Origin of the sequence: Nocardia fusca NBRC 14340, from assembly GCF_001618425.1 — a bacterium.
GTDB lineage: Bacteria > Actinomycetota > Actinomycetes > Mycobacteriales > Mycobacteriaceae > Nocardia > Nocardia fusca.
The window spans coordinates 57,672-112,336 of the sequence record NZ_BDCU01000048.1 but is presented as its reverse complement, the minus strand read 5'-3'; the positions used below and the strand labels follow the sequence as shown (position 1 = coordinate 112,336).

General features: G+C 68.9%; 56 protein-coding genes. 25 read left to right on the top strand and 31 right to left on the bottom strand.

Going from position 1 to position 54,665, the window contains the following annotated elements:
• Positions 1–31: 31 nt before the first annotated feature.
• Positions 32–1,567, bottom strand: coding sequence for an acyl-CoA synthetase (locus NF4_RS28785; protein ID WP_063130508.1), 1,536 nt, complete (start codon positions 1,565–1,567; stop codon positions 32–34).
• Positions 1,568–1,763: 196 nt separating this feature from the next.
• Positions 1,764–2,462 (bottom strand): FadR/GntR family transcriptional regulator, encoded by a 699-nt coding sequence (locus NF4_RS28780; RefSeq protein ID WP_063130507.1) that lies wholly within the window; start codon positions 2,460–2,462, stop codon positions 1,764–1,766.
• A 304-nt stretch (positions 2,463–2,766) separates the two neighbouring features.
• Here NF4_RS28780 and NF4_RS28775 point away from each other — a divergent pair, with 304 nt between their 5' ends.
• From NF4_RS28775 to NF4_RS28755, 5 genes are read left to right on the top strand one after another with little or no spacing between them, the layout of a single operon-like run.
• A complete protein-coding gene (locus NF4_RS28775; RefSeq protein ID WP_232330692.1) occupies positions 2,767–3,918 on the top strand; it encodes an acetamidase/formamidase family protein in 1,152 nt (383 codons plus the stop codon).
• A complete protein-coding gene (locus tag NF4_RS28770) occupies positions 3,915–5,114 on the top strand; it encodes an amidase family protein (RefSeq protein ID WP_063130506.1) in 1,200 nt (399 codons plus the stop codon). Before NF4_RS28775 ends, NF4_RS28770 begins: the two co-directional genes overlap by 4 nt.
• Positions 5,111–6,082 (top strand): ABC transporter substrate-binding protein, encoded by a 972-nt coding sequence (locus NF4_RS28765; protein WP_063130505.1) that lies wholly within the window; start codon positions 5,111–5,113, stop codon positions 6,080–6,082. Before NF4_RS28770 ends, NF4_RS28765 begins: the two co-directional genes overlap by 4 nt.
• The gene (locus NF4_RS28760) at positions 6,082–6,981 is read left to right on the top strand and encodes an ABC transporter permease (RefSeq protein WP_084533571.1); all 900 of its coding nucleotides are present in this window, start codon (positions 6,082–6,084) and stop codon (positions 6,979–6,981) included. Before NF4_RS28765 ends, NF4_RS28760 begins: the two co-directional genes overlap by 1 nt.
• Before the next feature lie 25 nt (positions 6,982–7,006).
• Positions 7,007–7,813 carry an ABC transporter ATP-binding protein gene (locus NF4_RS28755; protein WP_063130504.1) on the top strand — a complete coding sequence of 269 codons (807 nt, stop codon included), beginning with the start codon at positions 7,007–7,009 and terminating at the stop codon, positions 7,811–7,813.
• A gap of 4 nt (positions 7,814–7,817) precedes the next feature.
• Here NF4_RS28755 and NF4_RS28750 read toward each other — a convergent pair whose 3' ends face one another.
• Positions 7,818–9,131, bottom strand: a complete 1,314-nt coding sequence (locus NF4_RS28750) for an amidohydrolase family protein (protein ID WP_232330691.1) — start codon at positions 9,129–9,131, stop codon at positions 7,818–7,820.
• A 56-nt stretch (positions 9,132–9,187) separates the two neighbouring features.
• Complete coding sequence (locus tag NF4_RS28745) at positions 9,188–9,856, bottom strand: GntR family transcriptional regulator (protein ID WP_198165510.1); 669 nt, start codon at positions 9,854–9,856, stop codon at positions 9,188–9,190.
• Positions 9,857–10,055: 199 nt separating this feature from the next.
• Here NF4_RS28745 and NF4_RS28740 point away from each other — a divergent pair, with 199 nt between their 5' ends.
• The 5 genes from NF4_RS28740 (at position 10,056) to NF4_RS28720 (ending at position 14,939) form a co-directional block, all read left to right on the top strand.
• Positions 10,056–10,799 carry a sulfite exporter TauE/SafE family protein gene (locus tag NF4_RS28740; protein WP_063130524.1) on the top strand — a complete coding sequence of 248 codons (744 nt, stop codon included), beginning with the start codon at positions 10,056–10,058 and terminating at the stop codon, positions 10,797–10,799.
• A gap of 20 nt (positions 10,800–10,819) precedes the next feature.
• A complete protein-coding gene (locus tag NF4_RS28735) occupies positions 10,820–12,016 on the top strand; it encodes an amidohydrolase family protein (RefSeq protein WP_063130523.1) in 1,197 nt (398 codons plus the stop codon).
• Between the two features lie 68 nt (positions 12,017–12,084).
• On the top strand, positions 12,085–12,891 hold the full coding sequence (locus tag NF4_RS28730) for an ABC transporter ATP-binding protein (protein ID WP_063130501.1): 807 nt from the start codon (positions 12,085–12,087) through the stop codon (positions 12,889–12,891).
• Positions 12,888–13,754, top strand: a complete 867-nt coding sequence (locus NF4_RS28725; RefSeq protein WP_084533567.1) for an ABC transporter permease — start codon at positions 12,888–12,890, stop codon at positions 13,752–13,754. Before NF4_RS28730 ends, NF4_RS28725 begins: the two co-directional genes overlap by 4 nt.
• Before the next feature lie 48 nt (positions 13,755–13,802).
• A complete protein-coding gene (locus NF4_RS28720) occupies positions 13,803–14,939 on the top strand; it encodes a hypothetical protein (RefSeq protein WP_063130500.1) in 1,137 nt (378 codons plus the stop codon).
• Between the two features lie 38 nt (positions 14,940–14,977).
• Here the strand turns inward: NF4_RS28720 and NF4_RS28715 are convergent, their stop codons facing one another.
• Positions 14,978–15,886: a phosphotransferase family protein gene (locus NF4_RS28715; protein WP_063130499.1), complete on the bottom strand. Its 909-nt coding sequence runs from the start codon at positions 15,884–15,886 to the stop codon at positions 14,978–14,980.
• Positions 15,887–15,915: 29 nt separating this feature from the next.
• On the bottom strand, positions 15,916–16,245 hold the full coding sequence (locus NF4_RS28710) for a hypothetical protein (RefSeq protein ID WP_157120660.1): 330 nt from the start codon (positions 16,243–16,245) through the stop codon (positions 15,916–15,918).
• A gap of 214 nt (positions 16,246–16,459) precedes the next feature.
• Between NF4_RS28710 and NF4_RS28705 the strand changes: the two genes are divergently transcribed.
• From NF4_RS28705 to NF4_RS28690, 4 genes are all read left to right on the top strand, one after another.
• Positions 16,460–16,789, top strand: coding sequence for a hypothetical protein (locus NF4_RS28705; protein ID WP_063060784.1), 330 nt, complete (start codon positions 16,460–16,462; stop codon positions 16,787–16,789).
• The gene (locus NF4_RS28700; protein ID WP_063130497.1) at positions 16,770–17,291 is read left to right on the top strand and encodes a DUF6879 family protein; all 522 of its coding nucleotides are present in this window, start codon (positions 16,770–16,772) and stop codon (positions 17,289–17,291) included. The genes NF4_RS28705 and NF4_RS28700 overlap by 20 nt, the downstream gene beginning before the upstream one ends.
• Positions 17,288–18,136, top strand: coding sequence for a helix-turn-helix domain-containing protein (locus NF4_RS28695; RefSeq protein ID WP_063130496.1), 849 nt, complete (start codon positions 17,288–17,290; stop codon positions 18,134–18,136). Before NF4_RS28700 ends, NF4_RS28695 begins: the two co-directional genes overlap by 4 nt.
• Positions 18,137–18,223: 87 nt before the next feature.
• Complete coding sequence (locus NF4_RS28690; protein ID WP_157120659.1) at positions 18,224–19,168, top strand: hypothetical protein; 945 nt, start codon at positions 18,224–18,226, stop codon at positions 19,166–19,168.
• Positions 19,169–19,252: 84 nt separating this feature from the next.
• Here the strand turns inward: NF4_RS28690 and NF4_RS28685 are convergent, their stop codons facing one another.
• The 12 genes from NF4_RS28685 to NF4_RS28630 all read right to left on the bottom strand — a co-directional run bounded on the left by NF4_RS28685 (position 19,253) and on the right by NF4_RS28630 (position 30,631).
• Complete coding sequence (locus NF4_RS28685) at positions 19,253–20,068, bottom strand: alpha/beta fold hydrolase (protein WP_269749665.1); 816 nt, start codon at positions 20,066–20,068, stop codon at positions 19,253–19,255.
• A 5-nt stretch (positions 20,069–20,073) separates the two neighbouring features.
• Positions 20,074–20,577, bottom strand: coding sequence for a hypothetical protein (locus NF4_RS39560; protein WP_232330690.1), 504 nt, complete (start codon positions 20,575–20,577; stop codon positions 20,074–20,076).
• Positions 20,578–21,054: 477 nt separating this feature from the next.
• Positions 21,055–21,711 (bottom strand): alpha/beta fold hydrolase, encoded by a 657-nt coding sequence (locus tag NF4_RS28675; RefSeq protein WP_063130492.1) that lies wholly within the window; start codon positions 21,709–21,711, stop codon positions 21,055–21,057.
• Positions 21,708–22,409, bottom strand: a complete 702-nt coding sequence (gene biuH, locus NF4_RS28670) for a biuret amidohydrolase (RefSeq protein ID WP_063130491.1) — start codon at positions 22,407–22,409, stop codon at positions 21,708–21,710. The genes NF4_RS28675 and biuH overlap by 4 nt, the downstream gene beginning before the upstream one ends.
• Entirely contained in the window at positions 22,406–23,719 is a 1,314-nt protein-coding gene (locus NF4_RS28665; protein ID WP_084533564.1) for a cytosine permease, read from the bottom strand. Before NF4_RS28665 ends, biuH begins: the two co-directional genes overlap by 4 nt.
• On the bottom strand, positions 23,716–24,774 hold the full coding sequence (gene atzD, locus NF4_RS28660) for a cyanuric acid amidohydrolase (protein WP_063130490.1): 1,059 nt from the start codon (positions 24,772–24,774) through the stop codon (positions 23,716–23,718). Before atzD ends, NF4_RS28665 begins: the two co-directional genes overlap by 4 nt.
• A complete protein-coding gene (locus NF4_RS28655) occupies positions 24,771–26,102 on the bottom strand; it encodes a nucleobase:cation symporter-2 family protein (protein ID WP_063130489.1) in 1,332 nt (443 codons plus the stop codon). Before NF4_RS28655 ends, atzD begins: the two co-directional genes overlap by 4 nt.
• A gap of 153 nt (positions 26,103–26,255) precedes the next feature.
• On the bottom strand, positions 26,256–26,921 hold the full coding sequence (locus tag NF4_RS28650; protein ID WP_063130488.1) for a GntR family transcriptional regulator: 666 nt from the start codon (positions 26,919–26,921) through the stop codon (positions 26,256–26,258).
• Positions 26,922–27,081: 160 nt separating this feature from the next.
• Complete coding sequence (locus NF4_RS28645) at positions 27,082–27,600, bottom strand: hypothetical protein (protein ID WP_198165509.1); 519 nt, start codon at positions 27,598–27,600, stop codon at positions 27,082–27,084.
• Positions 27,601–27,732: 132 nt separating this feature from the next.
• On the bottom strand, positions 27,733–28,422 hold the full coding sequence (locus NF4_RS28640) for a DUF981 family protein (protein ID WP_063130487.1): 690 nt from the start codon (positions 28,420–28,422) through the stop codon (positions 27,733–27,735).
• Positions 28,423–28,576: 154 nt separating this feature from the next.
• Positions 28,577–29,419 (bottom strand): class I SAM-dependent methyltransferase, encoded by an 843-nt coding sequence (locus NF4_RS28635; RefSeq protein WP_063130486.1) that lies wholly within the window; start codon positions 29,417–29,419, stop codon positions 28,577–28,579.
• A gap of 66 nt (positions 29,420–29,485) precedes the next feature.
• Positions 29,486–30,631 carry an LLM class flavin-dependent oxidoreductase gene (locus NF4_RS28630; RefSeq protein WP_063130485.1) on the bottom strand — a complete coding sequence of 382 codons (1,146 nt, stop codon included), beginning with the start codon at positions 30,629–30,631 and terminating at the stop codon, positions 29,486–29,488.
• A gap of 192 nt (positions 30,632–30,823) precedes the next feature.
• On the opposite strand from NF4_RS28630, the gene NF4_RS28625 reads away from it, so the two are divergent.
• Both NF4_RS28625 and NF4_RS28620 read left to right on the top strand, forming a co-directional pair.
• Positions 30,824–32,038, top strand: coding sequence for an acyl-CoA dehydrogenase family protein (locus NF4_RS28625; RefSeq protein ID WP_063130484.1), 1,215 nt, complete (start codon positions 30,824–30,826; stop codon positions 32,036–32,038).
• Positions 32,038–33,468, top strand: a complete 1,431-nt coding sequence (locus tag NF4_RS28620) for an LLM class flavin-dependent oxidoreductase (protein WP_063130483.1) — start codon at positions 32,038–32,040, stop codon at positions 33,466–33,468. The genes NF4_RS28625 and NF4_RS28620 overlap by 1 nt, the downstream gene beginning before the upstream one ends.
• Here the strand turns inward: NF4_RS28620 and NF4_RS28615 are convergent.
• The 3 genes from NF4_RS28615 to NF4_RS37020 all read right to left on the bottom strand — a co-directional run bounded on the left by NF4_RS28615 (position 33,461) and on the right by NF4_RS37020 (position 34,824).
• A complete protein-coding gene (locus NF4_RS28615; RefSeq protein ID WP_063130482.1) occupies positions 33,461–34,348 on the bottom strand; it encodes an alpha/beta fold hydrolase in 888 nt (295 codons plus the stop codon). The genes NF4_RS28620 and NF4_RS28615 overlap by 8 nt on opposite strands.
• Positions 34,345–34,530 carry a hypothetical protein gene (locus tag NF4_RS38855; RefSeq protein ID WP_063130481.1) on the bottom strand — a complete coding sequence of 62 codons (186 nt, stop codon included), beginning with the start codon at positions 34,528–34,530 and terminating at the stop codon, positions 34,345–34,347. Before NF4_RS38855 ends, NF4_RS28615 begins: the two co-directional genes overlap by 4 nt.
• A gap of 123 nt (positions 34,531–34,653) precedes the next feature.
• On the bottom strand, positions 34,654–34,824 hold the full coding sequence (locus NF4_RS37020; RefSeq protein ID WP_084533562.1) for a helix-turn-helix domain-containing protein: 171 nt from the start codon (positions 34,822–34,824) through the stop codon (positions 34,654–34,656).
• A gap of 146 nt (positions 34,825–34,970) precedes the next feature.
• Here NF4_RS37020 and NF4_RS28605 point away from each other — a divergent pair, with 146 nt between their 5' ends.
• Positions 34,971–35,402: a VOC family protein gene (locus NF4_RS28605; protein ID WP_063130480.1), complete on the top strand. Its 432-nt coding sequence runs from the start codon at positions 34,971–34,973 to the stop codon at positions 35,400–35,402.
• A gap of 53 nt (positions 35,403–35,455) precedes the next feature.
• On the top strand, positions 35,456–35,779 hold the full coding sequence (locus NF4_RS28600) for a helix-turn-helix domain-containing protein (RefSeq protein ID WP_063130479.1): 324 nt from the start codon (positions 35,456–35,458) through the stop codon (positions 35,777–35,779).
• Positions 35,780–35,790: 11 nt separating this feature from the next.
• Here the strand turns inward: NF4_RS28600 and msrC are convergent, their stop codons facing one another.
• Positions 35,791–36,282 (bottom strand): free L-methionine (R)-S-oxide reductase MsrC, encoded by a 492-nt coding sequence (gene msrC / locus NF4_RS28595; RefSeq protein WP_063130478.1) that lies wholly within the window; start codon positions 36,280–36,282, stop codon positions 35,791–35,793.
• Positions 36,283–36,432: 150 nt separating this feature from the next.
• Here msrC and NF4_RS28590 point away from each other — a divergent pair, with 150 nt between their 5' ends.
• The 3 genes from NF4_RS28590 to NF4_RS28580 all read left to right on the top strand — a co-directional run bounded on the left by NF4_RS28590 (position 36,433) and on the right by NF4_RS28580 (position 40,671).
• Positions 36,433–37,806, top strand: coding sequence for a styrene monooxygenase/indole monooxygenase family protein (locus NF4_RS28590; RefSeq protein ID WP_063130477.1), 1,374 nt, complete (start codon positions 36,433–36,435; stop codon positions 37,804–37,806).
• Between the two features lie 535 nt (positions 37,807–38,341).
• Positions 38,342–39,460 (top strand): dimethylsulfone monooxygenase SfnG, encoded by a 1,119-nt coding sequence (gene sfnG / locus NF4_RS28585; protein ID WP_063130476.1) that lies wholly within the window; start codon positions 38,342–38,344, stop codon positions 39,458–39,460.
• Positions 39,457–40,671 carry an SfnB family sulfur acquisition oxidoreductase gene (locus tag NF4_RS28580; protein WP_063130475.1) on the top strand — a complete coding sequence of 405 codons (1,215 nt, stop codon included), beginning with the start codon at positions 39,457–39,459 and terminating at the stop codon, positions 40,669–40,671. The genes sfnG and NF4_RS28580 overlap by 4 nt, the downstream gene beginning before the upstream one ends.
• 140 nt (positions 40,672–40,811) lie before the next feature.
• Here the strand turns inward: NF4_RS28580 and NF4_RS28575 are convergent, their stop codons facing one another.
• Entirely contained in the window at positions 40,812–41,402 is a 591-nt protein-coding gene (locus tag NF4_RS28575; RefSeq protein WP_063130474.1) for a type 1 glutamine amidotransferase domain-containing protein, read from the bottom strand.
• 177 nt (positions 41,403–41,579) lie between these two features.
• Here NF4_RS28575 and NF4_RS28570 point away from each other — a divergent pair, with 177 nt between their 5' ends.
• The gene (locus NF4_RS28570; protein ID WP_063130473.1) at positions 41,580–42,059 is read left to right on the top strand and encodes a Dps family protein; all 480 of its coding nucleotides are present in this window, start codon (positions 41,580–41,582) and stop codon (positions 42,057–42,059) included.
• 542 nt (positions 42,060–42,601) lie between these two features.
• Here the strand turns inward: NF4_RS28570 and abc-f are convergent.
• From abc-f to NF4_RS38175, 7 genes are all read right to left on the bottom strand, one after another.
• Positions 42,602–44,242: a ribosomal protection-like ABC-F family protein gene (gene abc-f, locus NF4_RS28565; RefSeq protein WP_063130472.1), complete on the bottom strand. Its 1,641-nt coding sequence runs from the start codon at positions 44,240–44,242 to the stop codon at positions 42,602–42,604.
• 274 nt (positions 44,243–44,516) lie between these two features.
• The gene (locus NF4_RS28560; protein ID WP_157120658.1) at positions 44,517–44,939 is read right to left on the bottom strand and encodes a hypothetical protein; all 423 of its coding nucleotides are present in this window, start codon (positions 44,937–44,939) and stop codon (positions 44,517–44,519) included.
• A gap of 302 nt (positions 44,940–45,241) precedes the next feature.
• A complete protein-coding gene (locus NF4_RS28555; RefSeq protein ID WP_084533558.1) occupies positions 45,242–46,561 on the bottom strand; it encodes an MFS transporter in 1,320 nt (439 codons plus the stop codon).
• Positions 46,558–47,688, bottom strand: coding sequence for a PLP-dependent cysteine synthase family protein (locus NF4_RS28550; protein ID WP_063130470.1), 1,131 nt, complete (start codon positions 47,686–47,688; stop codon positions 46,558–46,560). Before NF4_RS28550 ends, NF4_RS28555 begins: the two co-directional genes overlap by 4 nt.
• A 97-nt stretch (positions 47,689–47,785) precedes the next feature.
• The gene (gene lpqS, locus NF4_RS28545; RefSeq protein ID WP_157120657.1) at positions 47,786–48,217 is read right to left on the bottom strand and encodes a putative copper homeostasis (lipo)protein LpqS; all 432 of its coding nucleotides are present in this window, start codon (positions 48,215–48,217) and stop codon (positions 47,786–47,788) included.
• Between the two features lie 346 nt (positions 48,218–48,563).
• On the bottom strand, positions 48,564–49,523 hold the full coding sequence (locus NF4_RS28540) for a SigB/SigF/SigG family RNA polymerase sigma factor (protein ID WP_063814741.1): 960 nt from the start codon (positions 49,521–49,523) through the stop codon (positions 48,564–48,566).
• A gap of 221 nt (positions 49,524–49,744) precedes the next feature.
• Positions 49,745–49,897 carry a hypothetical protein gene (locus NF4_RS38175; RefSeq protein WP_157120656.1) on the bottom strand — a complete coding sequence of 51 codons (153 nt, stop codon included), beginning with the start codon at positions 49,895–49,897 and terminating at the stop codon, positions 49,745–49,747.
• A gap of 665 nt (positions 49,898–50,562) precedes the next feature.
• On the opposite strand from NF4_RS38175, the gene NF4_RS28535 reads away from it, so the two are divergent.
• Complete coding sequence (locus NF4_RS28535) at positions 50,563–51,303, top strand: DUF998 domain-containing protein (protein WP_084533556.1); 741 nt, start codon at positions 50,563–50,565, stop codon at positions 51,301–51,303.
• Between the two features lie 167 nt (positions 51,304–51,470).
• Positions 51,471–52,271: a TetR/AcrR family transcriptional regulator C-terminal domain-containing protein gene (locus tag NF4_RS28530; protein ID WP_084533555.1), complete on the top strand. Its 801-nt coding sequence runs from the start codon at positions 51,471–51,473 to the stop codon at positions 52,269–52,271.
• Positions 52,272–52,275: 4 nt separating this feature from the next.
• Here NF4_RS28530 and NF4_RS28525 read toward each other — a convergent pair whose 3' ends face one another.
• Positions 52,276–53,019 (bottom strand): TetR/AcrR family transcriptional regulator, encoded by a 744-nt coding sequence (locus tag NF4_RS28525; RefSeq protein WP_063130468.1) that lies wholly within the window; start codon positions 53,017–53,019, stop codon positions 52,276–52,278.
• A gap of 469 nt (positions 53,020–53,488) precedes the next feature.
• Between NF4_RS28525 and NF4_RS39555 the strand changes: the two genes are divergently transcribed.
• On the top strand, positions 53,489–53,956 hold the full coding sequence (locus NF4_RS39555) for a hypothetical protein (RefSeq protein ID WP_232330688.1): 468 nt from the start codon (positions 53,489–53,491) through the stop codon (positions 53,954–53,956).
• Positions 53,957–54,665: the final 709 nt, after the last annotated feature.

Sequence of the window (54,665 nt, the reverse complement as noted above, 5' to 3'; positions counted from 1 at the left end):
CCCCGACCCGCCCCGCCGGAGGCGGGGCAAATCAGACACTGTATTGCGCGCGGAGTTTGCCCTTGACCAGCTTGCCCGTCGGCGTACGCGGCAGTTCGTCGGCGAAGTCGATACCGCGCGGCACCTTGTAGTGGGCGATGCGCTCGCGCAGGTAGTCGCGCAGTTCTGCGGCGAGTTCCGGGCCGGGGGTCGTCCCCGGCGCCGGTTGGACCACGGCCTGCACCGATTCGCCCATCTCCTCGTCGGGAATTCCGATCACCGCGACGTCGAGCACCGAGGGATGCAGGGCGAGCGCGTCCTCGATTTCCTGCGGGTAGATGTTCACCCCGCCGGAGATGATCATGAACGCCTTGCGGTCGGTGAGGAACAGGAAGCCCTCGGCGTCGACATAGCCGATATCGCCGGTGGTGGTCCAGGTCGGATGGTCCGGGTGGATCGCCGCCTCGGTTTTCGCCGGGTCGTTGTGATAGGCGAAGGGCAGTTCGTCGCGTTCGAAATAGATGGTGCCGATCTCGCCGGTCGGCAGTTCCGCGCCGTCGTCTCCGCAGACCCGGATCGAGCCCATACCGGCCGGGCCGACCGAACCCGGCTTGCGCAGCCACTGCTCGCTGTCGATGAAGGTGGCGCCGTTGGCCTCGGTCGAGGCGTAGTACTCGTAGAGCACCGGTCCCCACCATTCGATCATCGCGCGCTTCACGTCGACGGCGCAGGGCGCGGCGGCGTGCACGGCGACCTTCAGGCTGGAGATGTCGTAGCGGGAGCGGACGGCCTCGTCGAGTTTCAGCATCCGGACGAACATGGTGGGCACCCACTGGCTGTGCGTGACGCGGTAGCGCTCGATCGCGGCCAGGGCCTGCTCGGCATCGAAGCGCTCCATCACGACCAGCGTGCCGCCGAGGGCTTGGACGACACCGCCGAATCGCAGCGGCGCGGCGTGGTAGAGCGGTGCGGGCGACAGGTACACCGATTCGGTGTCGAAACCGTAGAGCGGGCCGAAGACGGCGGTGTAGGGGTCACCGGGGGGATCACCGACCTGCTGGTCCGAGAGCGGCTGTTTGATGCCCTTGGGTCGCCCGGTGGTGCCGGAAGAGTAGAGCATATCGGCGCCGCGCGGCTGGTCGGGCAGCGGTTGCGGGGGCTGGGCGGCCAGTGCGTCCTCGTAGGACTCGTAGCCCTCGACCGGCCCACCGAAGGCCAGCCGGATCTCCACCTCGGGCGTCTGCGCGACGATCGCCTCGGCCGCTTCGCGCAGACCGGCGGACGCGATCAGCGCCTTCGCGCCGCAGTCGTTGACGATATAGCTGATCTCGGCCGGCGACAGATGCCGGTTCACCGCGGTGATGTAAAGCCCCGATCGCAGAGCCGCCCAGTACGCCTCGTAGACCTTCGGGTCGTTACCGGAGAGCAACGCGACATGATCGCCGCGGCGCAATCCGGCGGCGTGCAGATGCCGGGCGAGCCGGACGGAGTTGTCCTCCAGCTCCCGATAGGTCAGCGTCTCGCCGGTCTCGGCGACGATAACGGCTGGTTTATCCGGGAAATCATCGACATGCGCGCCGGGATACATCCTGCTCCTCTGCGGAACGAAGCGATCGGAGGACGACCGCCGAGCCGAGCCGGGGCCCGCGACGCGTGCACGTCACCGGCCCCCGCCGGGCAATCGCCCGGCGACCGCGACGATAGCGGAAAGTGAACAGTGATTCGTCGGTTTTCCGGAACTGGGGAGCCCGGACGGTAATTCGGCCCGGCGACCCTCGGGCAGTTCAGCCCTTCGGTGAGCTGATCTCGCGGACCTCGCGCAGATGCTGTTCCATCGCGGCCGCCGCCGCGGCCCCGTTGTGGTCGCACACCGCCCGGTAGATCAGCTCGTGGCCCTGGACGGAGATCCGGCGGCCGAGCGCGGTGCGATGGGAGAGTGCCCGGGTGCGCTGCGTCCATTCGGTGGTCATCGTGCACAGCGTGACCAGCAGCGGGTTCTGCGCCGCATGCGCCAGCAGGGTGTGGAACTCGATATCCAGCCGCATCGATTCCGCGGGCGGCAGGTTCTCTCGCGAACGGCCCAGCACGTCGTCCAGGGAGAGCAGATTGGACTCCACGGCCCGCAGCGCGGCGAGTTCGGCGATCCGCGGCTCCACCAGGTCGCGCAGTTCGGTGGCATAACCGAGTTCGACATCGAGATCGGCCAGGTCCTCGTACAACCGGGAGACCCCGCGCGGAATATCGGCCACCGTACTGCCCCGGCCCTGACGCCGCCGCACCAGCTTCTTCGATTCCAGTTCGAACATCGCCTCGCGCAGTGAGGACCGGGAGATGTTCAAACTCGCCGCGAGTTCGCGCTCGGGCGGGAGTCGGTCCCCGGCGCGCAGTTCACCGCTGATGATCAGCTTCTCCAGGTGGGCGGCGACCTCGGCGCCGACACTGCGCGAGTGGCGGCGCATCGGCGGGATCTCTGCGTTGGTCATGGCCCCTCCTGACAACCGGCCACTCGGCCACGGATGCCGGTCCGGCGCGGACGGCGATCGTCCGACACGGTCCGACCAATTCTCGATCGTTGCTTCGACAGGAATTCTACGAGGGGCGCGTCCCTTTGTCGCCGCAGCCTTCCGCGCACCCGCCGTGCTTCGGGAAAGTTACCGATATCCAGCGAATTCGGGGCATCTGTTGCCGATCGGTAAATCGGTCGTTACGTTCCGCGGCGGCGGTCGCGAGCGGGTGCCGCGCCCCTTATGGTCGGTGCATCAGTTGGTCGGACCAATAAGGAGCGCGGTGACGACGCTGGCATCGAAGGAAGCGGCCCCGGCGTTTCCGGTCCTGCAGCAGGACACGGGAATCGACCCGGGCACGGTGTATGTACCGGCCGCACCCGACAAGGTTTTCTGGGGCCGGTTGCCCTGCCGGACCGATACCCCGGTCGCCACGGTCGCGCCGGGAACCACGGTGGTGATCGATACCGTCAGCCACGAAGGGATTCTCGAGGACCAGGGCTCGGATCCGCTGCGTTACTTCGGCGAACGCGGCGTGGACCGCGCCGATGTGCTCGAGGACGCCGTGGCCGTGGCCGCGCGCCGGACCCGCGACCCCGGCGCGGGGCCGCATATCGTGACCGGGCCGATCGCGGTCGCCGGTGCGCGACCCGGTGATCTGCTGGCCGTGCGGATCGATGCGCTCACCATGCGCGCGCCCTACGGGGTGGTGTCCACCCGGCACGGCCGTGGGGTGCTCGGCGGGCGGGCCGGATTCGACGGCGACTACGGGCAGTTCTGCCGGGTGCGTCCCGGCGACGACCGCTGGGTCGCCACGATGCCGCTGGACGCGGCCGGAAAGGCCGGGTACGCGACATTTCCGCTGGCGCCGTTCCTGGGGATCATCGGTGTGGCCACCGATACCGGGACCCGGGTGAACTCGGTGCCGCCCGGTCCGCACGGCGGCAATATCGACGTCAAACTGCTCACCGCGGGCGCCACCCTGTTCCTGCCGGTGCAGGTGCCCGAGGCCCTTTTCTACATCGGCGACCCGCATTTCGCGCAGGGCGACGGCGAGGTCGCGCTGACGGCACTGGAGGCTCCGCTGCGGGCGCGGCTCACCCTGGACCTCGTGCCGGCGGCGGAGATCGCCGGCGGATTCGGTGGCCGGATCGGTCCTTTCGCCGCGGCGCACGGGCTGTTGATCCCGACCGGGTTGCACGCGGATCTGAACACCGCACTCGAATTGTGTGTGACACATGCGGTGGAGTTGGTGACCGGACTGTTCGAGGCCGACCCGCGGCAGGCGTACCTGTACCTCAGTGCCGCGGCCGATTTCACGATCTCGCAGGCCGTCGATCAGGTGCGCGGTGTACACGCCGCGGTCCGGTGCGCCGATTTCGGCCGGTCCGCCGAGACGGCCTTCGCGCGGCGCGTGCTGGAGCGCGCGCGATGACCGGGCTCGCGGTGGAACCCGGGCTCGATACCAGCGTCTGGCGGGTGACCGGTTCGCCGCTGGTGGCGGCCACCGCACCGGGACCGCTGTCCGGGGCGACCGTGGCGGTGAAGGATCTGTACGCGGTGGCCGGATTTCCCGTCGGCGCCGGGGTGCCCGCCTATCGGCGGGAGCAGGCCGCCGCGCCCCGGCACGCGGACGCGGTGGCGCGACTACTGGCCGCCGGGGCGCAGGTCCGCGGGATCGCGCAGACCGACGAATTCGCCTACAGCCTCACCGGTGGCAACGGCGGTTTCGGCATGCCGGTGAATCCGGCGGCGCCCGACCGGATCCCCGGCGGGTCCACGAGCGGCCCGGCGGTCGCCGTGGCCCGCGGTGAGGCCGATATCGGCCTGGGCACCGATACCGCGGGCTCGATCCGGGTCCCGGCGGTCTATCAGGGGCTGTGGGGTATCCGGACCACGCACGGCCGGGCCGATACCACCGGGCTGCTGCCGCTCGCGCAGTCCTTCGACACCGTCGGCTGGGTCACGCGTGACGGGGCGACTCTGGCGTCCGTCGCCGACTGCATACTGGACACCGATACCTCGGCTGCCGCCGGGTTCGTGGTGGACCCCGGCCTCTGCGCATACGCCGACCCGGCTATCGCCGCCGCGGTCGGTACGGCGGCGGAGTCGCTGGGCGCCGGACCGATCGAAATACCGGTGGGCGACAGCTGGGTCGCCGCCTTCCGCACGGTCCAGGCATTCGAGGCCTGGGCCAACCACGGTGAGTGGGTGGGCGAGCACCCGGGGGTGCTGGAAGCCGAAGTGGCACAGCGGTTCGCCTTCGCCGCGACGGTCACCGCGGCAGAGGCGTCCGTCGCACGGGAGGTCCTGCATGTGGCGGCGCGAACCCTGCGGTCCACCCTCGGCGACCGGGTACTCCTGCTGCCCGCCGCCGCGACCCGGCCGCCGCGGCGCGCGGGCGGTCAGGCGGTATGGGAACAGGCTCGCGCCCGCACCCTGCGGCTGACCTGCCTGGCATCCATCGCCGGCCTGCCCGCGCTGACGGTGCCGCTGCGGTCCGGTACCGGCGCCTCGTTCGGCCTGTGCCTGCTCGGTGCCCCAGGCACCGACCGTTCCCTGATCCACCTCGCGCTCAGCAGTGTCGCTGTACCCGCCGGGGGCTCGACCCACAGTGAGGACCGACCATGAAACGACCATTCCGTCACCTTTTCTCGTTCCTCGCGGTCACGCTGCTGGCGGTCGCGGGGCTGACCGGCTGTATCGCCACCCCGGACAGCGCCGGCGGTGACCCGGGGGCGATCCGGATCGGGACCCTGCGCGGCCAGCCGCATCTCTACGCGCCCTATTTCATGCAGCGCTTCGCCCCGGCGGGCACCACCTACGAGATCGTCCTGTTCGAGAACTCGCCGGATATCAAGAACGCGCTCGCTTCGGGCGCCGTCGATATCGGGGTCCTCGGCGCGCCCGCCGTGCTGGCCGGCGTCGCGGCGGAACAGGATGTGCACATCATCGCGTCGGCGGCCGACGGTGGATCCGGATTCGTGGGGTTGCCGCAGATCCGCACCCCGCAGGATCTGCGCGGTAAGCGGATCGGATTCCCGGCGGGGTCCTCGCAGGAAATCGCGCTGAAACTCACCCTGCGGGCCCACGGCCTGGACCCCGACACCGATGTGCAGCTGGTCAACCTGGCGTATTCCGATATGGCGAGTGCCTACAGCTCCGGGCGCGTCGATGCCTTCCTGAGCGCGGAGATGGGCGTCTCGCTGGCGCGGCAGGCCGGGGCACACGAGATCGTCTCGCCCTACGAGACCCCGATCGGCGCGACCAATATCGTCGTCGGCGGTAACGGCCGGTTCCTCGACGAACACCCCGACCGGGCCCGCGACGCGGTGCGGGCCTTCGCCCGCGCCATCGATTTCATGAAGGGCGACCGCGCGGCCTGGGCGGCCGGACTGGTGGAGACCTTCGGCCTGGACCCGGCGGTCACCGATATCGCCATCGGCAATGTGTGGCTGCGCTGGGAACTCGACGACGAGTTCCGCGGGCGGGTGACCGAACTGGCGCGGCAGATGGTGGACTTCGACCAGTTGCCGGCCGCACCGGATATGCAGAAGGTCTTCCGCACCGAGTTCCTCGACACCGTGGGCGCACAGTGATGACCACACTGGGAATCCGGACCGGGCAGACGACCGCGCCGCGGGATCCGGACACCACGGCGGGCGCGGAGAACACGGCGCCGCGCGGCGGCCGCGTCCGGTCCCGGATCGTCGCGATCTGCTGGGCGCTGCCGGTACCGCTGCTGGTACTGCTGCTGTGGGACCGTGGGGTCGGCGGCGGCTGGACGCTGCCGTTCGGGATCCAGATGCAGTTCCTGCCCACCCCCGTGGAAGTCGCGCGGCGGCTCGCGGATCTGGCCGTGGGCGGGATCGTCGACGACTCCTACAGCGGCACCCTGTGGCTGCATCTCTACGCGAGTACGGTGCGGGTGCTGCAGGGTTTCGCGATCGCGGCCGCGGTGGCGGTGCCACTGGGGATCGTGATGGGCCGCTCGCCGCTCATCCACCGCATGCTCGAGCCGACGCTGAACCTGATCCGCCCGATCCCGGTGACGGCCTGGGCGCCGCTGTCGCTGCTGATCATCGGATTCGGTGACCGGGCCACCATATTCCTGGTGTTCCTGGCCGCGGTGTTCTCGATCCTGATCAATACGATCGCCGGTGTCCGCGCGGTCCCGGCCCGGTTGTTCGAGGCCGCCGCCATGCTCGGCACACCGCCCGCGCAGACGCTGTACAAGGTGGTGCTCCCGGCCGCGATACCCACGATCGTGTCCGGGTTGCGGATCGCGCTCGGGCTGTCCTGGGTGATCCTGGTGGTCGGGGAGACGGTCGGTATCCGGGTCGGCCTGGGTGCGTTGATCACCCAGGCGCGTGAGCAGTCGCGTACCGACCTCATCGTCGCCGTCATGATCGTGATCGGACTGGCCGGGTTCGCGGCCGACCGGATCATGATGCTCGCCGTACGCCTGGTCGCCGGGCGGCGACCGCTGCTCCCGTGACCCTCTCCCCGGATCAGGTGATGATATGAAGATCTACTCCACCCGCCGCCGTCCGCACCGGCCCGCCCGGATCGTGCTGGCCGACCTGGGCAAACGCTATCCCGCCGCAGCAGGTTTCGCGGTCGAGGGGGTGAACCTCGATATCGCCGCCGGGGAATTCGTCTGTGTGGTCGGCGCCAGCGGATGCGGTAAATCGACGCTGCTGCGCATTCTCGCCGGTTTCGAGAACGCCACCCATGGCACCGTTTCGGTGGGGGAGGAACCGGTCACCGGCCCCGGCCCGGACCGCGGTGTCGTATTCCAGGACTACGGGCTGTTCCCGTGGCTCACCGTCGCCGAGAACATCGCCTACGGGCCGAAACAGGCCAGGATGACCCGCGACGATATCCGCGAGACCACCGATCGGTCGCTGGCGACCGTCGGTCTCACCCGGGTCCGCGACTCGTTCCCGCACCAGCTCTCCGGTGGTATGCAGCAGCGGGTCGCCATCGCCCGGGTACTGGCCAACCGGCCCGCGGTCCTGCTGATGGACGAACCCTTCGGCGCCCTCGACGCCCTCACCCGCGGCGATATGCAGACCGAACTCGCCCGCATCCACCGGGATTCCGGCGTGACGGTCGTCTTCGTCACCCATAGTGTCGAGGAGGCGGTGTACCTGTCGGACCGGGTGGTGGTCATGGCGGGTGGCACGGCGCACGGTACGGCCGGGTATGTGCGGGAGGTCGTCACCATCGATCTACCCCGCGAACGTGAGGCGACCACACCGGAGTTCAACGACTACAAGCGGCGAATCGACGCGCTGATCCACCAGGGCGACCGGGCCGCCGCCTGATTCGTTATCGGACCGGGGTCGCCGGTAGCAGCTCCCGGGTCCGGGTCGTCCGTGCGACGACCCGGCCCGCTTTCACGACATAGCAGCGGTCGGGGCGGTCCAGCAGCGCGTCGGCCACGCGCCGCGTCGACAGGACCACCAGATCGGCCGCCGCGCCCACCCGCAACCCGTAGTCGTCGGCGATACCTATCACCGCGGCGGCCTCGTAGGTGGCCATCCCGAGGACCCGGGTCAGTTCGGCGGGCCCGGCCAGATGCGAGGTCTGGGCCAGGAACAGGCCGATATCGAGCAGATCGGCGTTGCCGTACGGGGTGAAGGCATTACGAATGTTGTTGGAGGAGTACGCGGTCCGTACTCCGGCAGCCCACAGCTCCCGTACCGGTGCGATACCGCGGCGGATATTGGCCGTATCGCCGCGCCCGCCGAGGAACATATCGGTGGCCGGCAGCGGCACCACGGCCACGCCCGCGTCGGCGAGCCGGAACAGGACGCGGCGCCGATCCGCGGGGGAGCGCGCGGCGAGTGAGGTCGCGTGACCGATCGTCACCTTGCCCGCCATACCGGTGCGATCGGTGACCTCGGCGATGTAATCGGCCAGCGCGAAACGGGGGTCGGCGGTGTCGTCGGCGAAATCGGCGTGCAGATCCACCGGGACCCCGAACTCGGCGGCCAGTTCGAAGACGAGATCGATATGGCGCCGGCATTCGGTCACCGACTCCTCGTTGTAGGTACAGCCGCCGATCACATCGGCGCCGTCGCGCAGGCCTTCGCGCAGCAGTGCGAGCGTCCCGGGTGCCCGGAAGATCCCCTCCTGGGGGAACGCCACGATCTGCAGATCGATCCGGCCGCGGAACTCCTCCCGCAACTCGAGCAGGGTGTGCACGCCGAGCAGGCCGACGATGGGGTCGACATCGGGATGTGCCCGGACGGCTGTGGTGCCGTTGCCGATCGCCTGTTCGAGGACCCGCCGGGCGCGGTCCCGGATCGAGGCGGCGGTGAAATCGCGCTTCAGCTCCGCGGTGATCGCTATGGCTCCGGCCAGGGTGCCGTCGGGGTTCGCGCGTTCGGCGTCGAGCAGCGCCTTGTCCAAGTGCACATGCGATTCCACCAGGCCGGGTATCACCACGCGGCCCGCGCAGTCGATCTCCGCCGGGGCGGTGCGCGGGAGCGCCGGGCCGATAGCCGTGATCACCCCGTCCGCGACGGCGATGTCCACGGGTGCGGTCTCGTCGTCGATCCGCGCGTCGCGCAGCAGCAGATCCGTGCGGTCGAGTGGCGACACATGCGCCGGGGCTACCTCGGGGTCCGAAACAGTCACCCCGGTTGTATACGACCCGGGTGTTTCCGATGCCCCCGTGTATTGCTTCGGGGAGGTTACGAATCGGCGCCCGAGGGCGCGGAGCCGATATGCCGCAACCGGTAGGCGGTGGTCGCGTGGGCGATGTGCTCGGTGACCAGCCGCCCGGCCAGCTCCGCGTCCCGGGCCTCGAGCGCGGCGCAGATCCGCTCGTGTTCGTCCCAGGAGTCGGTGGCGCGGCGCGGCAGCTCGACCGCGTACACCCAGGCGATCTTCCAGCCGAGCTGGGTGATCAGGCCGGCCAGCAGGCTGCTGCCGGACGCCTCGGCCAGTACCTCGTGGAAGCGGCTGTTGAGCCTGGTCAGATCGTCGAGCCGGCCGGAGCGCACCGATTCCTGGCCCAGCGCGGTGAGTTCCTTGAGCCGGCCGAGTTGTTCCGGGGTGCGCCGGCGGGCGGCGCGGCTCGCGCACAGCGGTTCCAGCAGGGCGCGGATCTCGAGCAGATCGGCCGCCTCGTCCTCGGTCAGCTCGGCCACGAAGGTTCCGGCGTAGGGCCGTGAATAGGCGAAACCCTCGGCCTCCAGTGTGCGCAATGCCTCCCGTACCGGCACCCGGGAGACCCCGTAGCTCTCGGCGAGGGTGTCCTCGGTCAACCGCTGACCCGGTGCGAAAACGCCGCGGATGATGTCGTCGCGAATAGCGCGGCACACCTGCTGTTTGGTCATCCGGGGGTTCTTGCTGTCCACCTGGTCCTCGGTTCGGGAAATCGGCGGGCGGTCGCATACGATCCGCCGCTCGGTACTCCACTTGGATACCAGGAAAGCGCTCCGGTTGTCGCCACGGGGCCTGGGAGCGGCGTGTTTCCGCAGTGACCGGCGGCACACGGCCGACGAGGGTCCGGATTTTCGTATACGATCCGTTCTCGATTTCGATCGGAAGGACGCCATGGATCCCGTGTACGCGGTTCTGCTGCTCGCGGCCGGTTTCGGCGCCGGTGTGTGCAATGCCATCGCCGGCGGCGGCAGCCTGCTGTCGTTCCCCGCCCTGGTGGCCGCCGGCCTGCCGCCGGTGACCGCGACCGTGACCAATGCCGTCGCCGTATGGCCCGGCTACCTCGGGGGTGCCGCCGCGCTGCGCTCCCGGCTGACCGAACATCGCAGTCTGCTGCCCCGGCTGATCGTGGTCGGTACGGCCGGTGCCGTGGGCGGCGTGGTCGCGCTGCTCGCGGCACCGCCCGAGGTGTTCACCGCCCTGGTGCCCTACCTCGTCCTGGCGGCGACCGCCCTGTTCGCCGCCCAGCCGCTGATCTCCCGGCGGCTCGCCGAAAAGGGCGGCGGCTCCCGGTTCACGCTCTTCGCCGGTGTGTTCCTGGGCGGGGTCTACGGCGCGTACTTCAACGGCGGAATGGGGATCGTGCTGCTCACCGCGCTCGCCCTCGGTATCGACGCGTCGGTCAACCTGCTCAATGGTCTCAAGAGCGTGCTCACCTTGACCGTCTCCACCACCGCCACGATCGCGGTCGCGGTGTTCGGGCCGGTCGACTGGTGGTCGGTGGCGGTCCTGGCCCCGGCCTGCCTGCTCGGCGGCATGGTGGGCGCCAAGATCTCCGACCGTCTCCGCCCCGGCGCGTTCCGTGCCGTGGTGATCGTCTTCGGGGCCGGTGCGGGCATCGCGATGTTGTTCACATGAATCGGGTGAAAGAAGGAACCATGACCGATCTGCTGCTGCGCGACGGGCGCCCCTGGATGCCCGGGCAACCGCTGGACACCGCCGATCTGCTGCTGCGCGACGGCCGGATCGCGCAGATCGGCGCGAACCTGGAGGCGGCCGGCGTCGAAACCCTCGACCTGGACGGCGCGCTGGTCCTGCCCGGCTTCGTCGATACCCACTGTCATCTGGACAAGACCCTGTGGAGCGGTCCCTGGGTGCCCAATACCGGCGGACGCTCGCTGGCCGGCCGGATCGCCAACGGCGAGAACCGCCGCGCCGAACTCGGCATCCCCCGCGCCGACTACTCCGCCGCCCTGCTCGCGACCATGATCGCCGGGGGCACCGCGCACGTGCGCAGCCATATCGATATCGATCCCTCGGTCGGGCTGGCGGGGGTGGAGGCGGTACGGACAGCCGCCGAACGGCACCGCGGCCGGGTGGACGTCGAACTGGTCGCCTTTCCGCAGGGCGGCCTGGTCCGCCGGCCCGGGACCGCGGAACTGCTGGACGAAGCGCTGTCGGGCGGCGTCGAAGTGGTCGGCGGGATCGACCCCGCCGGGTTCGATGGCGATCCGACCGGCCAGTTGGACATCATCTTCGGACTGGCCGAACGCCACGGCGCCAAAATCGATATCCACCTGCACGACGGCGGCAGCCTCGGCGCGTGGGAATTCGAGCTGATCATCGAACGGACGAAGGCCACCGGTCTGGGCGGGCGGGTCACCATCAGCCACGCCTACGCGATGGGCGCCCTTCCGGCCGACGAGCAGCGGCGGATCGCCGACCGGCTCGCCGAGGCGGGTGTGGCCATGGTGACCTGCGCGGTCGGCGACGCCCCGGTCGTACCGCTGCGCGTGATGCACGCCGCCGGGGCGACTCTCGCGCTCGGCAACGACGGGATCCGGGACCTGTGGACGCCCTACGGTGACGGCGATATGTTGCGCCGGATCGGCACCGTCGCCTTCCGCGACCGCTTGCTCGCGGACGAGGAGATCGAACTGGCGCTGACCGCCGGAACTCTCGGCGGCGCGCGGGTTCTCGGACTGACCGACCACGGTATCGGCGTGGGGGGCCGGGCCGATCTCGTGACGGTCGACGCCGCGACGCCCGCCGCGGCGGTGGTCGGCGTGCCGACCCGGAAACTGGTCCTCAAGGGCGGCCGGGTGGTGGCCCGCGACGGGCAATTGGCCGACTGATCGTATACGAAACAGGGGTGTAATCCCGGCGACCGCGATCGGCAATGCGCCGCCGATAGAACTGTTCCATGAGCACAAAGGCTATCTCGGCGCCGGCCCCGGCGGGGCCGGCAACGTATACGACCGAGCCGGATCCGGCGCTCGCGTTCCGGAATGTGTCGATGGTCTTCGAGAACGGGACCGCCGCGCTGCGCGATATCGACATCACCGTCCGCCCGGGTGAATTCGTCTCCCTCGTCGGGCCGTCCGGCTGCGGGAAATCGACCCTGCTGCGGCTGGCGGCCGGGTTCGAGGACGCCAGCTCCGGAGCGGTCGATGTGGCGGCCGGGCAGCTCGGGTACGTCTTCCAGGAGGCGACCCTGCTGCCGTGGCGGACCGTGCTGCGCAATGTGGAACTGCCCGCCGAACTGGCCGGGGTGGACCGCACCGAACGTCGCGCGGCGGCACTGGACGCCATCGAGCGGGTGGGCCTGGCCGGATTCGAGAAACACAAACCCGCCCAGCTCTCCGGCGGTATGCGGATGCGGGCCTCCATCGCCCGCGCGCTCACCCTGCGGCCGGAACTGTTCCTGTTCGACGAGCCCTTCGGCGCACTCGACGAGATCACCCGCCAGCGGCTCAACGAAGAAGTGGGCGGGCTCTTCCGCCGGGACGCCTTCGCGGGCGTTTTCGTCACCCATTCGGTCCCGGAGGCGGTGTTCATGTCGACCCGGGTCGTCGTGCTCACCGGCCGTCCGGGCCGGGTGGCCGCCGATATACCGGTACCCCTGGACTTCCCGCGGCAGCCGGGACTGCGCTACACCCCGGAGTTCGCCGATATCGCGGGCACGGTCTCGGCCGCCCTGCACACCGCCGAACAGGGGGTCGCGGCATGACCACGGTCGCGGCGGATACCGCCGCCCATACCGTCGCCCCGCAAGCTCGGCCGAAGCCGGCGGCGGGCACCCCCCGGCGCCGGGCCGCACCCGTGCGGATCATCGCCCCCGTGGTGGTTTTCGTCCTCGTCACGGGCCTCTGGTACTTCGCGAGCCACTATCTGATCGCGGCGGAATCGCGCTTCCTGCTCCCCGGCCCCGACGAGGTGATCAGCGAAGGACTGCTCGATGCGGCGGTGCGGTCGGAGATCCTGTCCGCGCTGGGTTCCACGGTGCTGGTCGCACTGAGCGGGCTGGTCGTCGCGATGGTGCTGGGCGTCGGATTCGCGGTCGCGATGAGCCAGGCACGGTGGGCGGAGTACTCGCTGTACCCGTACGCGGTGATCCTGCAGACCATTCCGATCCTGGCCGTGGTCCCGCTGTTCGGTTTCTGGTTCGGCTACGAATTCGGCAGCCGGGTGATCGTCTGTGTGATGGTGTCGCTGTTCCCGGTCGTCACCAATACCCTGTTCGGGTTGAAAGCCGTCGCACCGGCCGAACACGATCTGTTCACCCTGCACGGCGCGAGCCGCTGGCAGCGCCTGCGTAAACTCCAGCTGCCCACCGCGTTGCCCGCGATGATCTCCGGGTTCAAGATCTCCGGCGGGATGGCGATCATCGGTTCGATCGTGGCCGATTTCTTCTTCCGCCAGGGCGAGCCCGGTATCGGCCGGATGATCGACGTGTACCGGCAGCGACTGGCCACCGAGGAACTGCTCACCGCGCTGCTGCTGTCCTCGCTGGCCGGCCTGATCCTGTTCTGGTTCTTCGATTTCCTGGCCATCCGCGTGGAGCGGGCGCACGGCCGCCGCCGCGGCCACTGACCCTCCCGACCTCTTCTGCCCGACCACCGCCTCACCTCAGGAACCGTCATGAAGAAACCGCTTTCCGCTCTCACCGCTCTCGCGGGTACCGCACTTCTCACCGCCTGCGGAGGTGCGAGCTCGGTCCCGGAGCCGACCGGTGAGGGGCCCTTGGCCGGGGTCTGCCCGTCCACCGTCGTGATCCAGACGGACTGGTACGCCACCCCGGAACGCGCCGCCGCGTTCCAACTCGTCGGCCCCGACGGCACCGTGGACGTCAACAAAGGCTCCTACGTGGGGCCGTTGGGCGACTCCGGTATCAATGTCGAGGTCCGGCTCGGCGGCCCGTTCCTGGGTGGCCAGCCGGTACCCGCGCAGATGTACCAGGACACGTCGATCACCCTGGGTTTCGTTCCCACCGACGATGCCGTCCGTGCGCAGGCCGATTTCCCGGTGACCGGCGTATTCGCCTCGCTCGATGTGAATCCGCAGATCGTCATGTGGGATCCGGCGACCTACCGCGTCGAATCGTGGCAGGACATCCCCGGCACCGGCGCCCCCGTGGTGTACAGCGAGGGCAAGATCTTCATGGATTACCTGACCGCCAACGGCTATGTGCGCCCGGACCAGGCCGACGCCTCGTTCGACGGCACCCCGAGCCGTTTCGTCGCCGAGCGCGGTCGCGTTATGCAGCAGGGTTATGTGTCCAATGAGCCCTTCCGCTGGGAACACGATGTCGAGGGCTGGCGCAAACCCACCGACTATCTGCTCGTTCACGAATCCGGCTACGAGATCTATCCGCACGCCTGGTCGGTGCGGGCCGGCGAACTCGATGCCCTGCGGCCCTGCCTGACGAAGCTGGTCCCGATGTTGCAGCAGGCCCAGGTCGACTACATCGTGAATCCGGAGCCGGTGAACCAGGCGCTGTTGCGGATCGCCGACACCATCCCCGACGGGCCGCCGATGACCGCCGCCGGTAATACCGATTCGGTGAAGGTGCAGGTGGCCGAGAAGATAGTCGGCAACGGCCCGGACAGCACCCTGGGGAATTTCGACGAGGCGCGGGTGAACCGGGTGATCGACGCGGTGGCCCCGATTCTGCGCAAACGCGGCGACCGGATCGCCGACGGACTCACCGCCACCGATCTGGTGACCAATGAATTCATCGATCCGGCCATCGCCCTGCCCGTGGCGCCGAAACCCTGAATCCCCGAACACGACCGGGCGCCGACCTGAGGGTCGGGCTATTCGGCCGCGGGCGGATACAGCCACGTCAATGCCGTGCGGCTCTTGTCGAGGTATTTGCGCAGCCCGTGCTCGAGCCCGTAGGCCATATCCTCCAGCACGCTGCACCTGGCATAGAAGGCGGCACGCGCCCGGATCGCCCGCATATCGTGGGCAGCTGTCCGATATTCGGCCAACGCCGTGTCCAGGGCGGCCGGGCCGAGGTCGCGGTAGACGAGGCCGAAATCGTAGGCCGGGTCGACCATCGCGGCGTCGCTCCAATCGATGACGCCGGTAACCGTTCCCGAAACCGGTTCCACGAGAACATGCTCTATCCCGAGGTCGTTGTGGGAGAACACCAGGCCATGGCGATCCGCCGGCGGCGTTGTCGCGAGAAACGCCTCCACCGCCGCGCGGTGCCCGCACGGAACTGCGTCGGCGATCGTCTCATAGGTCGCCGTGGCCTCCGCGAGCCACAATTCCTTCGGCTCGTCGTCGGTGCCCACCAGGCCGGCCATCCGGTCGGCGGGAGCGGTGTGCAGGGCGGCGAGGAATCGACCGAGCACCGCAGCGATCGACCGCATATGGGCCGATCGCTGCGGCGCGGGGAGATCGATCAGCGGTCGGCCGGGGAGTGCGAAATACGCCAGGCAACCCTGCTCGGGAACCCGGAAACACGGCTCGGGCACCGGCAGCGGCGAGATATCCGCGACAGCGGCCAGCAGAGTGGCTTCATCGATCACCCGCGCGGCTCGGCTCTCGGGATCGGGTTCCTTGGTGAAACGCACGATCAACTCGCCGTTGACCTCGTAGGCGAGGTTGTCCTCCCCCTCCCCGAGCAGCGTCACCGTGTCGATCCGATAGTCGGGTAGCTGCCCGGCCACGATGTCGCGGACGTCTACGGCACGGTCGCCGACCCGAAATCCCATGCCACGACTCTAGAACGCCTACATCTGGGTCAGAAGCCGTCGTCGACCAGTGGCTCGTCCGTGCGCCGCACACCGGCCCGGTTTTCGTGTACCGACGCACCGCGGGGAAAACGCTGGGGGCCAGGAGCTTCCACGGGTCCCGCCGGATCGTCGCCGACCGCCGCGATCTCGGCGCCCGCGCCCGGTACGAGTTCGACCTCGAAATCACCCGGTGCGGTGCCACATCGGGCGATCAGGCGGTATGCCTCGCGCCGGATGGCGGACTCCTCGTCCACGATCTTCCGGACACCGAACGCAGGTGCGGAGATGAGCCAGCGGTCCCCGTATCTGCTCACCTTCACCTCGAATCGCATGCTCACCCCTTGGTCGTATGGTCGGCCCGCAAACATGTTCCCGGCACGGTTCACCGGGCGCGACGGTTGAACCGACGTTAAGGAGTGCAGACCGATCTCGGCGAGCAGTAAGCACAAGTTTGCACAACTACGCCGCGCTGTTTTCCCGGTCTCAGCGGAAAAGTGCATCATGTACGAAGTGCGGGAAAACTCGTGCTAACCATCGAACAGGGGTTTAAGTATGCGTCTGCGGTTTCTCGGTAAGGGGGGCTCGGATCTCGGTGGATGCCCCAGTCTGTACACGACCGATCAGGGAAGCTATCTGGTGCAGGGATGGGAGACGGACAGACCGGCGACCGTCGAGATCCCGCATCTACTGCTCGGTTACGCCGAACCCGACACCTTCATCGGCGCGCCCATGCAGGATACCGGCCGGGGAACGTTCACCCTCGCCGGCCGTCCGGTCGCCGAGCGTGAGATCTTGGAGCAGCTCGATCTGGCACCCGACGAGGTCGCGATCGAAGTCCCGAAAACGAGAAGGACGTTCTACGGTGCGCTATCTTCCGCATGAGCCGCCGGACTGGGCCGCGCTCTTCCGCGAATGCGTCTCCGAGGCATTTCATCTGGAAGTCCGTGACGTGTATACCGTGCCCGCCGAAACCGGACGACTCGGTCGCTTCCTGTCCGGCCGGCCCGCGTTACCGGACGATGAGAAGGATCGCTGGAACATGCTGATCCGGGAGACGATCGGCCGGGGCGTCACGGTACGACGGGTCCGCGTGGTGTCGGTGCCGCACAGCGACTATCACCGCTGGTTGCTCTCGGTGACCGGCACCAATACCGATGCGGGCGAGGATATCCGGTACGTCCCGCGGCATCTGGCCGGCGACGTGCCCTCGGATGACTGGTGGCTGATCGATGACGATCGCGTCGTCTACAACCTGGTCGACGAGCACGGTAAACCCTGCGGTCTCGCGGTGACGACCGATCGGGGGATCATCCAGTACGCCCGGTGCGTGAAGCACCGGCTCTGGGATATGGCAACGCCCTACACGGAATATGTCGACCGATGAACGAAGTGCACGACGCGCGAGAAGCTCTCGGGGCACGGCTGCGGGAGCTGCGGCGCCGGGCCGGCCTCACCAACCGTAGACTCGCGCAACTCTGCGGCTGGCACGAATCCAAGGTGAGCAAGATCGAGTTCGCCCGGATCAGGCCCTCCGACGACGATATCCGCGCGTACTGCCGCCACTGCGGCGCCGAGGACCAGCTACCGGACCTGCTGGCCACCTCGAACACCATCGAGGTCGCCTACCTCGAATGGCGCAAGATCCTCGGCACCGGCCTCGGCCGCCGACAGCAGAAATCGCTGAAACTGGAGGCGGGGGCCGCCCATATCCGCGATTTCCAGCCGCAGATCGTACCCGGGCTGCTCCAGACAGCGGAGTACGCGGCCGCAAAACTGCGCCGCGGTATCGAATTCCACCGCGTCCCCGACGATGTCGAGAACGCCGTGTCGAAGCGGATGGAACGGCAACGCATCCTGTACCAGCGCGACCATCTGTTCCACTTCCTGATCGCCGAGCAGGCCCTCTACACCACGGTCGGCGACGATGCGGTCATGATCGGACAGCTCGATCGGCTGTCCTCTCTGATCGGCATGCCCCGCGTGACCATCGGAATCGTTCCGTTCACCGCCGAAGCGCTGGTGGTATCGACGAATTTCGCCATGTTCGACAATCGGCTGGTCATGGTCGAGGGGACGGCCGCCGAACTCACCATCACCCAGCCGCGCGAGATCGATGTGTACGGGCGGGCGTTCGATATCCTGGCCCGGCAGTCGGAGACGGGGGAGGGGGCACGGGCGCTGATCAAGGCGGCGGTGCGGCGGCGGACGGTGCCCAGCGGGAGCAGTTGACGGAACACCCGGCGTGCTGGACCCGCCACGGCCGGTGTGTTGTCATAGTGGCGAGGTTCGTGCGGCCATCAACCAGAGGGAGGGGCGATGCGTCACGGCGAACTCGTCCGGATAGGCATGGTTCTCGGACAGCGCTTGACCGACACCACCGGCCAGTTGACGCATTCTTGGGCTCACCAGTATCGCCACCGGACCTCCATCGTGATCCGGCGCAGCCTGGACGAGTTCTCGTTGTCCGACGACGACGCCGGCCTGCTCGACTACGCCGCCCCGATGAAGGACTTCGAACTCCCGGAGAACGGTGTCCGCCCGATCCGCGGTGTTCCACTGCACGGCATCGACCTGAACGGGCGGGAACTCGGCCTGTGGACCGGGGACGTCGGCAAGGTAGGTATACGGGACCCCTCCGGTGCGGTCAAGGGAATGGCCTATCCACACTCCGACATCACCGCGGATTTCATGGATCGTCTCGCGATTCCCGACCGGATCGGCGCCTACACCACATTCCGGTTCGTGAACAGCGGGAAGGCGGAGTACACCGGCGCCGGCGGGCTACCGTGGCTCGACGGCACTGCCATCTACGTGCACGCGGAACTGGACGCCAGGAGGCCGGCGTTCTTGGTGAAAGCAGAGGTCCCGACCTTCGATCCGCACGATGACCGACTCGATCTCGGTGGTACGACAGTAGAGCTCGAGCCGGAGCATTTCGCCAGGGTCGTAGCCCACGAGCGTGTCCTGCGGGATCTGGCGAACGCCGAACCCGAACGCAGCCTCGTCATGCTGGCCGGTAAAGCCGGTAGACCGGACGAGACCGTGGCCTTTCGTTTCGCCGAAGCTCTGCACCGGGAGGGCTTCACCCGCGATGTGTACTTCGCCACCGGATCGCAGATCATGTGGGACCGCCAGCCGTTCCTCGCCGTCGAAGAGGCGTTCGACAATACCGGCAAGCGACTTCCCGCCTGGGAGGTGTATCCCGCCACCGAGGGACGTACCGAGCAGTTGGCGCCGCTGCGCGACGACCCGGCACCGTAACGCGGTCGGGATGTCGCCGTCGATACCGCGAATACCGGGGCAGCCGACCGTTCGTGACCCCCGCGCGGCCCGGTGTGCCAGGGTTCAGCCGTGCGGTGCGTGACGGCGGAGGAAGTCGTCGACCAGGGCGTTCACCGCGTCCGGTACTTCGAGGGCCACCAGATGGGCGGCGTCCTCCAGGAACGACAGCTCGGCGCCGGGAATGGCGCGCGCCATCTCTTCGACCTCGGCGGGCGGGAAGGTCGAATCCTGCCGGCCCCCGACGACCAGCGTGGGCGTGCGGATGGAGGCGGCGAGTTCGCGCTGGTCCGGACGGCGAATGACTACACTGCGCACCGCATGCGCCACCGACCCGATATCGTCGGCGCGCACCGTACGCCGCACCTGCTCGACCACCTGTGGCCGGCTCCGCATCGTTTCCGGACCCAGGAACGCCGACAGCGCGGCGTGCACGAGCGGCCCCCGGAATCCACCCAGCACGCGCGCGAGTGCGAGCAAGGCACCGTATTCGAGGCGCTGACGCGTCCCGGCCGGTGAGGCCGTGCCGTTCATCAGGACGGCGGTCAGCACTCGCTCCGGATAGAGCGCGCTGAAGGTGGTGCCGATCATGGCGCCCCAGGAATTCCCCATGAGGTGCGCGCGGTCGATCTCGAGGGTGTCGAGGACCTGGAGCAGGGCCTGGGCGCATTCACCGAAGGTGAACGGCCGGTCCAGCGGGGTGCTCGCGCCGTGGCCCGGTGGGTCGAGGGCGACGGTGGTGAACCGCGTGGAGAAATAGGCGACCTGGCCGTCCCAGAGCGTGTGGTCCATCAGCAGGCTCGGCCACAGCAGCATCGCCGGCCCGGCCCCGGTGATCCGGACGTGGAGCGTGCCCAGTCCGGTGGGAATGTCTCGGTCCACCCCACTCAATTCGACTCTCCCGTCCCGAAGGGCAGCTGATACGGCATCCGCTCGGGCACCACCCGGAGGTGCTGTTCGCTCGGCAGGCAGCAGCGCCCGCTCTCGACATCGTGCACCAGATCGCGGTAGATCAGCTGCAGCTCCGCGAGGCGGGTCCATTCGAAGTGCATGAGCTCACCGGCCGGGTCGTCGTGGCGCAGCAGATGGAACGCGCGCGCGGCGCCGGCGGCGATCACATCGATGAGTTCACCGAGGGTGCGTTCGTAGACGCGAATACCCGCGGTCGGCGCGGGCAGGTGCCGCGAACTCCAGGCGTCGATCTCGGCGATCAGCGTCCGCCGGCGCGATTGCAGCCGGATTCCGGCGAGCCCCGCTTCGAGCCGATAGGACTCCGACAGTGCCGACGCGAGGCTGCACACCGGCCCCTCGGCGCGGCGGCCGCCGACCGCGTACAGCAACTCGGTGGCCGTGGGCAGGCACGATGTGCTCGAGGCGGGCTGTGGCCGCACGATCACCCTCTCCTCGGGGTGATGCGCGGTGCGCGCCGCACGGCGGTCCGGGAACCTTCTGCGCGGCCGTGGACCGACGAGCATCCAATTCCGGGCGCGCGATACAGCTGAACGTGCATTGGTGAGTCGTACTTTCGCGATGGATTCGGTGTGGAATGAACCGGCGGGGGCTCGAGGGAGATTCAGCGGCCGGCCTGTTGGGCTTTCACCGGCATCGTGTCTCTCCACCGCACAACATCTCGAACTCCGATCGGTGCCGAAATCCCCAGTGGCATCGCACGAAGGAGGTGCCCGATCGGACTTGGCAGTGCCATCGTAAGGCGGCCCGGCGGCGTCGCCTATGGGCCGGCGTCATGAAACATCGGCGCGCTCTCGTGCTGCGCGCACAAACGGAATCGGGCGCCTGTCCGATCGGGCCGGACTCGGCGCCCGTGGCCGGAGGAATAGCGTATGACCATTCGTTTTATTTGCCGCCGTTCACGGGAAAGGGGGTAGACAGTACGAGCCGAGGTCGGCGCCGCAGCGCCGCCGGACCCAGTGCGCCAACTGACCGGGGATCTCCAGGTGTGCCGCGTGGCCGGCGCCGGAGAGGACCCGCGACTCGATACCGAACGTCGCGCCCAGATCGCGGACGGATCGGTGCCGGGCCGGCGACGAATAGCGGCCTACGGTCAGCGTGATCCGGTCCGCCGACCGGCCCACCGGCCCGGGTTCGAACGCGCGGAACATCGCGAGCTCTCCGGCGACGGTGTCCCGCGAGGCCGTCGTGAGTTCCGGTGTCCAGCTCGGACCGTAGAGAGCCCCGCCGAATCCGGCCACGCCCTGCCGCCGGAACGCCAGGGCCACCTCGTCGAGCAGGCCCGGCGCCAGCGACCCGGCCGCCGGTTCGTGCAGCAGCGCCCGGGCGAATTCGACACCGCGGGCGGCCAGCTCCAGGCCCAGGGTCGCACCGCCGCTGACCCCCACCACGAGCGCCCCCGCGCACAGCGGCGCGAGGGCGGCGATCTCGGTGTCCATATCGCCCGACTGCGGCCGGTCGGGGGCGTGGACCTCGACGGCCGGGCCGAGGGCGGCGATCGTGCCCGCCCACACCCGGCTGTCGGTGGCCACGCCGTGGATCAGGACGACTCTCATGCGAGGACGGACTGCTGCCCGAGGGCGGCCAGCAACTGGTCGGAGGTGGCGACCGCGCCGAAGATGCCGCCCTGCATGGTGACCATGCTCAAGGCCGCCTCATGGTGTGTGCGGTCGGTGGCCCCGGTGCAGTCGGAGAGGATCAGGCATTCGTAGCCGCGGTCGTTGGCCTCGCGCATGGTGGTGTGCACGCAGACATCGGTGGTGATGCCGGTGAGGACGATGTGGGTTATCCCCGCGCCGCGCAGCAGCAGGTCGAGATCGGTGGCGTAGAAGGCGCCCTTGCCGGGCTTGTCGACGACCGGTTCACCGGGGATCGGCGCGACCTCGGGCACGATCTCCCAGCCCGGTTCACCGCGCACCAGGATCCGCCCGCACGGGCCCACGCTGCCGATCTCCGCGCCGACCTGCGCGGACCGCCAGCGTTTGTTGGCGGGGAGGTCGGAGAGGTCGGGGCGGTGGCCTTCACGGGTGTGGATCACCGTGAGACCGAGCTCGCGGGCGGCGGCCAGTACCCGGGCGGTGGGTTCCAGGCCGGCCCGGGTGAGGGACAGGTCGTAGCCCATCTGATCGACGTAGCCGCCGGGGCCGCAGAAATCGGTCTGCCAATCGATGAGCAGCAGCGCGGTGCGGGCCGGGTCGATCGGGCCGTCGAACGGCCAGGTGTAGGGGGTGGCGTCCACGGTGGTGGTGGTCATGCGGTGAGCTCCTTGTCGCGTCGCGCGGTGAGTGCCGCGCCGAGGGTGAAAATCAGTGCGGCGGCCGCGAAACCGATGACGGCGTCCGACAACCACGGGGCGAACCGATGGGTGAGCAGGGCGGCGACCGCGCCCCCGGCCCAGGCCGCGAACGCCGGCCGGTGCCAGCGGGCGCGGCGATCACGCGCGCCGAGCCCGAACCGGGGCAGGACCAGCTGATCGAGGATGACCACGGCGCCGATCGGCGGCACGATCACGCCCAGCAGGTTGAGCCACTGTTCGAAATACGTCCAGATACCCGCGACCGCCAGCACCACGCCGACCGCGCCGAGGACGAGGGTCAGCCGCCGCATCCGGCCGCCGGAAAGCTGGCTCCAGCCGACCGCGCCGTTGTAGAGGCAGTGCGCGCACACCGAACCCAGGTTGATGAACACGAACGCCACGGCCAGCGGGACCAGCAGCCCACCGTGGTCGACGAGGAGGCCGAGGAAGTTCCCCCCGTCGGTGGCGGGGTCGGCGCTGCCGCCCAGAGCGACCACGAATCCGCCGATCACCAGAGCGATCGAATTACCCACCGGGAAGGCCGAGGCCGCGGCGAGGAAGGCTTCGCGGCCGTTGCGGGACCAGCGGGTGAAATCGGCGGTCATGGTGCCGGAGTCGATGAAGGAGGCGATGACCAGGGTGACCGCCGCCCCGAAACTCATCGCGGCCGCGCCGGCCTGACCCTGATAGGAGGTGGGCGAGGAGCCGCCGTCGGCGACCGCGAGCCCGATCGCGACCAGCCCCAGCACGATGTATACCGGCGCCGCGATCATGCCGATCGCCGACAGCGCCCGGATACCGAGCAGGGTCACCGCGATGAAGCCGAGCCCGGCGGCGAGGGCGGTCAACTGTTCGTGCCAGCCCAGGGTGTCGTGCAGGATCGCGCCGGCCATACCGGTCTGGAAAGCGAACCAGCCGATCACCACGGTCGCCAGGAAAGCGGAGGGGATGAAAGCCCCGGCTCTGCCGAAGGTTTCGGCGGCCGAGAGCGCGAAGTTCTTACCGGTGCGCCCGGCGAGCACGCTCAGCGCGCCGACGTAGAGCATCATGCAGATATTGCCCACCGCGATGGCGAGCAGCCCGAGCCCGAAACCCAGCGAATAGACGATCAGTCCGCCGAATATGGCGCAGGTCAGCACCATCGGGAAACCGAACCAGACCGCCGAGACCGAGCCCAGGCCGCGCCGCCGGTCGGCGGGCACCGGCACGTTCTCGAACTCCTCGATCTCCCAGGTCTTCCCGGGTTCGGTCAGCGTCGTGGTGGTCATGGCGCATCGGTCCCTTCGGGGGTGGGGAGTTCGTAGATCACGGTGACGCTGCCGCCGCCCGGTGGACCCTGATGCTCGGCGCCACCCGAGACATACACCGCGCCGTCGCCCTTGAGCGCCGACAGCAGCCCGCCGACGGCGCCGCGGGCATGCCGGGTGGCGTTGATATCGGAGTCGGTGAGCATGGTGTGGCGCAGCCCCCGGACCGAACCGCTCGGATCGGCTTCGGCCTTGGCGAAGATCTGCCGCACCGTGCCGCCGGCCGCCGTGACCTGCGCGAGCAGCCGCTGGACCGAGGCCAGGTCGATCGCGTCGGCCATCTGCCCGTGCAGCGCGCGCAACGGGTTGGCGGCGGTGGGGCTCTCGGCGACCACCAGCACATGGCAGTCGTCGAGTTCGGCGCCCGCGCTGGCGGAGGCCCGGGCCGACCAGACATCGGCTTCGCCGACCAGGGCCCGCAGCGCGGTCTCCCGATCGCATTCACCCAATGCCACCGCGATCCCCAGCGAACTCGCCGCCCGCGAACAGCCCATCGAGGCATAGGTGTCGGTGGCGACGGGAGTCCGGCCCGCGGCGTGCAGCGCGGTGATCTTGTCGGAGGTGAGCAGCGGGCATTTCACCAGTACGAGATGGACCTCGGCGGGGGTGACACCGAGTTCGGCGAGCAGTTTGCCCACGGTGTCGGTGACCGTATCGACCTGCTCGGCCCGGCCGATCTCCCCGGGATCCAGGACCCGGCTGCGGCGGGCCGCCGCGACCAGGCCGCGATCGAACCCGGCATGGCGGCGCTCGTCCCGGACGAACATGTTCACATGCGGGCTGAGCACCCCCTCGGTGCCGCCGGAGAACACGGTGACCGCGGACTCCGGGATCCGTGGCTCCCAGACGGCGGTGGCCAGGGTGCGGCTGAAATCGTTGACGCAGCCGTTGCCCTCGGTTTTGCCGATGACCGAGACGAGATCGCCGGTGCGGAAGCCGCTGTCGGTCAGTACCTCGAAGGGCCGGGTGTCGCCGGGATCTGCGGTGGGCACGGTCAACAGGGCGATGCCGGTCATGCGGCGGTCTCCTTCGGGGCGCGGGCGGGGGTGAGGTGGTTGAAGACGAGGTTCAGGACGAACGCCACGATGACGGTGCTGGTGATCGCGCCACCGGCGATGATCCGGACCGAGGACGGCAGCCCCTCGTAGACCTCCGGCGCGACCACCGGGATCATGCCGATGCCCATCGCCAGCGAGACCACCAGCAGGTTGTCGTTGCGCGAATAGTCGACCCGGGCCAGCGTGGCGATGCCGACCCCGGCGACGGTCGCGAACATGACCAGGCTCACCGACCCGATCACCGCACCCGGCAGATTGGCGACGACCTCGCCCATCTTGGGCACCAATCCGAGCGCCACCAGCAGACCGCCCGCGACGGCGACCGCCCGGCGGCTCGACACCCCGGTCATCCGCACCAGGCTCACGTTCTGCGCGAAGATGGTGTCCGGGAACGAGGTCAGGAAGCCGCCCAGCACCGCCGACGCGCCGTCGGCGCCCAGGGCGCGGGCGAGCCGGTTCGGTTCCAGGGGGCGGCCGAGATGGTCGGCGGTGGCCATGAGGTAGGCGGTGGATTCGGTGAAGATCACCAGCATCACCAGGCACATCGAGATGATTCCGGCGATCGGGAAGGTGGGGGTGCCGAACAGGAACGGGTCGGGCAGCCCGAACCAGGCGGCGCTGCCGACCGCGCTGAAATCGGTGAGCGAGAGCGCGGCGGCGGCAAGCGTGCCCACCACCAGCGCGATCAGGACCGCGGACTGCGCGACGATGCCCCGGCCGTAACGCATCAGCACGATGATCATCACGACCACCCCGAGGGCCAGCGCCAGCGGCGCACCACCCGCAGGTTCGTCACCGAAGGTCATGGATACGGCCTTGCCGATCAGCGACAGCCCGATCATGGTGACCGCCGCGCCGCGCACCATCGGCGGGAAGAAGCGGACCAGTTTGGAGAACGGGATCGCGACCAGCATGCCGAAGATCCCCGCCGCGATCATGGCGCCGTACACGGCGGACAGCCCGTATTCCTCGCCGATCAGGATCATCGGCGTCACCGCGGTGAACGAGGCCCCCGCCACCACCGGCATCCGGGCCCCGAGCAGCTTCCCGATACCGAGGGCCTGCACGAGGGTGATGACCCCGGCGACCAGCAGGTCGGCGTTCACCAGGGTGGCGATGGTGGAGGTGTCCAGCCCCAGGGCCGCGCCGAAAACCAGCGGGACCGCGACGCAGCCGGTGTACATGACCAGCACGTGCTGGATGCCGAAAAGTGACGTGCGCCAGAACGATAGGCGAGCGGGTGGAGCCAGCGGCGGCGACTGAGTCGGGGCAGCGTCTGTGGACATGGGACCTGGCCTCGGGCAGAAGAAACAAGCAACACAGAATTTGTATACAAATACTGTTTCGCTGAGGTTGCCAGAGGTTCCAGGGTTGTGAACTATGCAAGATGACCCAGTCGGCTCAGGATTCTTGTATACAAACCTTGCCGTTGGTGCCGATCAGTCCGAGGTCGCCTCGGCGTCCATATCGGCGAGCAGCTCCTCGTCCCGCGCGATGTGCTCGTCCATCAGATACCCCGCCTGCACCGGCGATCCGTTGAGGATCGCCTGCGCGATGGCCGCGTGGTCACTCCACGAGATATGCGTGCGGCTCTCCAGCCGCTGCCCGAAGATCCAGGACACCCGCTCCAGAATCTGCTCCAGCATGGCCGCCAGCTGTTGATTACCCGACGCCTCGGCGACCAGGGTGTGGAACCGCAGGATCAGCGGCGGCAACTCCGCATGGGCATGGCTCAGATCCGCCGACCGGCCCAGCTCCACCACCCGCGCCAGCTCGGCGGCCACCGGCCCGCCCTTTGCTCGCGCGGCCAGTTGCGCGGCCAGCACCTCGAGGCCCCGTCTGATCTGCACCAGTTCCCGGGCCGCCGACCCCGACGGCGCCGACACGGTCGCCCCGCGATACCGCACCAGCGTGACGAAGCCCTCGCTCTGCAACTGCGACAGCGCCTCGCGGACAGGGACTCGGGAAACCCCGAAGCGTTCGGCCAGGTCCACTTCGCGCAACCGGTCACCGGGGGAGAGCCGGCCGGCGAGGATGTCCGCGCGGACGGCGTCCGCGACGGCGGTGCCGGGGGCGGTCCGGGGGGTGGGTTGGGAGGGGGTCACGGTGGTGAGGGTATCGGGGCGCTCGGGTCGTCGTGCTCCACGCGGAGAGGGGAGTCGTGGGCCGGTGCATTGTCGCCTTCGACCGCCCTCCTCGGCGGACAGAACCCGGCCGTTGAAGACCCGGCCCGGACAGGCCGCGTCCGGCCGGCCGAACCGGTGGTCACCCCGTGAAGGCGAGCAGTATGGCTGCGATCCCGAAAGGGATATCCAGCACCATGCAGAACTCCGTCAAGGACCGAGGGACCACATCGTTGCGGCGCCAATGGCGGTAATCCCACAGCGCGTGGGTTGCCAGTGCGATACCGGCCAGGGCCGCGCCCAAGCGTGGTGACACCAGAACCGCGACCACTGCTATCCCACCGAATCCGGCCATGGCGAGGCTCTGAGCGGCGAGGATCGGCGCCGGCGCCCTGCGGAGGACACCGATCACGAGCAGTAGAGCCGCGTAACCTGCAAGTCCTATCCACCAGCGGATTCCGGTGATCTCGCTGAGGACGACGACTATCGAGCCGCCCAGAATTGCCGCCCAAGCGGTCCACGGCCTACTGAATACTGCGGCGACCAAGTAGCAGCTGGCGGCAACGGCGACCGTGATGGCCACCGCCTCGGCGTCGACGCCGGTCACAATCTGGAATATCGCGGCCGCCAGTCCCAGCGCGATGGGCCAGTAACTCAGCACTGAGCGATGGATAGGCGCAGGCTCTGTTCGGATGCCGATGTCACTCATGGCACCATCCTTCTCGTGCGGGCAGCCGCCCCGGCCCAGCGCGATGGCCAGCGGCATCGTCGACCACAAAGTCGGGCTGGAGTACTAGGAACGGAAGTTGAAGTCCATACCGATATGCGTGTAGTAGACAAGGACCGCGGTGGCAAGCCATCCTGCGCCGGAAATGAACAGGGCGATTCCACTGACCGCCATTGCCAGGCGATTGCGGGTGTAGAAGACCAAGGGAACCAGCAGGCACGCTAACGCCGGTAGCGCGTACAACAGGCAGAGGGACACGCTGAGGAAACTCTTCATCGGGCCGGTGCCGAAAAACGGCTCCTGTTGCGGAGCCGTCGCGAATACATCGTATTGGAAAGCGGCGACGGTACAGGCGGCAAGCACCAGGCCCATGGCGAACACGATCCACACGACCGGCCGCAGAAGAGCGAGTAGGTAGGAGTCGAATTCCTTGTTGCCGTCGTCGTTTCGGCGTAGTTCCAGGAGATTGGCTCCATTGCGCCGGAGAAGGACCGCGCCGGCTATCAGTAGGACCCCGAACAGCAGGAGCGGTTCTCCGAACATGAAGTTCTTGAACCGCTCCGGTGACTGCAACGGCCAGGTGAGGGTCATATGACCGCCGAGGACTGTCAGGATTCCGCCGAGGGCGGCGAACGAGAATGTCCAGCCATCGAAAGTCGGCAGACTCTTTTGTGCGTACAGGTGATATCCCAGAGTGCAAAGCAGAATCATGCCGAGACCGGCTGCAACACCCATGAGGGTCGTATAGGTGATCATTATGCTCCTGAGCCGACCAGCGCTCGAACAACTGCTCGGAGTCGGCCAAGCGTAAGTTGAGCCTCACGTACTGTCAATTGATTCTTGGTAGCTCGCCAACTTGCCTGCCAGCGGATGGAGTTCATGGCTTCTCGGGTCGCCGCGGACCACGAGTTCACCGGTTGCGGGATGGCCGTTCGTCGTCGGTGAGGGTTTCGAAGAGGTTCAGCTTGTAGGTGGTCACCGGTGGTGGTAGCACCACACGCATGACCTTCGACCCCACCCGGTAGCGGCGCGGCCAGAGACGACCCACGCTCGGCTGAGGTGAGGCGAAGTCCCGCGATTCCAGCAGTCGCAGTCCGCACTTCGCGAGGGCGCCCGGATCGTCGCAGATCCATTGCATTCGGGCCGGGACCCGGCGGAAGACCGGGTTGCGGTCCTGGCTCTTCATCATCGCCTTACCGCCGGTGTCGATCGCCAGCTTGCTCCCGGGGAAGCCGGCCGCCAGTTGTTCGAGCGTCCGGTGCACGGTGTCGGCCGGGAAGTACAGCAGCACGGCCTCACTCAGCAGGAACACCGGCTTGCCGCCTTCCCGGACCTGTTCGTACCAGTCGTTCTCGAGAATCGAGCCGTCGATCATCGTGTACCGGTCGCTGTCGGAGAAGAACTTTCGCCGCAACGCCATGGTGTCGGGTAGGTCGAGGTCGAACCAGCGCAGCAGGCCGTTGTCGAGCCGGTCGAACCGGGTCGACAGACCACAACCGAGGTCGACCACGGTCCCGGCGGGATGTTCGGCGAGGAATCCGCGGATGTACTCGTCGAAGATGGAGGCCCGCAGTACCGCGCCGGACAGCGTCGGCCCGCGGAACTTGGTGAAGTCGTAGTCGATCGCCGCGACCAGTTCGATGGCTTTGGTGTCGCGGAGAATGCTGTCCCTGCGCTGGGCGTCGTGTGCGCGCCCGTACAGCGGAATCAGCAGGGTCTCTTGGACTTCGCCCAGAGATACCGTCTCACCCACCCGCTCACGGTAGCCCGGTTCCGGCGAAAACGGTGGGCTACGTCCGGCGGGTGGGTGCGGGGCGACTCAGCTGGTGGAGGCGGTGGCGAAGGGGGTTCCGGTGGCCGCGACGGGCCGGTCGACCGGCCGGCGCCACAGGCCCTTCTTCTCCAGGATCGGCAGCACGCCTTCGCCGAACCAGTACGCCTCCTCGACGTGCGGGTAGCCCGACAGGATGAAGTGGGTGAGGCCCAGCCGCGAGTACTCGATGAGCCGTTCGGCGACCTCTTCGTGCGACCCGACCAGCGCGGTTCCCGCCCCGCCGCGGACCAGGCCGACGCCCGCCCACAGGTTGGGGGCGATCTCCAGGCGGTCGGTGCGGCCGCCGTGTAGTTCGAGCATGCGGCGCTGGCCCTCGGATTCGCTCTTCGCCAGGTTGGCCTGCACGCGTTCGATATCGGCCGGGTCGATGCCCTGGAGCAGGCGGTCGGCCTCCGCCCAGGCGGCCTCGGAGGTGTCGCGGGTGATGACGTGCAGGCGGATGCCGTAGTCGAGGGTGCGGTTGCGCTCGGCGGCGAGACCGCGGATCCATTCCAGTTTCTTGCCGACCGCGACCAACGGTTCGCCCCAGGTCAGGTAGGTGTCGGCGTATTGCGCGGCGACCGGGCCCGCGGCGGCGGAGGAACCGCCGAAGAACACCGGCGGTACCGGGTCAGGGTGGTTGTTGAGCAGGGCGTTGCGGACTTGCAAGTGTTTGCCGTCGAAGCTGATCGGTTCCCGCGACTCCCACAGTTCGCGCACGATGTGCAGGAATTCGCCGGTGCGCTCGTAGCGCTGCTCCTTGTCCAGGAAATCGCCGAACGCCTGCTGTTCGTGCGGTTCGCCGCCGGTGACCACGTTGAGCAGCAGCCGGCCCCGGGAATGCCGCTGGTAGGTGCCGGCCATCTGGGCGGCCAGGGTCGGGCTCACCAGGCCGGGCCGGAACGCCACCAGGAACTTCAGGGTCTCGGTGGTCTCCACCAGCATGGCGGTGGCCAGCCAGGCGTCCTCGCACCACGCGCCGGTCGGGGTGAGTACCGCCTCGAAGCCGTTCTCCTCGGCGGCGCCCGCGATCTGGTTCAGGTAGCGCAGCGAGGCGGGACGGTCGCCGGACATGGACGTGCCGTGACCACCGGCCATCAGGCCGCGGGAATCGCCGTAGGTGGGTAGGAACCAGTGGAACGACAGACTCACCGGAAATCTCCTTCGAGGGGCTCTGGAGCGGACAGTGCGGTGGCCGAGCTCCTCGCCGGGCCGATCTGTGATCCTGACCGGCCACGGGCGCGGTGTCACCGGTTGGAATCGGCGGGATTTTTTGCCGCGAGTGTTTCGATCTGGCTGCGTGTAACCGGTGAGGGGGAGCGCGGGGTCGGTGATCGTGGATTGATGACTTCCACCGCACCACCTGTCTCCGATACCGATCTGGACGCGGTGTTCGCGCCGATCTACGCCGATATCGCGGCGGGCGCGGTCGAGCGCGAGATCGACCGCCGGCTCGCCCACGACGAAGTGCGCCGGTTACGCGCGGCGCGGTTCGGCGCGCTGCGGGTGCCGGTCGAATACGGCGGGTACGGCGCGAGCGTGCGCCAGTTGTTCCGGCAGCTGATCGAACTGGCCGCGGCCGAATCGAACCTGCCGCAGGCGCTGCGTGTGCATTTCGTGTTCGCCGAGGACCAGTTGCTCGCCGAGGCGGGTCCGGCGCGCGAGGAGTGGTTGCGCAAGATCTCGCAGGGGACGCTGGTCGGGAACGCGATCACCGAACCCGGCGTGGGGGCGGTGGACCGCTACCGGACCCGGTTGACGCCGGCCGGGGACGGCTGGGTGCTCAACGGGACGAAGTACTACAGCACCGGATCGCTGTACGCCGATCACATCCTGGTCGCCGCCGACCGGGATGGCGAGCGGGTCGGTGTGCTGGTGGATGCCGACGCGGAGGGGGTGCGTCAGCACGACGACTGGGACGGTTTCGGGCAGCGGCTGACCGCCAGCGGTACCACCGAGTTCACCGAGGTCGCGATCGCGCCGGACCGCATTCTGGGCCCCGGCTACGGGGACGCGGGTGCCACCTACTCGACCTCCTACCTGCAGCTGTTCCAGCTCGCGGTGCTGGCCGGTATCGCGCAGCGGGCCGAACGCGACACCCGCGAATGGGTGGCCGCGCGCCGCCGCGGCTACACCCATTCCGCGGCCGATCTGCCCCGCCACGATCCGCTGGTGCAGCAGGTGATCGGCCGGTTGTCGGCCGCGGCGTTCGGTGCCCGCGCCGCCGTGCTCGCGGTCGCCGATGTGCTCGACGAGGTACTCGCCGCCGGAGCCACCGAGGAGCAGGGACTGATCGATGCCGAACTGGCGGCGGCCCAGGCGCAGCTCGGGGTGATCGATACCGTGCTGGCCGCCACGACGCAGCTGTTCGAGGTGGGTGGCGCGTCCATCACCTCGGAGGGGCTGCGGCTGGACCGGCACTGGCGCAACGCGCGCACCATCTCGGTGCACAACCCGGCCATCCAGAAGGCCCGGGCCATCGGGGACCACCTGCTGAACGGCACTGCGCTGCCGTTCGCCTGGAGCGCGGGGGAGCGCAAGCCGGAAGGGGCGGTGTGATGGCCCGGCGGATCCGGTTCAACGCCTTCGATATGAACTGTGTCGCCCACCAGTCTCCCGGACTGTGGCGGCATCCCGACGACCAATCGCACCGGTACAAAGAGCTCGGCTACTGGACGGAGTTGGCCGCGCTGCTGGAGCGCGGGCGGTTCGACGGCCTGTTCATCGCCGATGTGCTCGGCACCTACGACGTCTACGGCGGCGACGACCGCGCGGCGCTGCGCAACGGCGCACAGATTCCGGTGGCCGATCCGCTGCTGCTGGTTTCGGCGATGGCGGCGGTGACCGAACATCTCGGCTTCGGGATCACCACTGGCACCGGATTCGAGCATCCGTATCCGTTCGCCCGCCGGCTGTCCACCCTGGACCATCTGACCGGCGGCCGGATCGGCTGGAATGTCGTCACCGGGTATCTGCCCTCGGCCGCGCGGAATTTCGGGGCCGACGATCAGCTCGACCACGACGACCGCTACGACCAGGCCGACGAATACCTGGAAGTGCTCTACAAACTGTGGGAGGGGTCCTGGGAGGACGACGCGGTCGTCCGCGATCCCGTGCGCAATATCTACGTCGACCCGGCGAAGGTGCACCATATCGGCCACTCCGGGCGGCACTACACGGTCCCCGGCGTGCACCTGTCCGAGCCGTCGCCGCAGCGGACGCCGGTGATCTTCCAGGCGGGCGCCTCGCCGCGCGGGGTGCGGTTCGCCGCCGAGAACGCCGAGGCGATCTTCGTCGCCGCCCCGTCGAAACGAGTACTCGCGCAGACGGTGTCCGGTATCCGCGCGGCGCTGGAGGCGGCGGGCCGCGACCGGTACGCCGCCCGGATCTACGCCCTGGCCACCATCGTCACCGATGCCACCGACGACGACGCGCGCCGCAAGCACGAGGAGTACCTGTCCTACGCCAGTGTCGAGGGCGGACTGGTGTTCATGTCGGGCTGGATGGGGATCGACCTGTCCCGCTACGACCTCGACGACCCGATCGGCGAGGTGGAGAGCAACGCGATCCGCTCGGCGGTGGCGGCGTTCCAGGAGTTCGACGACGACGGCCGGGAATGGACGGTCCGCGATATCGGGCGCTGGGCCGGGCTCGGCGGGATCGGGCCGGTGTTCGTCGGCTCCGGCGCGACGGTGGCCGACCGGCTACAGGAATGGGCGGACGACACCGATGTGGACGGGTTCAATCTCGCCTACGCCGTCACGCCCGGGACCTTCGAGGACATCGTCCGGTATGTGATCCCGGTGCTGACCGAACGCGGCGTCTATCCCACCGAATACGTGCCGGGGACACTGCGCAACGCGCTGTTCGAACGCGGGGACCGGCTCCCGCCCGAGCATCGGGGCGCGCGCTATCGGCCGGGTGGGCCCGGTTCCACCGCGCTGCCGGACGAGGAGTCGCGCAACGTCGCCGGTGAACTGATCACCTAGTACGTGGCGGCCGGACCCGCGCGGCACCCGCCGTGGTCTGTCCGAGCGTGCGCATCGCCTCGGCGATCTCACCGACCGACACATCGGGGATCGCGGTGGCGGCCTCCTCGAGGACGAGCAGCCGTGCCCCGGGGATCTCGCGCGCGATCGCCTCGCCGTTGCCGACGGGGAAGAACCGGTCGCGGCGGCCGTGGACGACGAGCGTGGGAACCTCGATCTCGGGCAGGCGCTCGCGCCAACGGGGTGTGCAATCGAGCCTGGAGAACACCATGCCCATCTGGTTGGCCATCTGCACCGGGGGTGCGGTCCCGGGGGTGCGGTCCCAGACACGTGCAGCGAGTGTGCGCGCGGCGACGGGGTCGTCGCCGCGGAGCTCCGCACCGGCGGCGGCGAACTCCGCGACCGCCTCGCGGTCGGCCCAATCGGGCATCGGCCGCGCGAACAGCCGGCTCATCGTCGCCCGGTCGTGGTCGGGGAGGTCATCGTCGGGCGGACCAGGGGCAACCGCGCGGGTGCCGACCAGGGTGAGCGCCGAGAACGCGCCCGGATGGTCGAGCACGGCCACCTGGGCGACCATCCCGCCGACGCCGATCCCGGCGAGGTGCGCCGGCCCCCCGCCGACCGCGTCGGCCAGGGCCGCCGCGTCGGCGGCGAGGTCGCGCAGCGTGTAGGCGGGCGCCTCCGGGTCCGTCGTCGTCGACTCCCCGCTGTCGCGCAGGTCGTAGCGCACCACACGGTGCCCGCCGGCGGCGAGGCGCTCGCACAGCGCGTCGGGCCAGGAGAGCATCGTCGTACCGCCCGCGAGCAGAACGAGTGGCGCGTCGTCGTCACCGAACGACTCGATGCCCAAGGTGATCTCCTCGACGTCGACAGTGGTCATCGGGTCACCGGAAGGCGTCGCAGGTCGGGTGCGTCACGGTCGATGTCGAGTCGCTCGCGGTCGCCGGTGACGGCGTCGGGCAGACCGGTGGTGACGAATATCCCGGGGCCGGTTGTCCGCACGGATTGTGGCGGCGAACTCCGCACCACGACGAACGCGCTGTCAGCGATGTTTCGGGTCATGAAAGAGCAGACCCGATCCGCATCCCGAACTCATCGCCCACGCGTGAAGAAGGTCGCGGATGCGCACTCGACAGCACGGCGCGCGAGGCGGCACCCCGGCCGCGGGGAGGATCGCCCCGAAGTTCACCACACCGGACCGGCCGACCGGAACTCCGCCATGGACATACCGCGGCGCCGCCGGACGAGGTTGCGCAGCGTACCGCCGTTCAGATAGCCGACCTTCGCCGCCACGGTGTCCACCGTCAGCGCCGTCGTCCGCAACAGGTGCGCGGCACGCTCGAGCCGGATATCCATGTCGGGAATAGTACGTAATATGTCGTTTCCGACACTCCTGTTCGGGGTGAATCGGTCCTACGCTTTCGCGATGGAGAGACCGCACCGGCCGGCCTGGTCGGTTTCTTCGCCACCGCCCAGCGCACCACACCCTTTCCGGAGTGCACATGCCCGTCCTCGCCACCCACGGCCCCCACCACATCCGCCTCACGGTGACCGATATAGACCGGTCCCGAGACTTCTACCGTGATGTGCTCGGGTTCGATATCGTCGCCGAATCCCCGGGGCACCCGGACGATCCGGAGGTGCGCACCGATCCGTACCGGCTCTACGGCGGATGTGTGTTCCAGGCCGGCGCCATGCTGCTGGGCCTGCGCCCGGTCGCGCCCGCCGGTGATTCGTTCGATTCCGAACGGGTCGGCCTGGATCATCTGAGCTTCGCGGTGGATACCAAACAGGACCTGTTCACCGCCGCCGAGCGACTCGCGGCCGCGGGGGTCGAACACGGTGCGGTCACCGATATGGAGCAGTTCGGCATTGCGATCCTGTCGTTCGACGATCCCGACGGGATCCACCTCGAGCTCACGGCCCCGCTGTGATGCCGGCCCTTCGCGACTCCCGCCCGGTAGCGCTGGGCGTCTGTGACCGTCACATGGGCTCCGCGTACGAGCCCGGGCGCGCCACAGTTTGCGAACCGTGGCGTGAACTGTCCGAGGCCGAGCGCACTGTCGCGATTCTCGCGGCCGCGGGCTGGACCAACAGCGCCATCGCGATCCGCCGGGGCACCTCGGTCCGCACCACCGAGGCGCAACTGGCGGCTGTACTGCGCAAACTGGTGATCGGTTCGCGGCGCGACATCGCCGGATTCGTCCCCGAGCACCTCGTCGCGCAGGTGCGCCAGGAAGCCGCGCGGCGAGCACCACACCGGCGCAGGCGTCTGCACCGCCGGGTCCAGGACCAGCCGGTCCGGCAATAGGATCGGTTCGGTCAGCGCTCGGACAGCGACCGCACGAACACCTCGGCGATCGATTCGAGTCCGCGCCGGTCGGTCTCGTCGAACCGCTCGACGCGCGGACTGTCGAGATCGAGTACACCGACCAGCTCACCGTCGCCGATCAGCGGCACGACGATCTCCGACCGGCTGTCGGCGTCGCAGGCGATATGGCCGGGATAAGCGTGTACATCCGGGACCAGCTGGGTGCGACGGGTGTGTGCGGCGGTACCGCACACACCCGCGCCGAGCGCGATCCGCACGCAGGCCGGTTTGCCCTGGAAGGGCCCCACGACCAGCTCGCGGCCGTCGTAGAAGTAGAAACCGGCCCAGTTCACCTCGGGCAGACTGTGGTAGATCAGCGCACTCAGATTGGCGGCGTTCGCGATCCGGTCGGCTTCGCCGGACAGCAGGGCAGCGGCCTGCGCGGTGAGCTGCCGGTACCCCTCGGCGCGGTCGCCGGTCAGCGGTACGAGGTCGAAGGTCATGTACCGGATGGTAGAGCGGCCCGGCCCGGGCCGTTTCCGCGGAAACCGTCGATGGTGTCACGAAATGGGCTGCGGTGCGGGGTTGTTCGGCATCAATTCGCGGTGAGTGTAATAGTGCAGCCCGGCCGCTGTGATCGTGACCATGGCGCTATGACAACACAGCACACCTCCCACCGTAAGGCCGCCGTGATCGGGGCCGGGCAGACCGGCGTGACCGCGGCGCTCGGCCTGCTCGACGCCGGGTTCACGGTCACCGTCTACAGCGACAAGGACCAGCGCGACCTGCGCGACAAGGTGCCGGCCACCGGTACCGCGCTGATCTTCGGAGAGGCCCAGGCCGCCGAAGCGGCGCTCGGGCTGCCCACCTACCTCGACCGCGCACCACTGCACAGCGGCCTCACGGTCCGTGTCGCCGGTGGCGGCGAGGAACTGATCGCCTTCGACGGCGCGTTCGACGGATTCCACGGTCTCGCCGTCGACACCCGGCTCAAGGCCGACGAACGGCTCACCACCTTCCTCGAGCGCGGCGGCCGCTTCGTCGTCGACCCGGTGACACCCGAACGGCTCGACTCGATCGCCGCCGACAACGATCTCACCCTGGTGGCGACCGGCCGGGGCGGGTTGTCCCAGCTGTTCGAGGTGGACCGGACCCGCACCGTGTACGACGCGCCCCAGCGCAGCCTGCTGACCGTCACCGTGACCGGTCTCCCGCACGACGAGTCGGTGTTCGCCCACCGCAGCCCGGCCGGCGGTGGCCGCAGCGGATTCTCCATCGTCGCCGAGGAAGGCGAGGCCTGGTGGGGGCCGTACCTGCACAAGGACGCCGGGCCGACCTGGGCGTTCCTGGGCTGGGCACGGCCGGGCGGCGACTGGGAGAAGCGTTTCGCGGCCGCCGATTCGGCGGAATCGGCGCACCGGATCGTCACCGACCTCTACCGCGACTACCTCGACTGGGACCTGCCGGAGGTACTCGCCACGAAGGTGCTTTCCGAGGATCCGCACTCCTGGCTCAAGGGGGCGGTGCGGCCGCTGTTCCGGCGCGGGGTCGGGCACACCGCGGGCGGGCATCCGGTGGCGGCGCTGGGCGATACCGCCGTGGCCTATGACCCGATCGCCGGGCAGGGGGCGCAGAGCGGGCTCATCCAGGCGCAACGCCTGGTCGCCGCGGCGGCCACGCACGACGGCGCCTTCGACGATGCCTGGATCACCGCGCAGTACGAGGCGTTCCTCGACGCCCGCGCCGAGGACGCCGCCAAGGTCACCCGGCTGTTCCTCAGCGACCCCGAGTTCGCCGAGATCGGCGGCCAGTTCTTCAGCGCGGCCGCGGCCGACCCCCGCTTCGCGTCGGCGCTCGTGGGCACACTGCACCGCCCGCAAGCGGCGCGCCCGGTGAACTCGGTGGCGGACGCGCACCAGCTCATCGCCCAGGTCACCGGGGAGGACGCGGCCGAGGTACTGGGCCGGTTCCGGCCCGCCGGCCGATTCAGCAGGTCGCAGTACAACGGAGCCGCAGCCACCGCCTGACCGGCCCACCGACCCCGGCGACTCGGCGGCCCCTCGATCGCCGGGCCGCCGGCTGCGAGCCCGAGTACCGGACACGGGTCGCCGGTACTCGGGTGCGGGTCCACGGGCTGTCCCGGCCGCCGGGCCCGGGCGGACCTGTGGGATAGGTTCCCGCCGATTCAAACCCTCGCCCCTGCGTAATCGCGCTGGTGAACTGGACTCCCGCCGGGTGCAGAGGTTGCCGAGCCCGGCGTCCGGACGACAGATGCCGGCGGCGAGCAGTGGGCGCAGCGACGAGGCGATACCTCCGCCGGCGCTTCGGCTTCCGCGGACCGCAGGTACCAGCTCCAGGGAGGCTCCACGATGCGATACCCCGCCTTGGCTTCGGTCTCCGCGGACTGCATGTATAAGCCCGAGGAGGCTCCATGATGCGATACCTCCGCCTTCGCTTCGGCCTCCGCAGACCGCATGAACCAGCCTGAGGAGGCAACGTGATGCGATACCTCCGCCTTCGCTGCGGCCTCCGCAGACCGCATGACCAGCCTGAGGAGGCTCAATGACTACTGAGAAGATCACTGACCGGATCCGGTTCGCCTACTGGGTCCCCAACGTCAGCGGCGGTCTGGTGACCAGTGATATCGAACAGCGCACCGGCTGGGATTTCGAGTACAACAAGAAACTCGCCCAGACCGCCGAACGCAACGGTTTCGACTACGCGCTCTCCCAGGTCCGCTACACCGCCTCCTACGGCGCCGAGTACCAGCACGAATCCACCTCGTTCAGCCTGGCGCTGCTCGGCGCCACCGAACGGCTGAAGGTGATCGCCGCGGTCCATCCCGGTCTGTGGCATCCCGTCGTACTCGCCAAATTCGGTGCCACCGCCGATCATCTGTCGGGCGGGCGGTTCGCCATCAATGTGGTCTCGGGCTGGTTCGCGGGGGAGTTCACCGCACTCGGTGAGCCGTGGCTCGAACACGACGAGCGCTACCGGCGCAGCGCGGAGTTCCTGGAAGTGATCCGCAAGATCTGGACCGAGGACGACGTGAACTACGGCGGCGATTTCTACCGCATCCGCGATTTCACACTCAAGCCCAAACCACTCAACACCCCCGAACGCCCGAACCCCGAACTGTTCCAGGGCGGTAACTCCAGCGCGGCCCGCCGCAACGGCGGACGCCACGCGGACTGGTACTTCTCCAACGGCAAGGACTTCGACGGCGTCACCGAACAGCTCGACGATCTGCGCGCGGTCGCCCGGGCCCACGACCGGGAAGTGAAGTTCGGGCTGAACGGATTCATCATCGCCCGCGATACCGAGCGCGAGGCCCACGACACCCTCCGCGAGATCATCGACAAGGCCAACAAGCCCGCGGTCGAGGGTTTCCGGGACGCCGTGCAGCAGGCCGGCGCCGCCACCCGGGACGGTAAAGGGATGTGGGCGGATTCGAGTTTCGAGGATCTGGTCCAGTACAACGACGGGTTCCGGACCAAGCTGATCGGTACGCCCGAACAGGTCGCCGAACGGATCGTCGCCTATCGGGAACTGGGCGTGGACCTGATACTGGGCGGATTCCTGCACTTCCAGGAGGAGATCGAATACTTCGGGGCCAAGGTGCTGCCGCTGGTCCGCGAACTGGAGGCCGCGCGACGCCCCGCAGCGGTGGCGGGGCGATGACCACCGTCGGGGCCGCCCGGATCGCCTCGGCCGAGCAGGCGCGCGCTGTCGCCACGGAACTGGCGGCCGAATTCGCGGTGGGCGCCGCGGACCGCGACCGGGAACGCGCCCTGCCCTTCGCCGAAGTGCGGGAACTCGCGGCCGCCGGGCTGCTGGCGGTGACCGTGCCCGCGGAGCTGGGCGGCGCCGATCTGCCGCCCGGCGAGGTCGCGGAGGTGGTGCGGCTGCTCGCGGTCGCCGATCCGAATATCGCGCAGATTCCGCACAGCCACTTCGTCTACGTGAACCTGCTGAAACTGGCCGGGTCCGCCGACCAGCAGCGACGCTATCTGGGTGGTGTCCTGGACGGCGCACAGATCGCCAACGCCCAGTCCGAACGCGGCGGCGCGACCGTCGCCGATATCGCCACCACCGCGCGCCCGCTCGCGGGCGGGCAGCAGTTCCGGATCGACGGGGTCAAGTACTACTGCACCGGTTCCCTGTTCGCCGACTACCTGGCCGTTCTGACCAGGCTGGACGATCCCGAGGGCACTGCCGGGCTGCCGGGCGGCCAGTACGTCGCGTTCCTGCCCGCCGACACCCCGGGCGTGCGGATCGTCGACGACTGGAACGGATTCGGTCAGCGCACCACCGGCAGCGGCACGGTGTCGTTCGAGAACGTGGTGGTCGAACGCGATCAGCTGGTGGCCCGGACCGCCGCCGTGGACCGGCCCACCGCCTACGGCGCCTCCGCGCAACTGCTGCACGCGGCGATCGACGCGGGTATCGCCCGCGGTGCGCTCACCACCGCCGCCGGTTTCGCCCGGGAGAAGAGCCGGCCCTGGTTCGAGGCGCAGGTGACCCGGGCGATCGACGATCCGCTGCTCGTCCAGCGGTTCGGGGAACTGGCCGTCGCGGTCGCCGCCGCCGAGGCCGGGCTGGCGGCCGCGGGTGCGGCGGTGGACGCCGCGCTGGGGGCGCCGGAACGGGTCGCCGAGGCCTCGCTCGCCGTCGCCACCGCCAAGATCCTGGCCGACCGCGCGGCCACCGAGGTGTCCAGCGCCCTGTTCGAGGTGAGCGGTACCCGCAGCGCGGCCGACGACCTCAACCTGCACCATTTCTGGCGCAATGCCCGGACCCACACCCTGCACGACCCGGTCCGCTGGAAATACCAGCACCTCGGCCGAGCCCTGCTGCACGGCAGTCCGCCGCCGCTGCACGGTGTGATCTAGCCGGACGCCGGCCCGGCGGGAAAGTGCTCCCTCGCCGGGTCGGCCGAGGGCGGCCGAATGTGGGTCGGCCTCCCTCGGCGTCCGGTCGGGAAGGGAGCGGCGGCGGTGCTACCGCGGAGGCGTCCGGCAGTGCCGGACGGTCAGCGGGACGCCGTCGCGCCCTCCGGATGCACCGGATGTTTCCCCTCCGCGAACTCCTCCACGATCTTCGCGCAGAACGCGGGTAGGTCGCCGGGGTTGCGGCTGGACACCAGTCCGCGGTCGTTCACCACTTCCTCGTCGACGACATTGCCGCCGGCATTGCGGATATCGGTCCGGACGCTCGGATAGGAGGTGAGTGTGCGGCCCCGCACCACATCCGCCTCCACCAGCGTCCACGGGCCGTGGCAGATGACGCCGACCGGTTTACCGGTGGCGAAGAAATTCCGGACGAAGGCCACCGCCGACTCGTCCTGCCGGAGTTTGTCCGGGTTGGTGGTGCCGCCCGGCAGGATCAGCGCGTCGAATTCGTCGGGGCTACATTCGCCGACGACCCGGTCCACGTCGAAGGTGTCGCCCTTTTCCACATCGTGGTTCATGGCCTGGATCCGCCCGGGTTTCAGCGACAGCAGCGCGGTGCTCGCACCGGCGTCCTCGACCGCGGATCGTGGCTGCACGAGCTCCACCTGCTCCACCCCGTCGGCGGCGAGAACAGCGACTCGTCGCCCTGTCAGATTGTGCTGCCGGCCCATGCCTGCTCCTTCCGTACGCGGATTGCGGTCCGCCCCGCGGCCTACCCGCGCCCATGGCGGTGAAACGTGGCGCCCCCGGCCGGTGGGATCGCGCACACCCGGACCGGTCGCTGATTCGACCGTGGACGACCGGGTAGTCGGCCCGTGTCCGGCGAACGAGAAGAAAGGCATTCGACGATGAACGTCCCCATCAAGAGCACCCTCGACCCGGAACAGCAGCACGTCACCGGTGAGGCCTTGCGCGCCACTGTCGTCGACCTCATCGATTTGTCGCTGATCGCCAAGCAGGCCCACTGGAACGTTCTCGGCCGTAACTTCCGCTCCGTCCACCTCGCGCTGGACGAGCTGGTGACCGCGGCCCGTGAGTTCACCGACGACGCCGCCGAACGCGCGACCTCCATCGGGGTCAGCCCGGACGGCCGCGCCGCGACCGTCGCCAAGGAGGCCGGCGGTCTCGAGTTCCCCGACGGCTGGCAGCAGGACACCGATGTCATCGATGCCATCGTCAAGAACCTCAGCAAGGTGATCGGCCGCCTGCGTGAGCGCATCGACGCCACCGAGAAAGCGGACCCGGTGACCCAGGATCTGTTCATCACGATCGCGGCCCGGCTCGAACAGTTGCACTGGATGTGGCAGGCTCAGCTCGCCTCCGCCTGATACGTTGTGCCGCGCTCGCGCGGGCCGGTGGGCACAGCGCCGAGTCGGGTGGGAGTACGAGCAGGAGCGAGTGGTTCGGTTTCCGGATCGCCGTACGGGCCCAGTACCGAACCGGACGGCGCCCTGTGTTCACCATGGCGGCCGAGGACGCCCTGGGGCCGATACCTCGACGGTGAGGCCGGACCTCCCCGCTCGACCTCTCCGACGGACAGCCGACGGTGATCGTGCCGGGACCCGGCGACGCCGTATGGTTCACCGACTTACGCGGTGACCGGATCGGCCGCATCGCTGGGGAAGGCGATGCGGCCTGGTTCCCGGCGCGATCTCGGTACCGCGTTGGGCGGCGACGCGGCTCGGCCGCATCACCACCGACGGCGCGATAACCGAAACCGAACTGCCCGGTGCCGAACCGCACGGGTGGCGGTCGGGCCGGACAGTGCGCTGTAGGTGGCCAGGGAATCCGGCGGCCTCTGGCGCATCGTGGTGTGCCGGGATCTCCCGCTCCGCGCGACGGGCGTCGCGCCGAGCGGGAGGATCTGGGCTCAGTCGAGTGCTACGGGCCCGGCGACCTCGCGCAGCCGGCCGTCGGCCAACCGCAGCCAGCGCTGCACCCCGATCTCGGCGAGGAACCGCTCGTCGTGGCTGACGACCACGAAGGCGCCCCGGTAGGCATCGAGCGCGCTTTCGAGCTGCCCGACGCTGACCAGGTCGAGGTTGTTGGTCGGTTCGTCCAGCAGCAGCAACTGCGGTGCCGGCTCCGCGAACAGCACGCAGGCCAGGGTGGCGCGCAGCCGTTCACCGCCGGAGAGCGCGCCCACCGGCAGATCGACCCGGGAACCACGGAACAGGAACCGCGCCAGCAGATTCAGCCGCTGTGGCGTGGGCAGGTTCGGGGCGAACGCGGCCAGGTTCTCGGCGACGGTGCGCTCGAGGTCGAGCAGGTCCAGTCGCTGCGACAGATAGGCGACCCGGCCCTCGGCCCGGGCGACCGCACCGCTTTCCGGCGCCAGATCGCCGTGCACGATCCGCAGCAGGGTGGATTTCCCCGCACCATTCGGCCCGGTCAGCGCGATCCGCTCGGGTCCGCGGATCGTCAGATCCGCGCCGTCGCCGGTGAAGACCTCCTGCTCGCCGAAGCGGTAGCGGATCCCTGCACCGGCGAACACGGTGCGCCCGGCCGGGACATCGGTGTCCGGTAGCTGCAGGGTGATCCGCTGCTCCGGGCGCAGCGCGCGCTCGGCCAGGTCGAGCCGGTTCTTCGCGGCGTCGACCCGGGCGGCGTGGGTTTCGTTCGCGCGCCCGGCCGACTCCTGGGCATTGCGTTTCATGGTTCCGGCGAAGATCTTCGGCAACCCCGCGTTACCCAGATTCCGGGCCGCGTTGCTCGCTCGCCGGGCGGCGCGCTCCCGGGCCTGCTGGAGTTCCCGCTTCTCGCGTTTGACCTCCTGTTCGGCATTGCGGATGTTCTTCTCCGCTACCTCGCGCTCGGCGCGGATCGACTCCTCGTACTCGGTGAAATTGCCGCCGTAGAACCGGATCTCGCCGGCGTGCAGTTCGGCGATGCGGTCCATCCGGTCCAGCAGGGCCCGGTCGTGGCTTACCAGCAGCAGGCAGCCCTTCCAGTCGGCCAGCAGATCGTAGAGCCGGTGCCGGGCCGCGAGATCGAGGTTGTTCGTCGGCTCGTCGAGCAACAGCACATCGGGTCGCCGCAGCAGCTCGGCCGCCAGGCCCAGCGACACCACCTGACCACCGCTGAGGGTGCGCAACCGCCGGGTCATGGTCAGCTCGCCCAGCCCGAGGCGTTCCAGCTGGGCCCGGGTGCGTTCCTCGATATCCCAGTCCGCGCCGATGGTGGTGAAATGCTCTTCGGCGGTGTTCCCGGACTCGACGGCGTTCAGCGCGGCCAGGACCGGTGCGATACCCAGGGTTTCGGCGACTGTCATCTCGCCGGTGAGCGGCAGGGTCTGCGGGAGATAACCGAGTACGCCGTCGACGGACACACCGCCGGCCCGGGGTTTCAGCTCACCCGCGAGCAAGCGGAGCAGCGTGCTCTTACCCGCACCGTTGGGTGCGACCAGACCGGTGCGGCCGCCGGGCACGCTGAAGGACAGATCGGTGAACACCGCGGTGTCGTCCGGCCAGGAGAACGACAGGTTCGAACAGACGATGAATGATTCGGACATGTAGGAGAGACCTCGGTTGTCGTTCGGGCGCTGATGTTGCCCCGAAGAAGGAAAGTGAACGACGGAACGGCCACTACAGCGGCGCCCGATGCGCCCTACTGGTGGCCGTCAGAGCCGGGTGGCTCCGGAGATGTCGAGTTCACCAACCATGATCGATCTCTCTGCGGTCGAGGATTCCGTGTTCACGATAGCAGTCCGCGCACCGGCGGCCGGTTGGGATCGGCAGCCCGGCGTCGCGCTCGGCCCGGCCGGGGAGCAGCGCGATGGAGTCGGTTCAGGAACGCGCCGCGAGGTGGGGCGCCAGATCACCGGTGGTGGGCGGTTCGGCGCACTGTACTCCGCACCGATGCCCCGGCACGGTGGACCCGTCCTCATACTCGCAACTGGCGGTGTCACAGGTGTAGGGACGGTCGTTCGGTTCCACCGGCAGGGGGTCGGAGTAGTACGACCACGCGAAGGTGCCGGAGTCCGAGATGGGCGAGCAGTAGACCGTTGTACCGTCGGCGAGGTGCCCGGCCTCGCCGTGTCCTTCGCAATATCTGTGCAGGTCGACCTGCGGGTTCGGGCTGTCGGCGACCGGGGTCGGCTGGGGCCGGGGGAGAGCGGCCGCCGGAGTGGCGACGGCGAAGCCGAGGGCGACGGCCCCGATGATCGCACCGAGCAACCGAGAGCCCCGGCGATGCACTTGTGGCCTCATGGTTCGCTCCCGTTCTGTCGAGTTCCCACCCGTGCAAGCTGATTGATCGTAGCTATCTCCGCAGGTGGGCGGCAATGGTCGCGGTGGGCGGTATGGGGTGGGGCCCGCGTGGCGGCGCCGGAACCGTGCCGTAACCGTGACCCAAGCGGTCGCCCCGCGCGGTAGCGGTCACCCGCCACCGCGCCCACAAAGGACGATTGTCGCCACCGAACTTCGCCCGGCTCCGTGCTGCTTGCCGAGGACCGTGCCGGGGTCTCGATTCGGGCACAGGGCTGCTGCCGACCCTTGGCCCCGCGGGGAACTCAGCCGCCGCGGCCGACCGGTCCGGAGGCCCGGGAGCCGGGTGCCACCGCTGCCGCCACATCACCGACGGATGTGGTGGGTTCCGCTGTGCCGGAGTGGTCGGTCCCGGCCCGGCCGAGGCGGGCCAGGGCAACGGCCGAGACGGCTCCGATCAGGGAGAGCCCGATCCAGATCAGCACCTCGGCATCCGCCGCCCGGGCGGCTCCGAATACGGCGCCCGTGGCGAGATTGCCGATCAGGATGCCGATACCGACCACACTGTTGTAGAAGCCGTAGTAGGTGCCCACCAGGCGGTCCCCGGCCAGCGTGACGACCGTGTCCATCTCGAACGGGAACACCGCGGCGGTCCCGACGGCCAGCAGGGCCGCTGCGACCAGCAGGGCGGCCACCGCGGCCCAGGTGCCGAATCGCGCCGGGACGGGAACCACGGCGAGCGGTAGGAAGGCGCCGGCCAGGATCGTCATCCCCGCGACCAGGGCGCGTCCGGTGCCCCAGCGCTTCCGGAACCAGGCGGTGATTCGCAATTGGCCGGCCACCGCGATCACCCCGGAGATCACGAACAGTGCGGAGACCAGCAACTGCGCGCCGTCTCCGGCGATCATCTCCGCCTGTAGCGGGAGCGCGAGATACATCTGGAAAGACAGAATGTAGGAACCGATCATCGCCACCGAGAACGCCACGAACCGCCGGTTTCGCAGCACACCCGCCCATGCCGTCCGCACCGGAACCCGGGCGTGTGCGGGCAGCTCGGGTCCGGCGGGCAGGGCCAGCAGCTGGGCCACGGTCAGCACGGCGAACACCACGGCGGCCGCGGCCGCGACCACCCGGAAATCGAGTGTCAGCAACGCGACCCCGACCAGCGGACCCGCGAGGATTCCGGCCTGGTAGAAGATGTTGAACAGCGCGAAGGCCTCCACCCGGCGCGACCCGGATTCGGCGGCGAGGTAGGCGCGAACCGCCGGATTGAACAGTGCCCCGGCGAATCCTGTGGCGGCCGAGGCGATCAGCAGTGCGGGCAGGCCGGTGGCGAACACCAGCAGTGCGAAACCGCCCGTGCGCAACAGGCACCCGGCCACGATCAGGGGTTTGTAACCCAGCCGGTCGGCCAGGGTGCCACCGATCAGGAACATGCCCTGCTGGGAGAAATTACGCACCCCCAGCACGAGCCCCACCGCCCACGCGGCGAGCCCGAGGGGACCGGCCAGATACCCGGCCAGAAACGGCATCAACATGTAGAAGCCGAGGTTGATGCCGAACTGGTTGATCATCAGCAGCCGCACCGGGGTGCCGAAGCTGCGGAAGGTGGTGAAAGTGCTCATCCGCGGGCTCCTTCGAACGCGGCGCGCCCACGCGGATCCACCACGGTCGCGCACCGGGTCCAGGACCGGAACTCCGCCTCGAACGGGGAGGACACCGTGACCGGCCCGGCCGGTGGCGCCACGCCGAGCAGACCGTGTGCGCGGCAGTACTCGTCGCTGAACACAGTGTCGAAATAGCGTTGCGGGCCGTCGGGGAAGATCGCGGCGATCTGGACGTCCGCATCGAACTGTCCGGCCGCCCAGCCGGCTACCAGAGCCACCGCGCCGACACTCCAGCCGCCGGTGGCGTGATGGGTGGTGGCCAGGGTCCGGCAGGCCCACACGGCTTCGGCCGGGGCGATCCAGTGGACTTCGTCGAACGCGGCGTAGTCGACGTTGGCGGGATAGATGCTGGATCCGAGCCCGCGCATGAGCCGCGGTCCCGCCGGTTGCCCGAAGATGGTGGAGGATACGGTGTCCACGCCGATGAGTTTCAGGTTCGGGTCGAACCGGCGCAGCACCCGCGCCACCCCCGCGGAATGACCGCCGGTGCCTACCGCGCAGACCAGCACGTCCACGCCACCCAGCTGTTCGATCAGTTCCACACCCAGTGACTCGTACCCGGCCACATTGTCGGGATTGTTGTACTGGTCCGGGGACCACGCCGAAGGCTCTGCGGCCAGTATCCGCGCCACTCGATCGCGACGGGCCTGCTGCCATCCGCCGACCGGATCCGGCGCGGGCACCACATCGACGGTGGCGCCGTAGGCCGTCAGCAACTGTTTGACGATCGGCTCCAGACCGGGGTCGGTGACCAGGGTGACCGGGTGATGGTAGGCCACTCCGGCCAGTGCCAGGCCCAACCCCAGGGTGCCGCTGGTGGATTCGACGATCCGCGCACCCGGTGTGAGATCGCCGCGCTCCCGGGCGCGCCGCACCATGTGCAGGGCGGGTCGGTCCTTCATCCCGCCGGGATTGCTGCCCTCGAGTTTTGCCCAGAATCCGTGCCCGGCGGGAGCCAGTGGGGCGCCCACCCACAGCACCGGCGTGTTCCCGACGAGGGCCGGAGGCGTCAGGGCGGTGCCGGGCGTCGAAACGATTCCGGCGGCGGTCGGCTCCGCCCGTTCGGGCAGGACCACGTTGTTCATGACTGTCGCTTTCTGTATCGGGTCTCCGCGGACCCGGAGTCGGATGGTCGGCAGCGGACTCCGGCCGGCCCCCTCGGGGCCGTCCGGGCGCGGCCGATCAGCGCCGGGCGATACAGAAGCGGGTGAGGATCTCGCGGCCACCGGCGGCGAGCGCGCCGGCCGGGGGTCCCCGGATCCAGCGTCCGGCGGTGGGGGCGAGCGAGCGCGCGACCGCCGTGGTGAGCGTCAGCGTCACCAGGAGAACGAGGACGAACGGATCGGGAACCCGCGCGGGCAGCACCACCTGGGATACGCAGTGGATCGCGTGGGCCGTGCAGTGGCTCCCGGCCGGATCGCCGGTGCGGTCGTGGTGACCGGCCGCGGTCACGGCCTCGTGCGCTCGGGCGTGCGCTGCCGCCGCGGGGACGAGATCGCAGTGCAGCAGGGGCGACAGCAACGCCAGCGCCGCCAGGACGATCATGATCGTCGCGCCGCGGGGCCGGTGGTTCCGCCGAGACGACGTGGTTCCGGCGCGCGTCGTGACCGTCATCGGCACACCTCCGTTCCCGAGCGTCGTATCCACGACCGGCCCTCTGCCGGTCGTAGTTACTCTACCCCCGTTGGGTACATGGATCGGATGGGCGCCGCGGGGTCACCGGATATGTTTCGCGACAGTACTTCTGGAACGATGAGAACCCGGGGCCGGGTGGCTGCGGATGCGGTCTGCGATCGTCCCGGGCCGGGTTGTGTGCGGCGGGCCGGCCACTCGGGGCGGTACCGGGGGAACTCCCGGGTGAGAAGAGTGCGCGAGGGGGACTCGAGCCCCTCGTACCGGCAACGTTGCTGGTTTCGTGTGTTCGATGGCATCGAGTGGCAGGTGGAAGGGGTCGAGAGGATCAGGCGATGCGGGGCGAGGCCGTGCTCTCGAACTCGAACCGGCGGGCCGGGCGTCGTCCGGTACGTGAACGCTCGGCGAAGCGATTTCGAGACGGCGATTGCCGATCGGCCGTGGCGCGGCCGGCAGCCGGTTCGCCGAGGGCCTGCTCCCTCAGCGTGGTCAGGATGCGAGTGAGTATGCGGGAGACCTGCATCTGGGAGCAGCCGATCGTCGTGGCGATCTCTTGCTGGCTCCTGTTGTCGTAGTACCGCAGGATCAGCACGCGGCGGTCGCCTCGGGGGAGTTGAGCGAGTAGCGGCCGCACCGCCGCCGCGTCCTCGAGCAGGCCGTAGCACGGGTCGATGCGTCCGAGCCGGTCGGCATGTGACAGTGGCGGGCTGCCGCTGTCGTTGTCGGTGCCGGGGATGGTGTCGAGGGAGTCGGCGGTGTAGCCCTTGGACGCGATCAGTGCCTGGGTGATCTCCTCGACCTCGGTATCGAGTGCGGTGGCGAGCTCGCGGGCGGTGGGGATGTTGCCCAGTTCCTGCGTGAGCAGGGGTGTGACGGCGGTGATCCGGCCGCCGAGTTCCTTCAGTCGGCGCGGGACGCGGGTGGCCCAGCCCTGGTCACGAAAGTAGCGGCGTACCTCTCCCATGACGGTGGGTACAGCGAAGGAGACGAATTTCGTGCCGGCTGCGGGATCGAAGCGGTCGACGGCATGCACCACTCCTATGCGGGCAGTTTGTTGCAGGTCGTCGAATTCGACGCCACGGCCGGCGTAGCGGCGAGCGATGTGATCGGCCAGTGGCAGGCAACGCCCGATGATCTCGTCGCGCAGTACGGCGTGGCCGGGGTCGGCGGGATCGAGGGCGGCGAGTTCGTCGAACGAGGGCTCGATTCCGTCGTAGGAGTCGCGGCCGCGATCGGCGCGGCGAGCGGACGGCGACGGGACCGGTCGGGCGCTGGAATGGGATGTCATGGGGAACTCCTCGCGAGCAGATGATCGAATTCCGGTGCGGCTCTGCGCGTCTCGGCCGAATCAATGCGATTTTCCGGAGCCTGTGACAGAAAGGGCAATGGACCGGGGATGGGGCCGAGCCGGATCTCAGCGCAGATCCGGGACGAGTGGTCCTGGGCGGCGCCGGTGAGCGGGACACAGTTGCGGGTACGGATACGTTCCGCCGACTCCGGGCAGCCGCGTCATGCGGCGGCGATCGGGTGGTCGTGGCGCATGACCTCGTCCCACCAGTCGGTCAATGGGCTGGGTTCGGGCCAGCGCACTACTGCCGGCTCTGCGCCTGCCACAGCGGTGGAGGTGTCGCCACGAACGGTATCGGTCTTGTCGGGTATCACGGTGTTCTCCTGTCATGCCCGCCGGAGACGGGACTCGCGGTGTGACCGCTGCGGGCTTCCTCGAACAGAACCCGGCCGGGTTGGTCCTGGCCCTCGCCGGGCCCGGCGAGGGCCGGGGCGTGTGCGGCGGCCGGAGGAAAATTCCCGGAATAGTGGGCCTCGCCGCAGGGGCTGGTGTGAGTCGATTCCCGGCGACGCCGGGACGGTCTGTTCGAGCTTGTGTGGCAAGCCCATCGTCGCGGCCCATATGTCGGACGGTTACCGGCGGGGGCGCGGCATATCGGTAGTGGCAGCGGCGACCGTGCGCGGTGTAGCCGCTGGGCTCGGTTGTCCTGGAGGCGAGCGCATGCGGGCAGTATCGAGGAGACCGGCCAGGCCACCGGCGCCGCAGCGGATATCGGCGCCTGATCCGACGGTGTGGACGATGGCGGGTCGTGCAGCCCTCGGGTCCGGTACCCATCCAAGTAAACCCGGGGCGGAACACAATGTCAACGATGTAGGTCTACAATGGGTGACGACGGTAATTGTTCGCAAAAGGCGTCTATCCGCTCAGGGGCGCCCGACCCGATTCGCGTCCACCTCGCGACGTCGACGGCACCGGCACTACCGGCGCCCGTACATGATCTTGCCGATTGCTTCGGCACCGAGCACGAAGGCGTTGGCTCATGCGCATCACCGAACACATCGCCGACCGGATCGGATACGCACCGATCGCACCAGGCCTTCACCCCGCCACCCCGGTGCCGGTACCGGGGACCGGATTTCGTCATCTCGCGGCGGGAGTCGCGTGGGTCCTGGTATTCGGGTACCTCCTCGCCGAACTCGTAACCGCCACGGCATGGAAATCGGCCTACAGCTTCCGTCACCACACGATCAGCGACCTGGGCATCACAACCTGCACACCGCATGCGTGCTCGCCGCTGCATCTGCTCATGAACGCCACATTTGTGGCACTGGGCCTGGTGACCATTGCCGGAGCCGTTGTATTCCGCAATTACATTCCGCACGGCCCGCGCCAATGGTCGATCGTGGCGCTCGCCGTCATCATCGGACTGAGCACTGCCGCGACGGGGTTCTTTCCGTCCAACGACGGTATCGTCGTACATGTCCTGGCTGTGCTGCCCGCGTTCGTATCCCGCCACATCGTGCTGATCCTGCTCGCGATCTGGCTGTGGAAACATCGCCGCCTCGCCGCACTGTGGTCGGCCTTCTGCGCCTCGGCCGGAATCGTCGGCGCGGTGCTCATGATGATCGGCCTGCAGGTAGGAACGACCGAACGGCTCGTCCTCTACCCGCTACCGACCTGGATGGCCGTGACCGGCGCCGCCATTGTTCTCGCGCCTCTCCGAAACGCCGTACGGACAATGAGATCTGTTCGCCCGCCGGCGTCCGGGGTCGCCCGCTGAGCCAACCATGGAGCCGGCGCCGCACGGGGCGGGTCGCGCTGCTCCCCAGCTGTGGTCGGATCCGAGGTTCGCCACCGTCACAGCACATACCGGGTTCGGTGCCGACGGTCGACGGTTACCGGCACTGGACGCGGCGCCCGCCCTGTGTCTACGTTGTAGATCTACATATGGGAAATCCGCCCGGAGAATGGAGCGCCTTCGTGATTGCTGAACCCTCGGGCAGCCGCAGGAAAGCCGGGGCCGGTCGCCGGGACAGCCCGGTGACCAGGGCGGCTGTATTGGATGCGGCGCTCGTGATCGTCGACCGCGACGGGGTCGACGGGTTGTCGATGCGACGTCTGGCCGAGGCGGTGGGTCGTGATCCGATGGTGATCTACCGGCACGTGCCGAACAAGGCCGCAGTACTCGACGGTGTCGCGGAAGCGGTGTTCGCCGAATTGTCGGTCGATGCCGCGGCCTCCGATTGGGTTGCCGAAGTGCGCCGCGTCGCCCGGGAGTTCCGGCGAGTGGCGTTGACGCATCCGCGGGTGGTGCCGCTGCTGGTGACCCGGCCGCTGGGTACCCCGCTCGGGCAGCGGCCGCCGGCGGTGGTGCGGCCGCTGGAGGACATGCTCGCGCTGCTCACCCGTGTCGGGTACACCGTGGTCGACGCGTTGCACATCTATCGCGCGCTGTTCGGGTTCCTCTACGGGCACGTCCTCAACGAGTTACAGGAGATCGTGGAACGCCCGGAGGAGACCGATGACCTGCTTCGGCTGGGTTTGCATCGGCTGCCGATCGGTGAGTTTCCGCTCGTCCGCGGCTTGGCGCCGGTGCTGGCGGCCTATGACGGTGCTGTGGAGCTCGAACGCGGGCTGGACATTCTGCTGGCCGGCCTCGCGGCGACCATGCCCGGGCCGCATCCTGCCGCGCTGCGACCGGGGGACGCCGTTCTGCCGGGTCCGGACGATGCGCCCGCGGCCAGGTGACGGCTCACCCCGGGTATTTCTGGCGCGGTGCGGCCGGGACCATGGTGGTGGTGAGGCCGGCCAGCAGGGTATCCAGGCCGCGTTCCAGTTCGGTGCCACCGTCGTAGGCGGCCAGCTGTGATGCGAGTCCGCGCAGCAACGGGAACTCGCCGATCGGTAGATGGTGCAGGCCGAGTCGTAGCAGGTCCGTGGTTTCTTCCGGGCGGGCGACGATCTCCTGTACTTCGTTGAGGACGTGCCCGCGCAGGAACCCGAACAGCGCGCGATAGATGTGCAGAGCGTCGCTTCCGCTGAAATCGGCTCGCGTGAGCAGGTCGAGAATATGTTCCAGCGGGCGCAGTGTGCCCGGCGGCTGCAGGCCCAGCGGCGTGGCCAGCGAACGGGTGACCAGCAGCGGCACCGCCCGCGGGTGCGCCACCGCGAGCCTGCGGAAATCCCGGGCGACCAGTCGTAGCTGGTGGCGCCAGTCGGGGTCGGTGGAGTCGACGGTCAGTTGCTCGAGTACGAACTCGGTGACGCCGTCGAGGAGTGCGGCCTTGCTGGCGGCGTGCCGGTAGAGCGCGGTCGGGTCGCGGCCGAGCCGGTTGCTCAGGCGTCGCATCGACAACCGGTCGATGCTGTCGCGGTCGATGATCTCGAGCGCGGCGGCCAGGATGACCGGGCGGGTCAGCGGATGGGCATCGCGATTCTCGGTGCGATCGTCCGGTCGGTCCCGCCCACCGGACGGCCCGGCTCTCGTCTCGTTCATCGCATACGCCGCCTGTTCATCTGCAAGTTGACAACAACGTAATTCTACATCGTAGACAGACGACGTATTCGAGTCCGGTTTGTGGACACAGCCGGGATCATGCGTGGACCGGTCGGACGATATGGACGACCGCGGCCACGATACGCATCTGGAGACGGGGCCATTTCATGGCCACGACAAACAAGATCACTCACCGAGTTCGGGCAGCGAAGACGAAAACGGCCGAGCGCTGACGGTGCGCCGACTCGCAGATTCGACTGGCGGTGCCCGGGCCGCGGCTGGAGTATGCCGACGCCGTGCCGGCCGAGGCGTTGCTCGCGGTCGGCTCGATACCCGGGAACTGGAAAGCGGCGGCCGGTGTGTCCGGCCCGACGGTTACCGGCGCCGAAGTCAATCGTAGACCTACACTGTTGACACCAAGTCGTGGGCGGCGTCTACTGGACGTACCCAACAGATCCGAGGGATCGTCATGATCGTCATCATCGGACTCGTCATCCTTGTCGCCGCTGTAATCATCGGGGTCGCGGGAGTGTTCGCCAACAGTGGCTCCGCGCACACACTGACCGACGACTTCGCGGTGTTCGGCTACCACGTCACCGGCTCCACCGGGGTGTTGTTCCTCTACGGCATCGTGGTCGGTGGTATCGGAATCGCGGGCCTGGCACTGCTGCTGGCCGGGGCCCGTCGTAGCGCCCGCCGTGGACGTGCCGCCCGCCGCGAACTCAAAGCAGCCCGTCGCGACAACTCGGCCGGCGAGGCGCGCCCGTCGCAGCCGATCGGCGCGGAGCGGGAAGCCTCCACCTACTACACCCACACCGGCACCACCGATATCGCCGATGCGGGGCCCGGTAACGCCGCCGCGCCGTATCCCGGTGACCGGCCCGCACCCCGCCGCCGCGGTTTGGGCCAGCTCTTCGGTCGAGCCGGCGCTCGATAGGCGGGGCGCTCAGGCACCGAAGGCGGGGGCCGCGGCGCGCCCGTCCCGGTGGCCGCGCGCCGACGCTCTGGTCGCCGAATCGGCCGATCTCGACTTCGAGAGCTACGGCCGGGCGAGCACGCCCGGTCGCTCGCATCATGTACAACATCGACGGTCGGCAGCCCGCGCCGAAGCGGACGGCGCTCGGCGGGCGTCCCGCCGGAAATTCGTGCCGGAGCGGTGCGCGAGGGGGGACTCGCACCATGTGCCACGGCGCCGGACCGCCGCCGAACACAGCAGCCACCGCCGCCACGCCGGCGCCGATGGCTCGGAGTGGATTGCACGTAGTTCGCGCCGATCGAAGTGGGACGGTCGTCGGCTCGGGAGCTAGCACCCCAGGGTACGAACCTGCGACCCGTGACCTGGGGTTTCTTGTTAGTCTCGGTTTTCACCTTTTGTCAAAATGCCCGGACCTGCGCAAATGATGCGCAGGTTGGCGCCCCCGGCGGGGCGCATCGCAGATGGGAACGCAGGTGATCGGGGGATTCGCTCCGGTCAGCTGGTGGTCGAGGCAGATTTCTGTCTGGCGTGACTGCACATGATCACCACCGTGAACTCCTTCGACAATGAGCGTCGGCACACTGGGGACTCTGCGGATTCATGCTCGGCGCATCGTCGTCGCCCCGTACTGCTGGGGCGTGCTGGCCGTCCGCCATCGCGGCTTCGAGTG

Excerpts from the sequence above, each read along its gene's own strand:
- NF4_RS28785 (WP_063130508.1), bottom strand. The coding sequence starts at position 1,567 with ATGTATCCCGGCGCGCATGTCGATGATTTCCCGGATAAACCAGCCGTT.
- NF4_RS28780 (WP_063130507.1), bottom strand. The coding sequence starts at position 2,462 with ATGACCAACGCAGAGATCCCGCCGATGCGCCGCCACTCGCGCAGTGTC.
- NF4_RS28770 (WP_063130506.1), top strand. The coding sequence starts at position 3,915 with ATGACCGGGCTCGCGGTGGAACCCGGGCTCGATACCAGCGTCTGGCGG.
- NF4_RS28765 (WP_063130505.1), top strand. The coding sequence starts at position 5,111 with ATGAAACGACCATTCCGTCACCTTTTCTCGTTCCTCGCGGTCACGCTG.
- NF4_RS28760 (WP_084533571.1), top strand. The coding sequence starts at position 6,082 with ATGACCACACTGGGAATCCGGACCGGGCAGACGACCGCGCCGCGGGAT.
- NF4_RS28755 (WP_063130504.1), top strand. The coding sequence starts at position 7,007 with ATGAAGATCTACTCCACCCGCCGCCGTCCGCACCGGCCCGCCCGGATC.
- NF4_RS28740 (WP_063130524.1), top strand. The coding sequence starts at position 10,056 with ATGGATCCCGTGTACGCGGTTCTGCTGCTCGCGGCCGGTTTCGGCGCC.
- NF4_RS28735 (WP_063130523.1), top strand. The coding sequence starts at position 10,820 with ATGACCGATCTGCTGCTGCGCGACGGGCGCCCCTGGATGCCCGGGCAA.
- NF4_RS28730 (WP_063130501.1), top strand. The coding sequence starts at position 12,085 with ATGAGCACAAAGGCTATCTCGGCGCCGGCCCCGGCGGGGCCGGCAACG.
- NF4_RS28725 (WP_084533567.1), top strand. The coding sequence starts at position 12,888 with ATGACCACGGTCGCGGCGGATACCGCCGCCCATACCGTCGCCCCGCAA.
- NF4_RS28720 (WP_063130500.1), top strand. The coding sequence starts at position 13,803 with ATGAAGAAACCGCTTTCCGCTCTCACCGCTCTCGCGGGTACCGCACTT.
- NF4_RS28715 (WP_063130499.1), bottom strand. The coding sequence starts at position 15,886 with ATGGGATTTCGGGTCGGCGACCGTGCCGTAGACGTCCGCGACATCGTG.
- NF4_RS28705 (WP_063060784.1), top strand. The coding sequence starts at position 16,460 with ATGCGTCTGCGGTTTCTCGGTAAGGGGGGCTCGGATCTCGGTGGATGC.
- NF4_RS28695 (WP_063130496.1), top strand. The coding sequence starts at position 17,288 with ATGAACGAAGTGCACGACGCGCGAGAAGCTCTCGGGGCACGGCTGCGG.
- NF4_RS28690 (WP_157120659.1), top strand. The coding sequence starts at position 18,224 with ATGCGTCACGGCGAACTCGTCCGGATAGGCATGGTTCTCGGACAGCGC.
- NF4_RS28675 (WP_063130492.1), bottom strand. The coding sequence starts at position 21,711 with ATGAGAGTCGTCCTGATCCACGGCGTGGCCACCGACAGCCGGGTGTGG.
- biuH (WP_063130491.1), bottom strand. The coding sequence starts at position 22,409 with ATGACCACCACCACCGTGGACGCCACCCCCTACACCTGGCCGTTCGAC.
- NF4_RS28665 (WP_084533564.1), bottom strand. The coding sequence starts at position 23,719 with ATGACCACCACGACGCTGACCGAACCCGGGAAGACCTGGGAGATCGAG.
- atzD (WP_063130490.1), bottom strand. The coding sequence starts at position 24,774 with ATGACCGGCATCGCCCTGTTGACCGTGCCCACCGCAGATCCCGGCGAC.
- NF4_RS28655 (WP_063130489.1), bottom strand. The coding sequence starts at position 26,102 with ATGTCCACAGACGCTGCCCCGACTCAGTCGCCGCCGCTGGCTCCACCC.
- NF4_RS28640 (WP_063130487.1), bottom strand. The coding sequence starts at position 28,422 with ATGATCACCTATACGACCCTCATGGGTGTTGCAGCCGGTCTCGGCATG.
- NF4_RS28625 (WP_063130484.1), top strand. The coding sequence starts at position 30,824 with ATGACTTCCACCGCACCACCTGTCTCCGATACCGATCTGGACGCGGTG.
- NF4_RS28620 (WP_063130483.1), top strand. The coding sequence starts at position 32,038 with ATGGCCCGGCGGATCCGGTTCAACGCCTTCGATATGAACTGTGTCGCC.
- NF4_RS28615 (WP_063130482.1), bottom strand. The coding sequence starts at position 34,348 with ATGACCACTGTCGACGTCGAGGAGATCACCTTGGGCATCGAGTCGTTC.
- NF4_RS38855 (WP_063130481.1), bottom strand. The coding sequence starts at position 34,530 with ATGACCCGAAACATCGCTGACAGCGCGTTCGTCGTGGTGCGGAGTTCG.
- NF4_RS37020 (WP_084533562.1), bottom strand. The coding sequence starts at position 34,824 with ATGGATATCCGGCTCGAGCGTGCCGCGCACCTGTTGCGGACGACGGCG.
- NF4_RS28605 (WP_063130480.1), top strand. The coding sequence starts at position 34,971 with ATGCCCGTCCTCGCCACCCACGGCCCCCACCACATCCGCCTCACGGTG.
- NF4_RS28600 (WP_063130479.1), top strand. The coding sequence starts at position 35,456 with ATGGGCTCCGCGTACGAGCCCGGGCGCGCCACAGTTTGCGAACCGTGG.
- msrC (WP_063130478.1), bottom strand. The coding sequence starts at position 36,282 with ATGACCTTCGACCTCGTACCGCTGACCGGCGACCGCGCCGAGGGGTAC.
- NF4_RS28590 (WP_063130477.1), top strand. The coding sequence starts at position 36,433 with ATGACAACACAGCACACCTCCCACCGTAAGGCCGCCGTGATCGGGGCC.
- sfnG (WP_063130476.1), top strand. The coding sequence starts at position 38,342 with ATGACTACTGAGAAGATCACTGACCGGATCCGGTTCGCCTACTGGGTC.
- NF4_RS28580 (WP_063130475.1), top strand. The coding sequence starts at position 39,457 with ATGACCACCGTCGGGGCCGCCCGGATCGCCTCGGCCGAGCAGGCGCGC.
- NF4_RS28575 (WP_063130474.1), bottom strand. The coding sequence starts at position 41,402 with ATGGGCCGGCAGCACAATCTGACAGGGCGACGAGTCGCTGTTCTCGCC.
- NF4_RS28570 (WP_063130473.1), top strand. The coding sequence starts at position 41,580 with ATGAACGTCCCCATCAAGAGCACCCTCGACCCGGAACAGCAGCACGTC.
- abc-f (WP_063130472.1), bottom strand. The coding sequence starts at position 44,242 with ATGTCCGAATCATTCATCGTCTGTTCGAACCTGTCGTTCTCCTGGCCG.
- NF4_RS28560 (WP_157120658.1), bottom strand. The coding sequence starts at position 44,939 with ATGAGGCCACAAGTGCATCGCCGGGGCTCTCGGTTGCTCGGTGCGATC.
- NF4_RS28555 (WP_084533558.1), bottom strand. The coding sequence starts at position 46,561 with ATGAGCACTTTCACCACCTTCCGCAGCTTCGGCACCCCGGTGCGGCTG.
- NF4_RS28550 (WP_063130470.1), bottom strand. The coding sequence starts at position 47,688 with ATGAACAACGTGGTCCTGCCCGAACGGGCGGAGCCGACCGCCGCCGGA.
- lpqS (WP_157120657.1), bottom strand. The coding sequence starts at position 48,217 with ATGACGGTCACGACGCGCGCCGGAACCACGTCGTCTCGGCGGAACCAC.
- NF4_RS28540 (WP_063814741.1), bottom strand. The coding sequence starts at position 49,523 with ATGACATCCCATTCCAGCGCCCGACCGGTCCCGTCGCCGTCCGCTCGC.
- NF4_RS28535 (WP_084533556.1), top strand. The coding sequence starts at position 50,563 with ATGCGCATCACCGAACACATCGCCGACCGGATCGGATACGCACCGATC.
- NF4_RS28530 (WP_084533555.1), top strand. The coding sequence starts at position 51,471 with ATGGGAAATCCGCCCGGAGAATGGAGCGCCTTCGTGATTGCTGAACCC.
- NF4_RS28525 (WP_063130468.1), bottom strand. The coding sequence starts at position 53,019 with ATGAACGAGACGAGAGCCGGGCCGTCCGGTGGGCGGGACCGACCGGAC.
- NF4_RS39555 (WP_232330688.1), top strand. The coding sequence starts at position 53,489 with ATGATCGTCATCATCGGACTCGTCATCCTTGTCGCCGCTGTAATCATC.